This window comes from Janibacter limosus NBRC 16128 (assembly GCF_001570985.1).
In the GTDB taxonomy this organism is placed as follows: domain Bacteria; phylum Actinomycetota; class Actinomycetes; order Actinomycetales; family Dermatophilaceae; genus Janibacter; species Janibacter limosus.
Map to the genome: position 1 here is coordinate 1 of NZ_BCSS01000017.1, position 55,973 is coordinate 55,973.

The 55,973-nt window shown below is 70.2% G+C and carries 55 protein-coding genes (1 of these 55 running past the window's edge); 20 read left to right on the forward strand and 35 right to left on the reverse strand.

What is annotated here, in order from left to right:
• From JLI01S_RS08050 to cbiB, 7 genes are all read left to right on the forward strand, one after another.
• A partial coding sequence (locus JLI01S_RS08050) for a vWA domain-containing protein (protein ID WP_157074874.1) occupies positions 1–639 on the forward strand: 639 nt, incomplete at its 5' end.
• Positions 639–1,253 carry a cob(I)yrinic acid a,c-diamide adenosyltransferase gene (gene cobO / locus JLI01S_RS08055; protein WP_068262823.1) on the forward strand — a complete coding sequence of 205 codons (615 nt, stop codon included), beginning with the start codon at positions 639–641 and terminating at the stop codon, positions 1,251–1,253. The genes JLI01S_RS08050 and cobO, both read left to right, overlap by 1 nt.
• A complete protein-coding gene (gene cobBC / locus JLI01S_RS08060; RefSeq protein ID WP_174521311.1) occupies positions 1,247–3,796 on the forward strand; it encodes a bifunctional hydrogenobyrinic acid a,c-diamide synthase/histidinol phosphate aminotransferase CobBC in 2,550 nt (849 codons plus the stop codon). Before cobO ends, cobBC begins: the two co-directional genes overlap by 7 nt.
• Positions 3,793–4,551, forward strand: a complete 759-nt coding sequence (gene cobA / locus JLI01S_RS08065; RefSeq protein ID WP_068262829.1) for a uroporphyrinogen-III C-methyltransferase — start codon at positions 3,793–3,795, stop codon at positions 4,549–4,551. Before cobBC ends, cobA begins: the two co-directional genes overlap by 4 nt.
• A complete protein-coding gene (locus tag JLI01S_RS08070) occupies positions 4,548–5,369 on the forward strand; it encodes an adenosylcobinamide-GDP ribazoletransferase (protein WP_068262832.1) in 822 nt (273 codons plus the stop codon). Before cobA ends, JLI01S_RS08070 begins: the two co-directional genes overlap by 4 nt.
• 2 nt (positions 5,370–5,371) lie before the next feature.
• A complete protein-coding gene (locus JLI01S_RS08075) occupies positions 5,372–5,917 on the forward strand; it encodes a bifunctional adenosylcobinamide kinase/adenosylcobinamide-phosphate guanylyltransferase (RefSeq protein ID WP_068262836.1) in 546 nt (181 codons plus the stop codon).
• Positions 5,914–6,867 carry an adenosylcobinamide-phosphate synthase CbiB gene (gene cbiB, locus JLI01S_RS08080; protein ID WP_245634563.1) on the forward strand — a complete coding sequence of 318 codons (954 nt, stop codon included), beginning with the start codon at positions 5,914–5,916 and terminating at the stop codon, positions 6,865–6,867. The genes JLI01S_RS08075 and cbiB overlap by 4 nt, the downstream gene beginning before the upstream one ends.
• Here the strand turns inward: cbiB and JLI01S_RS08085 are convergent.
• Positions 6,848–7,603 carry a cobalt-precorrin-6A reductase gene (locus JLI01S_RS08085; protein WP_068262839.1) on the reverse strand — a complete coding sequence of 252 codons (756 nt, stop codon included), beginning with the start codon at positions 7,601–7,603 and terminating at the stop codon, positions 6,848–6,850. The genes cbiB and JLI01S_RS08085 overlap by 20 nt on opposite strands.
• Before the next feature lie 61 nt (positions 7,604–7,664).
• Here JLI01S_RS08085 and JLI01S_RS16925 point away from each other — a divergent pair, with 61 nt between their 5' ends.
• Both JLI01S_RS16925 and JLI01S_RS16930 read left to right on the forward strand, forming a co-directional pair.
• Positions 7,665–8,366, forward strand: a complete 702-nt coding sequence (locus tag JLI01S_RS16925; RefSeq protein WP_157074875.1) for a M50 family metallopeptidase — start codon at positions 7,665–7,667, stop codon at positions 8,364–8,366.
• 3 nt (positions 8,367–8,369) lie between these two features.
• Positions 8,370–8,792, forward strand: a complete 423-nt coding sequence (locus JLI01S_RS16930) for a DoxX family protein (RefSeq protein ID WP_068262842.1) — start codon at positions 8,370–8,372, stop codon at positions 8,790–8,792.
• 7 nt (positions 8,793–8,799) lie between these two features.
• Here the strand turns inward: JLI01S_RS16930 and JLI01S_RS08100 are convergent, their stop codons facing one another.
• The 3 genes from JLI01S_RS08100 to JLI01S_RS08110 are packed head-to-tail and all read right to left on the reverse strand — an operon-like array spanning position 8,800 to position 12,338.
• On the reverse strand, positions 8,800–9,606 hold the full coding sequence (locus JLI01S_RS08100) for an HAD family hydrolase (protein WP_084349293.1): 807 nt from the start codon (positions 9,604–9,606) through the stop codon (positions 8,800–8,802).
• Positions 9,603–11,390, reverse strand: coding sequence for a proline--tRNA ligase (locus JLI01S_RS08105; protein WP_218005482.1), 1,788 nt, complete (start codon positions 11,388–11,390; stop codon positions 9,603–9,605). Before JLI01S_RS08105 ends, JLI01S_RS08100 begins: the two co-directional genes overlap by 4 nt.
• Before the next feature lie 39 nt (positions 11,391–11,429).
• Entirely contained in the window at positions 11,430–12,338 is a 909-nt protein-coding gene (locus tag JLI01S_RS08110) for a LysR family transcriptional regulator (RefSeq protein ID WP_068262845.1), read from the reverse strand.
• Positions 12,339–12,409: 71 nt separating this feature from the next.
• On the opposite strand from JLI01S_RS08110, the gene JLI01S_RS08115 reads away from it, so the two are divergent.
• The gene (locus JLI01S_RS08115; protein ID WP_068262852.1) at positions 12,410–13,330 is read left to right on the forward strand and encodes an EamA family transporter; all 921 of its coding nucleotides are present in this window, start codon (positions 12,410–12,412) and stop codon (positions 13,328–13,330) included.
• 13 nt (positions 13,331–13,343) lie between these two features.
• Here the strand turns inward: JLI01S_RS08115 and JLI01S_RS08120 are convergent, their stop codons facing one another.
• The 4 genes from JLI01S_RS08120 to poxB all read right to left on the reverse strand — a co-directional run bounded on the left by JLI01S_RS08120 (position 13,344) and on the right by poxB (position 17,229).
• The gene (locus tag JLI01S_RS08120) at positions 13,344–14,120 is read right to left on the reverse strand and encodes an SIR2 family NAD-dependent protein deacylase (RefSeq protein WP_068262854.1); all 777 of its coding nucleotides are present in this window, start codon (positions 14,118–14,120) and stop codon (positions 13,344–13,346) included.
• Positions 14,121–14,201: 81 nt separating this feature from the next.
• A complete protein-coding gene (locus JLI01S_RS08125; protein ID WP_169797305.1) occupies positions 14,202–15,071 on the reverse strand; it encodes a GNAT family N-acetyltransferase in 870 nt (289 codons plus the stop codon).
• A gap of 11 nt (positions 15,072–15,082) precedes the next feature.
• Positions 15,083–15,475, reverse strand: coding sequence for a DoxX family protein (locus JLI01S_RS08130; protein ID WP_068262860.1), 393 nt, complete (start codon positions 15,473–15,475; stop codon positions 15,083–15,085).
• A gap of 11 nt (positions 15,476–15,486) precedes the next feature.
• Complete coding sequence (poxB, locus tag JLI01S_RS08135; RefSeq protein ID WP_068262862.1) at positions 15,487–17,229, reverse strand: ubiquinone-dependent pyruvate dehydrogenase; 1,743 nt, start codon at positions 17,227–17,229, stop codon at positions 15,487–15,489.
• Positions 17,230–17,327: 98 nt separating this feature from the next.
• On the opposite strand from poxB, the gene JLI01S_RS08140 reads away from it, so the two are divergent.
• Positions 17,328–18,299 (forward strand): zinc-binding dehydrogenase, encoded by a 972-nt coding sequence (locus tag JLI01S_RS08140; protein WP_068262864.1) that lies wholly within the window; start codon positions 17,328–17,330, stop codon positions 18,297–18,299.
• 15 nt (positions 18,300–18,314) lie between these two features.
• Here the strand turns inward: JLI01S_RS08140 and JLI01S_RS08145 are convergent, their stop codons facing one another.
• The 6 genes from JLI01S_RS08145 to JLI01S_RS08170 all read right to left on the reverse strand — a co-directional run bounded on the left by JLI01S_RS08145 (position 18,315) and on the right by JLI01S_RS08170 (position 24,198).
• Complete coding sequence (locus tag JLI01S_RS08145; RefSeq protein WP_068262866.1) at positions 18,315–19,160, reverse strand: GNAT family N-acetyltransferase; 846 nt, start codon at positions 19,158–19,160, stop codon at positions 18,315–18,317.
• Between the two features lie 212 nt (positions 19,161–19,372).
• Positions 19,373–19,825, reverse strand: coding sequence for a pyridoxamine 5'-phosphate oxidase family protein (locus JLI01S_RS08150; protein WP_245634564.1), 453 nt, complete (start codon positions 19,823–19,825; stop codon positions 19,373–19,375).
• Between the two features lie 103 nt (positions 19,826–19,928).
• Positions 19,929–21,086: a flavodoxin-dependent (E)-4-hydroxy-3-methylbut-2-enyl-diphosphate synthase gene (gene ispG / locus JLI01S_RS08155; protein WP_068263022.1), complete on the reverse strand. Its 1,158-nt coding sequence runs from the start codon at positions 21,084–21,086 to the stop codon at positions 19,929–19,931.
• Positions 21,087–21,132: 46 nt separating this feature from the next.
• Positions 21,133–22,467, reverse strand: a complete 1,335-nt coding sequence (locus JLI01S_RS08160; RefSeq protein ID WP_068262870.1) for a M50 family metallopeptidase — start codon at positions 22,465–22,467, stop codon at positions 21,133–21,135.
• A gap of 55 nt (positions 22,468–22,522) precedes the next feature.
• Positions 22,523–23,698 carry a 1-deoxy-D-xylulose-5-phosphate reductoisomerase gene (dxr, locus tag JLI01S_RS08165; protein WP_068262874.1) on the reverse strand — a complete coding sequence of 392 codons (1,176 nt, stop codon included), beginning with the start codon at positions 23,696–23,698 and terminating at the stop codon, positions 22,523–22,525.
• The gene (locus JLI01S_RS08170) at positions 23,695–24,198 is read right to left on the reverse strand and encodes an acyl-CoA thioesterase (protein WP_218005483.1); all 504 of its coding nucleotides are present in this window, start codon (positions 24,196–24,198) and stop codon (positions 23,695–23,697) included. Before JLI01S_RS08170 ends, dxr begins: the two co-directional genes overlap by 4 nt.
• Before the next feature lie 17 nt (positions 24,199–24,215).
• Here JLI01S_RS08170 and JLI01S_RS08175 point away from each other — a divergent pair, with 17 nt between their 5' ends.
• The gene (locus JLI01S_RS08175) at positions 24,216–24,938 is read left to right on the forward strand and encodes a ZIP family metal transporter (protein WP_068262876.1); all 723 of its coding nucleotides are present in this window, start codon (positions 24,216–24,218) and stop codon (positions 24,936–24,938) included.
• 1 nt (position 24,939) lies between these two features.
• Here the strand turns inward: JLI01S_RS08175 and JLI01S_RS08180 are convergent, their stop codons facing one another.
• Genes JLI01S_RS08180 through JLI01S_RS08190 form a run of 3 tightly spaced genes read right to left on the reverse strand, consistent with a single transcriptional unit; the run spans position 24,940 to position 27,240 of the window.
• Positions 24,940–25,299, reverse strand: coding sequence for a barstar family protein (locus JLI01S_RS08180; protein ID WP_068262879.1), 360 nt, complete (start codon positions 25,297–25,299; stop codon positions 24,940–24,942).
• A complete protein-coding gene (locus tag JLI01S_RS08185) occupies positions 25,296–25,775 on the reverse strand; it encodes a guanyl-specific ribonuclease (protein ID WP_068262884.1) in 480 nt (159 codons plus the stop codon). Before JLI01S_RS08185 ends, JLI01S_RS08180 begins: the two co-directional genes overlap by 4 nt.
• A gap of 1 nt (position 25,776) precedes the next feature.
• Positions 25,777–27,240, reverse strand: coding sequence for an NAD-dependent succinate-semialdehyde dehydrogenase (locus tag JLI01S_RS08190; RefSeq protein WP_068262890.1), 1,464 nt, complete (start codon positions 27,238–27,240; stop codon positions 25,777–25,779).
• A gap of 96 nt (positions 27,241–27,336) precedes the next feature.
• Between JLI01S_RS08190 and JLI01S_RS17720 the strand changes: the two genes are divergently transcribed.
• The 3 genes from JLI01S_RS17720 (at position 27,337) to JLI01S_RS08205 (ending at position 31,583) form a co-directional block, all read left to right on the forward strand.
• Complete coding sequence (locus tag JLI01S_RS17720; protein WP_369407370.1) at positions 27,337–29,547, forward strand: DUF6421 family protein; 2,211 nt, start codon at positions 27,337–27,339, stop codon at positions 29,545–29,547.
• On the forward strand, positions 29,544–30,620 hold the full coding sequence (locus JLI01S_RS08200) for a threonine aldolase family protein (RefSeq protein ID WP_068262896.1): 1,077 nt from the start codon (positions 29,544–29,546) through the stop codon (positions 30,618–30,620). Before JLI01S_RS17720 ends, JLI01S_RS08200 begins: the two co-directional genes overlap by 4 nt.
• Positions 30,621–30,689: 69 nt before the next feature.
• A complete protein-coding gene (locus tag JLI01S_RS08205) occupies positions 30,690–31,583 on the forward strand; it encodes a phosphatase PAP2 family protein (RefSeq protein WP_157074876.1) in 894 nt (297 codons plus the stop codon).
• A 43-nt stretch (positions 31,584–31,626) separates the two neighbouring features.
• On the opposite strand, the gene JLI01S_RS08210 is transcribed toward JLI01S_RS08205, so the two are convergent.
• The 6 genes from JLI01S_RS08210 to JLI01S_RS08235 form a co-directional block, all read right to left on the reverse strand.
• Positions 31,627–32,928, reverse strand: coding sequence for a saccharopine dehydrogenase family protein (locus JLI01S_RS08210; RefSeq protein WP_068262901.1), 1,302 nt, complete (start codon positions 32,926–32,928; stop codon positions 31,627–31,629).
• Between the two features lie 14 nt (positions 32,929–32,942).
• Positions 32,943–33,758 carry an ABC transporter permease gene (locus JLI01S_RS08215; RefSeq protein WP_068262904.1) on the reverse strand — a complete coding sequence of 272 codons (816 nt, stop codon included), beginning with the start codon at positions 33,756–33,758 and terminating at the stop codon, positions 32,943–32,945.
• Position 33,759: 1 nt separating this feature from the next.
• Positions 33,760–34,686 carry an ABC transporter permease gene (locus tag JLI01S_RS08220; protein WP_068262906.1) on the reverse strand — a complete coding sequence of 309 codons (927 nt, stop codon included), beginning with the start codon at positions 34,684–34,686 and terminating at the stop codon, positions 33,760–33,762.
• Entirely contained in the window at positions 34,683–35,858 is a 1,176-nt protein-coding gene (locus JLI01S_RS08225; protein ID WP_068262912.1) for an ABC transporter ATP-binding protein, read from the reverse strand. The genes JLI01S_RS08220 and JLI01S_RS08225 overlap by 4 nt, the downstream gene beginning before the upstream one ends.
• On the reverse strand, positions 35,858–37,114 hold the full coding sequence (locus JLI01S_RS08230) for an ABC transporter substrate-binding protein (RefSeq protein WP_068262916.1): 1,257 nt from the start codon (positions 37,112–37,114) through the stop codon (positions 35,858–35,860). The genes JLI01S_RS08225 and JLI01S_RS08230 overlap by 1 nt, the downstream gene beginning before the upstream one ends.
• Before the next feature lie 64 nt (positions 37,115–37,178).
• Positions 37,179–38,624 (reverse strand): gamma-aminobutyraldehyde dehydrogenase, encoded by a 1,446-nt coding sequence (locus tag JLI01S_RS08235; protein WP_084349302.1) that lies wholly within the window; start codon positions 38,622–38,624, stop codon positions 37,179–37,181.
• A gap of 169 nt (positions 38,625–38,793) precedes the next feature.
• On the opposite strand from JLI01S_RS08235, the gene JLI01S_RS08240 reads away from it, so the two are divergent.
• Positions 38,794–39,252: an Lrp/AsnC family transcriptional regulator gene (locus JLI01S_RS08240; RefSeq protein WP_068262932.1), complete on the forward strand. Its 459-nt coding sequence runs from the start codon at positions 38,794–38,796 to the stop codon at positions 39,250–39,252.
• Positions 39,249–40,640, forward strand: a complete 1,392-nt coding sequence (locus JLI01S_RS08245) for an aspartate aminotransferase family protein (RefSeq protein ID WP_068262933.1) — start codon at positions 39,249–39,251, stop codon at positions 40,638–40,640. Before JLI01S_RS08240 ends, JLI01S_RS08245 begins: the two co-directional genes overlap by 4 nt.
• A 73-nt stretch (positions 40,641–40,713) precedes the next feature.
• On the opposite strand, the gene JLI01S_RS08250 is transcribed toward JLI01S_RS08245, so the two are convergent.
• A complete protein-coding gene (locus tag JLI01S_RS08250; protein ID WP_068262935.1) occupies positions 40,714–41,892 on the reverse strand; it encodes a S8 family peptidase in 1,179 nt (392 codons plus the stop codon).
• A 265-nt stretch (positions 41,893–42,157) separates the two neighbouring features.
• On the opposite strand from JLI01S_RS08250, the gene JLI01S_RS08255 reads away from it, so the two are divergent.
• On the forward strand, positions 42,158–43,309 hold the full coding sequence (locus tag JLI01S_RS08255) for an LOG family protein (RefSeq protein WP_084349295.1): 1,152 nt from the start codon (positions 42,158–42,160) through the stop codon (positions 43,307–43,309).
• Positions 43,310–43,469: 160 nt separating this feature from the next.
• Here the strand turns inward: JLI01S_RS08255 and JLI01S_RS08260 are convergent, their stop codons facing one another.
• From JLI01S_RS08260 to pyrH, 9 genes are all read right to left on the reverse strand, one after another.
• On the reverse strand, positions 43,470–44,765 hold the full coding sequence (locus tag JLI01S_RS08260; protein ID WP_084349296.1) for a sugar ABC transporter permease: 1,296 nt from the start codon (positions 44,763–44,765) through the stop codon (positions 43,470–43,472).
• Positions 44,762–45,556, reverse strand: a complete 795-nt coding sequence (locus JLI01S_RS08265; RefSeq protein ID WP_068262936.1) for an ATP-binding cassette domain-containing protein — start codon at positions 45,554–45,556, stop codon at positions 44,762–44,764. The genes JLI01S_RS08260 and JLI01S_RS08265 overlap by 4 nt, the downstream gene beginning before the upstream one ends.
• 27 nt (positions 45,557–45,583) lie before the next feature.
• Positions 45,584–46,684, reverse strand: coding sequence for an ABC transporter substrate-binding protein (locus JLI01S_RS08270; protein WP_068263039.1), 1,101 nt, complete (start codon positions 46,682–46,684; stop codon positions 45,584–45,586).
• Positions 46,685–46,799: 115 nt separating this feature from the next.
• Positions 46,800–47,969 carry an ROK family transcriptional regulator gene (locus tag JLI01S_RS08275; protein ID WP_068262937.1) on the reverse strand — a complete coding sequence of 390 codons (1,170 nt, stop codon included), beginning with the start codon at positions 47,967–47,969 and terminating at the stop codon, positions 46,800–46,802.
• A gap of 57 nt (positions 47,970–48,026) precedes the next feature.
• Complete coding sequence (gene purU / locus JLI01S_RS08280) at positions 48,027–48,902, reverse strand: formyltetrahydrofolate deformylase (protein ID WP_068262939.1); 876 nt, start codon at positions 48,900–48,902, stop codon at positions 48,027–48,029.
• Entirely contained in the window at positions 48,899–50,116 is a 1,218-nt protein-coding gene (rlmN, locus tag JLI01S_RS08285; protein ID WP_068262943.1) for a 23S rRNA (adenine(2503)-C(2))-methyltransferase RlmN, read from the reverse strand. The genes purU and rlmN overlap by 4 nt, the downstream gene beginning before the upstream one ends.
• Before the next feature lie 13 nt (positions 50,117–50,129).
• Positions 50,130–51,005, reverse strand: coding sequence for a phosphatidate cytidylyltransferase (locus JLI01S_RS08290; RefSeq protein WP_084349297.1), 876 nt, complete (start codon positions 51,003–51,005; stop codon positions 50,130–50,132).
• Between the two features lies 1 nt (position 51,006).
• Positions 51,007–51,564 carry a ribosome recycling factor gene (frr, locus tag JLI01S_RS08295; protein WP_068262944.1) on the reverse strand — a complete coding sequence of 186 codons (558 nt, stop codon included), beginning with the start codon at positions 51,562–51,564 and terminating at the stop codon, positions 51,007–51,009.
• Positions 51,565–51,640: 76 nt separating this feature from the next.
• Complete coding sequence (pyrH, locus tag JLI01S_RS08300; protein ID WP_068262945.1) at positions 51,641–52,369, reverse strand: UMP kinase; 729 nt, start codon at positions 52,367–52,369, stop codon at positions 51,641–51,643.
• Positions 52,370–52,559: 190 nt separating this feature from the next.
• Between pyrH and JLI01S_RS17645 the strand changes: the two genes are divergently transcribed.
• Positions 52,560–54,029: a fatty acid desaturase gene (locus JLI01S_RS17645; RefSeq protein ID WP_281177457.1), complete on the forward strand. Its 1,470-nt coding sequence runs from the start codon at positions 52,560–52,562 to the stop codon at positions 54,027–54,029.
• Positions 54,026–54,610: a TetR/AcrR family transcriptional regulator gene (locus JLI01S_RS08310; RefSeq protein ID WP_157074877.1), complete on the forward strand. Its 585-nt coding sequence runs from the start codon at positions 54,026–54,028 to the stop codon at positions 54,608–54,610. Before JLI01S_RS17645 ends, JLI01S_RS08310 begins: the two co-directional genes overlap by 4 nt.
• A 68-nt stretch (positions 54,611–54,678) precedes the next feature.
• Here JLI01S_RS08310 and tsf read toward each other — a convergent pair whose 3' ends face one another.
• Positions 54,679–55,509: a translation elongation factor Ts gene (gene tsf / locus JLI01S_RS08315; RefSeq protein ID WP_068262950.1), complete on the reverse strand. Its 831-nt coding sequence runs from the start codon at positions 55,507–55,509 to the stop codon at positions 54,679–54,681.
• 51 nt (positions 55,510–55,560) lie between these two features.
• Positions 55,561–55,973, reverse strand: the final stretch of a protein-coding gene (rpsB, locus tag JLI01S_RS08320) for a 30S ribosomal protein S2 (RefSeq protein ID WP_068262955.1). It continues 511 nt past the right edge of the window; the window shows 413 of its 924 coding nt (coding positions 512–924); the start codon falls outside the window, past its right edge — the gene reads right to left on this strand; its stop codon occupies positions 55,561–55,563.

Consider the following 55,973-nt stretch of genomic DNA (forward strand, 5'->3'; position numbering starts at 1 on the left):
CGCCGCGCAGGCCGCACCGGGCCCGCCCGCGTGACCGGCGACGACCTGCGGCACGCGATCACCCGCGGCCGCGAGGCCAACCTCGTGCTGCTCGCCGTCGATGCGTCCGGCTCGATGGCTGCCCGCAAGCGGATGGGCGAGGTCAAGACCGCCGTGCTCTCGCTGCTCCTGGACGCCTACCAGCGGCGCGACCGGGTGGGCCTCGTGACATTCCGTGGCACCGGGGCCGAGGTCGCCCTCCCGCCCACCTCGTCGGTGGACGCAGCCGCAGCACGCCTCGCCGAGCTGCCGCACGGCGGCCGGACGCCACTGGCGGAGGGCCTCACGGAGGTCGCCAGAGTCGTTGCGAGAGAACGCATCCGGGACCGCAACCAACGCGCTCTCGTCATCATCGTCACCGACGGTCGGGCCACCGCCGGCGACGACGCGCTCGCCCGCGCCCAGCGCATCGCGGACGCCTGGGGGCACACCGCGGACACCGTCGTCGTCGACTGCGAGTCCGGCCGCTTCCGCATGGGACTGGCAGCCGACCTCGCCCACCGGATGGGCGCCGAGCACATCGCCCTCGAGCAGGTCGCCGCGAGCGGCCTCGTCGAGATCGTCACCGACCGCACCACCTCACGCAGGAGCGCCGCCTGATGGCACAGGGACAGACCCCCGTCACCCCCAAGGACGGGCTCACCACGCGGCTGCGCCGCAACCGACCGCTCGTCGTCGTCCACGGAGGCACCGGCAAGGGCAAGTCGACCGCAGCCTTCGGCTTGGCCCTGCGCGGCTGGAACCAGGGCTGGGCGATCGGTGTCTTCCAGTTCGTCAAGTCCGCCAAGTGGCGCATCGGCGAGGAGGAGGTCTACAAGACCCTCGGCCGCGTCCACGAGGAGACCGGCGAAGGGGGCCCCGTCGAGTGGCACAAGATGGGTTCCGGCTGGTCGTGGTCGCGCAAGCCCGGCAGCGAGGAGGACCACGCTGCCGACGCCCGTGAGGGCTGGGCCGAGATCAAGCGTCGTCTGGCCGCCGAGACGCACACCGTCTACGTGCTCGACGAGTTCACCTATGTCATGAAGTGGGGCTGGGTCGAGCTCGACGACGTCATCGACACGCTCACCCACCGCCCCGGCTACCAGCACGTGATCATCACCGGTCGCGACCCGCACCCGCGCCTGCTCGAGATCGCCGATGTCGCGACCGAGATGACCAAGATCAAGCACCCCTTCGACCAGGGGCAAAAGGGCCAGAAGGGCATCGAGTGGTGACTCTCCCCCGGGTGCTCGTCGCGGCACCCGCATCGGGGCACGGCAAGACGACGATCGCGGTGGGGATCATGGCGGCGCTGTCCCGCCGAGGACTCACCGTCGCACCGGCGAAGGTCGGCCCCGACTACATCGACCCCGGCTACCACGCCCTGGCGACCGGGCGACCCAGCCGCACCCTGGACCCGTGGCTCGTCGGCGAAGGGAGGGTCGCCCCCCTCCTCCTGCGCGGCGCCACATACCCGACGGTGGCGGACATCGCGGTCCTCGAGGGCGTCATGGGCCTGATGGACGGGCGACTCGGGACCGATGGCTTCGCCTCCAGCGCGCACGTCGCCGCCCTGACCCGCACGCCCGTCGTGCTCGTCGTCGACATCAGCTCGACCTCGCGCACGGTGGCCGCGACCGTCCACGGCCTGGCGACCATCGACCCCGCCCTCGACGTCGTCGGCGTCGTGCTCAACAAGGCCGGCACCCCACGCCACGGCGACGAGGCCCGCCGCGCGGTCGAGTCCGTCGGCGTGCCGGTGTGGGGTGTCCTCCCGCGCGATGCCGCCATGCACGTGCCCTCACGTCACCTCGGGCTCGTCCCTGCGGCGGAGCGCGGGGAGGCCGCCGCGACCCTCGACCACATCGCCGCCGTCGCCGAGGAGCACCTCGACCTCGACGCCTTCCTCGCCGCCGCCGCGACGGCACCCGCGCTCGACACCGAGCCGTGGGACCCGACCACGGCCCTCACGCTCCCTGAGGAGTTTGCGCAGCAAGCGTCTCGAAGGGAGTCCCCCGTCATCGCCGTCGCCGGCGGGCGGGCCTTCACCTTCCGCTACCCCGAGACGGTCGAGCTCCTGGAGGCTGCGGGTGCGCAGGTCGTCGAGCTCGACCCAGCGTGCGACGCCACCCTGCCGGACGGCATCCAGGGCCTCTACCTCGGCGGCGGCTTCCCCGAGGTGCATGCCCGCACGCTGGCGACCAACCGCCCTCTCGTGCACCAGATCCGGGCCGCGATCGCGGACGGGATGCCGACCGTCGCCGAGTGCGCCGGGATGCTCTACCTCGCCGCGACGCTCGACGACCACCCGATGGTCGGCGCGCTCCCGGCGCGCACCGCGATGGGACGTCGCCTCACCCTGGGCTACCGCGAGGCGACCTCGCTCGTGGACTCGGTCCTCGGCCCGGCAGGCACCCGGGTCACGGGTCACGAGTTCCACCGGACCACCACCGCCCCCTCTGCCGGCGCCCCCGCCGCCTGGGACCTGGACGGTCGCACCGAAGGCTTCGCGCTCGACCCCGCCGGCACCGGTCGCGCGACCCTCGTCGCGTCCTACCTGCACACCCACTGGGCCGGCTCGCCTGCGGTGACCGCCGCCTTCGTCGAAGCCGCCGCCACCTGGGAAGTCCCGCAGAGGCAGGACCCGCGTGGCTGGCGTGCGGAAGACCCGCGTGGCTGGAGCGGACGAGGATCGGGAGGTGTGGCCCCAGGTGCTACCCGTACCCGGTCCGCGTCCTTGCCGGACGAGGTCGCGGACCCCCTTCGTCACCATGGGGATGTCGAGGTGTCGGGCGATCTCGTCGATCTCGCGGTCAACGTGCGGCTCACGCAGCCGCCCGTCTGGCTGGCCTCCGCCCTCGCTGACGAGCTGAGCTCGGTCGCTGCGTACCCCGACGCGACGGGGGCTCGCGATGCGCTGGCTGCTCGTCATGGACTGTCGCGCGAGCAGGTGCTGCCGACGAGTGGTGGGGCTGAGGCCTTCACGCTGCTGGCCCGGGCGCTGACACCTCGGGATGCGGTGGTCGTGCACCCACAGTTCACGGAGCCGGAGGCCGCGCTGCGGGCCGCCGGCCACGACGTCCGGCGGATGCTGCTGCGACCGGAAGACGGCTTCGCCCTCACGAGCGCCGCGATCGAGCGGATCGGCGACGCGGACCTCGTCGTCATCGGCAACCCGACCAACCCGACGGGTGTGCTCCACCCGGCCGAAGCGATCCGCTCACTCGTGCGACCCGGGCGGGTCGTGCTCGTCGACGAGGCCTTCATCGACGCGGTACCCGGCGAGCGCGAGTCGCTCCTGCCCGGCGACCTCACCGGCGTGCTCGTCGTGCGCTCGCTCACCAAGACCTGGGCCGTGGCCGGCATCCGCGCCGGCTACCTCGCCGGCGACCCCGACCTGGTGGCCATGCTCGCGGCGCACCAACCGCACTGGTCGGTCGGCTCGCTCGCGCTGCGCGTCATGATCGAGACCGCCGCCCCGCACGCCTTGGCAGAGGCCGAGCGAGCCGCCGACGAGCTCGCCGCGTGGCGGACCCACCTGACCTCAGGGCTGCGAGCCCTGGCCATCCCGACAGGGGGCAGCGACGCCCCCTTCGTCCTGGCGCAGGTGGGTGACGGTGTGCACACCGCACTGCGCGAATCGGGTTGGGCGGTCCGCAGGGGAGATACTTTCCCCGGGCTCGACCCCACGTGGGTGAGGATCGCCGTCCGTGACCCACACACCATCGACGGGCTGCTGCGAGAGCTGACCCACCTGCTCCACCGGAGGACCGCATGACCGACGCCACCCCCACGTCCACCGGACGAGTCCTGCTCGTCGGCGGAGGCCCCGGCGACCCCGGTCTGCTCACCGTCGCCGGCCGTGACGCCCTGATCGCCGCCGATGTCGTCGTCACCGACCGTCTCGCCCCCCTCGCCGCGATCGCCGAGCACGCTCCGCAGGCCGAGGTCATCCACGTCGGCAAGATCCCGCGCGGCGAGTTCACCCCCCAGGAGCGGATCAACGAGCTGCTCGTCGAGCACGCCCGCGCCGGCAAGGTCGTCGTGCGGCTCAAGGGCGGCGACGGGTACCTCTTCGGTCGGGGTGGCGAGGAGTGGCAGCACTGCACCGCCGCCGGGATCCCCGTCGACATCGTGCCGGGCGTCTCCTCCGCCTTCTCCGTCCCCGCGCTCGCCGGCATCCCCGTCACCCACCGCGGCCTGTCCCAAGGCGTCGCGGTCGTCTCCGGGCACGTCGCTCCCGCCGACCCGCGCAGCGAGGTCGACTGGGCGGCGCTGGCCACCTCGCGCCTCACGATCGTCATCCTCATGGGGGTCGCGACCCTCGGGTCGATCGCCGAGGCACTCATCGCGGCCGGCTTGCCCGCCGACACCCCCGCCGCATGCATCGCCGACGGTGCCAGCCCGCAGCAGCGCACGGTGCGCGCCGCCCTCTCCGACATCGCCGCCACCGCCGACGCGGGGGGCTTCGCTCCCCCGGCCATCACCGTCGTCGGTGACGTCGTCGACGCGCTCGAGGTCACCTCGTCATGAGCCTCGGCGAGGGCATGCGGCTGGCGACGGGTACCTTCACCCGGCGCACGAGCGGGCCGGTCAGCGTCACCCCGCAGACCGCCCGGTCGGCACTGCTCCTCGCGCCCGTGGCCGTCCTGCCGCTCGCTCTGCAGGTCACCCTCATCAGTGCGAGCGTCGAGCTCGGTGTCCCTCCCCTCGTCGCCGCCGGCGCTGCGCTCGCGGTCCTGGCCCACGGCTCACGGGCCATGCACCTCGACGGCCTCGCCGACACGGTGGACGGGCTCGGTGCGGGGCTGGGCAAGGACCCTCTCGAGGTCATGCGCCGGGGCGATGTCGGCCCGATGGGCGCGGTCGCGCTCGTCCTCGTGCTGCTCGTCCAGGTGGGTGCCATCACCGCGCTTCTCGGCTCCGGGTGGCGTGGTGCCCTCCTCGTCGGGGCCGCGGTCATCGCCTCACGCGCAGCGGCCGCGGTCGTCTGCGGTCGCGGGCAGCGCACCGCCGCTGGATCGCGTCTTGGGGCCGCCTTCGTCGGGACCATCCCCTTCGCTGCGGCTGCGCTGCTCACCCTCGTCGTCGCCGCGGTGCTCGTGGCTGCCGTCTCCCCCATGGTCGTCGTGCTGCGCCCTGACGCCCTTGGCGACTCGTCCACTCCCCTGTGGCTGACGACCCGCATGCTCCTCGTCACCGCACTGGCTGCGCCGATCGCCATGCTTGCGGCGGTCCGGGTGCGGGACAAGGCCGCTCGTGTCATCGGCGGGGTCAACGGTGATGTCATCGGCGCGGGCGTCGAAGTCGCCCTCACGGTCGTCCTCGTCCTGCTCACGGTGGCCTGGTGACCATGCGGCACCTCGTCACCGGCGGCGTCCGCTCGGGCAAGTCCCGCCACGCGGAGGCCCTCCTCCTGCCACCGCACGTGTCACCCGACGCCACCGTCACCTACCTGGCCACGGGGCCGCAGAGCGATGACGCGGACTGGAGGGCACGGGTCGACGCGCACCGGTCCCGCCGCCCTGCATCGTGGCGCACGGTCGAGAGCACGGACGCCGCGAGCGCCCTGTGGGATGCCGAGGGTCCGGTCCTGCTCGACTGCCTCGGCACCTGGCTGACCGCGCAGCTCGACGAGATGGAGGCGTGGGAGGCCCCCGAGTCGCACTGGACCGCAGCCCTCGACGAGCGCGTCACCGACCTCGAGGCTGCCTGGCTCGCCACGGACCACGTCGTCGCCGTGACCAACGAGGTCGGGTGGGGCGTGGTGTCGGAGCACCGGTCCGGGCGGATCTTCACCGATCGCCTCGGCTGGCTCAACCAGCGTCTGGCGGCCTCCGCCGATCGGGTCGACCTCGTCGTCGCCGGGCAGGTGCTGACCATCAAGGGTGGGGCGTGAGCGTCCAACGAGGCTCCATCGCTCGGCTCGACCCCATCGCGGTCGGCCTGGTGCTCGGGTGGATCGCCGACGAGCTCGTCGGGGACCCTCGGCGTGGTCACCCGGTGGCGCTCTTCGGCCAGTGGGCCGCGTGGGTCGAGCAGCGCACGCACCGTGACTCACGTGCCGCTGGCGTCGTCACCGAGACGGTCGTCCTCACGCCCGTCGTCGCGCTCGGGCTGGCGACGAGCCGCCTGCCACCGGCTGGCCGCGCGGGCGCCACGGCGGCGCTCACCTGGGCTGCTCTCGGGGGCACGAGCCTGGGGCGCGAGGGCAGGGCAGTCCACGGCCTGCTCGTGGCCGGCGACCTGCCCGGTGCGCGACGGCGGGTGCGCAACCTCGTCGGCCGCGTCACCGATGACCTGGACCCGGACGAGGTCGCTCGAGCCGCGATCGAGTCGGTCGCGGAAAACACCTCCGACGCCGTCGTCGGCACCCTCGTGTGGGGCGCCCTCCTCGGCCCGCTCGGTGTGGTCCTGCACCGGGCTGCCAACACGCTCGACGCGATGCACGGTCACCGCACGCCGCGGTATGCCCGGTTCGGTTGGGTCGCAGCGAGGTTCGACGATGCCCTTGGTTGGCTCCCCGCTCGGGTGACGGTGCTCGTGACCGCGGTGGCCAGCCCCCTGCGTGCTCGTGAGGTCGTGCGCACCGCGCTGCGTGACGGCCGGGACCATCCGAGCCCCAACGCGGGCCCGGTCGAGGCGGGCTTTGCCGCCGCCCTCGGGATCCGGCTCGGCGGCAGGACCGTCTACGCCAGTGGCGTCGAGGACCGTGTCGTCATGGGAGCGGGACCGGCTCCGACTGCAGTCGATCTCCCCCGGACCGTCGAGCTCGCTCGCCGGGTGGGGATCATCACGCTGGTCGCGGTCGTGGGCGCGCGCCATGCCGTCAGGGCCGCACCGCGCTGAGCGAGGTCACCCAGGTGGCTGCCGCCACGGCGTCCGCCGCCGTCGCGACCCCTGCAGCCCGCTCCGGCCTCGACACGACGACGACCGGCACACCCAGGCGGCGGGCCGCGTCGAGCTTGGCCTGCGTGTAGCGACCGCCCGAGTCCTTGGTCAGCAGGACCGACACCCCGTGCTCGCGCATCAGGGCCTCCTCACCGGCGATGTCGAAGGGGCCGCGCGACCGCAGCACGGTCCACGCGGCCGGCAGCGGCATCTCCGGCGGCTCGACGAGTCGCACGACGACCGACCGGTCGGCCCATGCGTCGACGTGGTGGTGCAGGGTCTGACGTCCCGTCGTGACGAAGGGAGTCCCCCCCACGTCGTCCGCCGCCTCCCGCGCGGCCACGTGGCCGCCGACCCAGGTCCAGGACGCCGCATCAGGGTGGGTCCCCCACCCGGGCCGCGCCAGGCGCAGCAAGGGCACACCGAGCGACGAGCACGCTTGTGCCGCATGGCTGCCCATCGTCGCGGCAAAGGGATGCGTCGCGTCCACGACCGCGCTGACGTGGTGCTCGCGCAGCCACCGCGTCAACCCCTCGGCTCCCCCGAAGCCACCGATGCGCACCGGCCCCACCGGCAGCCGAGGGCGGGAGACCCGGCCGGCCAACGAGGAGGTGAAGGGCACTCCCTTCGCCTCGAGGTGGGCAGCGAGGTCACGGGCCTCAGCGGTTCCGCCGAGGAGGAGCACGTGCGTCATCCGCCCAGAATCTCACGCCTGCCTGCACGTGCTGACAGGTTGACCACCTACGGTCACCTGCGTGGACCAGATCATCGACCGCCTCGCACCCGCGACCACGGCACCAGACCTCACCGGCTGGACGCTCGTCGCGGTGCTCGTGCTCGCCGGTGTCGCCGCGACCTGGTGGCCGGCCTGGCGGGTCCTGCGGCTGGCCGTGACGCTCGTCCACGAGCTCGGTCACGCTGTCGTCGGGATGCTGTGCGGCCGGCGGTTCACCGGATTCGTCCTGCGCTCCGACATGTCCGGCCATGCCGTGACCGTCGGGCCGGCGCGCGGAGCCGGGGTCATCGCGACGACCTGGGCGGGCTACCCGGCTCCGGGCATCCTGGGCGCCGGTCTCGTCTGGCTCGCGACGTCCGGCTGGTCGGCCCCGGCCCTTGCCGTGCTCAGCGTCGGGCTCCTCGCGGCCCTGACCAGGGTGCGCTCGGCGCTCACCGGGCTCGTCGTGCTCGCGGTCATCGCCGGCACCGCGTCCCTGTGGTGGTGGGGCGACGACACGCTTCAGGCGTGGCTGCTCATCGGGGCCGGAGTCCTGCTGCTCGTCGGCGCCTGGCGTCACCTCGGGTCGATGTTGCATCGGGTCGATCCCGGGAGCGACCCGGGTGTCCTGGCCAGGGCGACGGGCATCCCCGGCCCGGTCTGGGTCGCCACATGTGTCGTCATGCTCGCCGCGGCGAGCTGGCTCGTCGTCGCCGTCGTGCGTACCGCCGTGGGAGCGTGAGGCATGCCCTCGTCACTGCGCGCCGCCCTGCAGGTCCTGCTGGGTACCTTCCTCGTCCTCGCCGGAACCGCCCACCTGACCTTTGCCAGGACCGACTTCAGGGCCCAGGTGCCCCCGTGGATCCCCATGGACGTGGACCTCGTCGTGCTCGTCTCAGGGGTCGTCGAGATCTGCTGCGGGGCAGCGCTGCTGCTCGCCTGGCGTCAGCCGCACCGGGCGACCGTCGGGGGCATTGTCGCGCTCCTCTTCATCGCCGTCTTCCCGGGCAACATCGCGCAGTTCACCGAGCACCGTGACGCCTTCGGTCTGACGAGCGACACGAGCAGGGCGGTGCGACTGCTCTTCCAACCCGTCCTCGTGCTCTGGGCCCTGTGGTGCACCGACGCGGTGGGCTGGTGGCGCCGCCGGCGCGATCAGCGCTCCTGAGGTCGGCTCAGACCTCGAGCCATCCGTCGACGAGGTCGAGCACGTCGAGCAGCTGCGTCGCCACCCCGTCGGGCTCGACGTCGACCGTGACCTGCTGGTCCGCCGGGATGTCGCTGTGCGGCACCCAGATGGCGCGCATCCCGACCTCCTGCGAGCCGAGCACGTCCTCGAAGAGGCGGTCACCGACATAGACGGCATTGGCCACAGGCACCCCGAGCCGGGTGGCGACCGCCTCGAAGGCCTCTCGGTGCGGCTTGACCACGCCGATCTCCGAGGAGTAGACGTCGCCGTCGATGAGGTCGAGCACGCCGTCCCGCTCGAAGATCTCGCGGTGGTAGTCGCCGCTCCAGATCGTGTTGGACAGCACGCCGATCTTGAGCCCGCGCTCGCGCAGCCCCTCCCACAGGGAACGCACCTGCGGATCGGTGCGCGTGTGCGGCTCCCAAAAGCGGCGGTACGCGGCCAGTGCCACATGGTGACGATCCTCGCGCGGATCGAGACCGGCCTCCCGCAGGATCTCGTCGAGGTGCGCGCTCGAGCGGTCGTCTGCCCGACCGCGCTGCCAGGCGCGGTCCTCCACGGCGAGGATCCGGTCAGCCAGCTCCTGCGCGCGATCGAGGTCCTCCTGCGGCACCTCGTCGGACTCGATCGGGATGCCGTGGATCTCCCTGGCGAAGACGCGCCACTGCTGTCCGAGGTCGATCGCGTGCCACGGCGTGAGCGTCCCGCCCCAGTCGAAGACGACGGCCTGCACCGGACCGGCCGGCGGACGCTCGTGGACCGACAGGGGGTGACGCATCTCGTCGGCACTCACGCCTGGCCCCGCACCTCACCCAGCAGGGCCTCGACGGCCTCCGCCACGGGGACCTCACGACGCTCACCGGTGCGACGGTCCTTGATCTCGACGACGCCGTCGGCCAGGCCCTTGCCGACGACGAGGATCGTCGGGATGCCGATGATCTCGGCGTCCTTGAACTTCACGCCCGGGCTCACCTTGCCGGCGCGGTCGTCGTAGAGGACGGCGACGCCCTTCGCCTCGAGCTGGGCGGACAGGTCCTCGGCCGCCCCGAAGATCTCCTCGCTCTTGCCCGCGGCGACGACGTGCACGTCGAAGGGGGCGAGCGCGCGCGGCCAGATCAGGCCCTGCTCGTCGTGGTTGTCCTCCGCGATGACGCCGACGGCGCGCGTGACGCCGATGCCGTAGGAGCCCATCGTGACGGTGACGAGCTTGCCGTTCTCGTCGAGGACCTTCAGACCCAGGGCCTCGGCGTACTTGGTGCCGAGCTGGAAGATGTGGCCCATCTCGACGCCGCGCGCCAGGGTCAATGTGCCCTCGCCCTGGGGGCTCGGGTCGCCCTCGCGGATCTCGGCGGCCTGGATGGTGCCGTCAGCGGTGAAGTCACGACCGTGGACCAGGTCGATGACGTGCTTGCCGTGCTCGTCGGCGCCGGTGACCCAAGCACTGCCCTCGGCGATGCTCGGGTCGAGCAGGTACCGGATCGTGCTGGCCCGCTCCGAGCCGAGGACGCCGGGGCCGATGTACCCCTTGGCCAGGGTCGGGTGCTTGGCGAAGTCCGCCTCCTCGAAGGCCTCGACCTCGGCCGGTGCCACCTGCGCCTCGAGCCGCTTGGCGTCGACCTCGCGGTCGCCGGGGACGCCGATGGCCAGCGGCTCGCGCCACGGCCCGTCGTGCTCCTCGTCGGCGGGGTGGACCAGCATGACGATGACATTCTTCAGCGTGTCCGCAGCAGTCCACTCGCGTCCGTCGGTGCGCGGGTGGTTGGCGTTGAGCGCGGCCACGAGCGTGTCGATGGTGGGGGTGTCGGGCGTGTCCTCGACGTGCGCGGGGCCGGCGGTCACCTCGACGGGCGGCGCCTGAGGCACCTCGACGGCCTCGACATTGGCGGCGTAACCGGAGGCGTCCCGCACGAAGGTGTCCTCACCGTTGGGGCTGACGGCGAGGAACTCCTCGCTCGCGCTGCCACCCATCGCGCCGGAGTCGGCGTGGACGATGACGTACTCGAAGCCGAGCCGGTCGAAGATCTTGATGTAGGCGTCGCGGTGCGCGTCGTACGCCTTCTGCAGTCCGGCCTGGTTGATGTCGAAGGAGTAGCTGTCCTTCATGATGAACTCGCGCCCGCGCAGCACACCGGCACGCGGCCGGGCCTCGTCGCGGTACTTGTTCTGGATCTGGAAGAGCGTCAGCGGCAGGTCCTTGTAGGACGTGTACATGTCCTTGACCGCGAGGCAGAACATCTCCTCGTGCGTCGGGCCGAGGAGCATCTGCGTGCCCTTGCGGTCGGTCAGGCGGAAGAGGTTGTCGCCGTACTCGGTCCAGCGGTTGGTGGCCTCGTAGGGCTCCTTGGGCAGCAGCGCCGGGAAGGAGAGCTCCTGCCCGCCGATGGCCTCCATCTCCTCACGCACGATCGCCTCGACCTTGCGCAGGACCTTCAGCCCCAGCGGCAGCCACGTGTAGACGCCCGGAGCCGCCCGCCGGACGTAGCCGGCCCGCACGAGGAGCTTGTGGCCCGGCAGCTCGGCGTCCGCCGGGTCCTCGCGAAGGGTGCGAAGGAAGAAGGACGACATGCGTGTGACCACGGAAGGTGCTCCTGGTGAGGCGGTGAGGGGTGTGCCACCTCAGCGTATCCGCTCCCCCATGAGCGCTGCCCCCGCGGCAGCCAGCTGCCGGGTCACGAGACGGACTGCAGCGCGCTCGGCCCGGTCGGGTCGGGACAGTGCCACGATCCAGCGGGCGGAGCGGACCTCGGACAGGGGCACGAGCACGAACTCGTCGGCCGTGCGCGTGGTGTAGCGCGGCAGCAGGGCGATGCCCTCGCCCGATGCGACGAGCGCGGCGACGAGGTGGTTGTCGCGGATCCGCAGCCGCCGGTGCAGCGCCCTCCCGCAGGCGCTCTCGATGCGCTGGAGCACGGTGTCGAAGGGGTAGTGCTCGGGCACGCTGATCCAGTCCTCGGCGATGACATCGCACGGACGCAGCTGGGCACGTCCGGCCAGCGGGTGGTTCGGTGGCAGCGCCACGTCGAGCGGCTCCCTGGTGAGGACCGTGCTGCGCAGGCCCTCGCCGCCGGCAGGCACCTCACTCGTCAGGGAGTGGGCGATGACGATGTCGGCGTCGGCCGCCGCGCTCGCGTAGTCGTGCTCGGCCAGGTCGAGGTCGTCGACGGCGATCTCGACGTCGGACTCGGCGAGCAGGGTCAGCGCGCCGGGCAGCAGGGCGGTCAGCCCACTGGGCAGTCCGGCGATGCTCACCCGTCCGGTGGGGCGCCCACGGTGCTCGTCGAGCCGCGCGGCCACACGTGCAAGTGCGGCCGTCACGTCGTCGGCGCCGTCGGCGAGCAGCTCGCCGGCCTCGGTCAGCCGCAACCCACGACCACTGGGCTCGACGAGAGGCACACCCGCCGCTCGCTGTGCGGTGCGCAGCTGCTGGGACAGCGCCGACGGAGTGCGGTGGGTCGCCGCGGCGACTGCGGCAAGGCTGCCGCGCTCCCGCAGGTCCCGCAGCAGTTCCAGGTGCCGGATGTCCATGTAGGAAGCCTAAAGGATCACGTCATGACGAATCGCTTGTCCTGCATGGTTGTGGGAGCGCACCATCAGGGGTGCCCATCCGTCACCGCCTGCTCGCCGTCGTCGTCGCCGTCCTCTGGGGCGCCAACTTCATCGCCATCCACGCCTCGCTGGCGATCTTCCCTCCTTTCCTCTGCTCGGCGCTGCGCTTCCTGCTCCTGGCCATCCCGACGATCCTCCTCGTCCCGCGACCGCAGGTCCCGACACGGTGGCTGCTCGGCTACGGCATCGGCTTCGGCGTCCTGCAGTTCGCCTTCCTCTACCTCGCGATGGACATCGGCATGCCGACCGGCCTCGCGTCGCTCGTGCTGCAGAGCTCGGCCCCCTTCACCGTCGTCCTCGGAGCCGTCCTCCTCGGCGAGCGCCTGTCGGCCCGCGCCGCCACGGGCGTGGGCGTCGCGGCCCTGGGCATGGCGATCGTCGGGTCCCAGCGACTGTCCGCGGAGGCGGGGCTCCTCCCCTTCGTCCTGACCCTGCTCGCGGGCCTGGGCTGGGCCTTCGGCAACCTCGCCGCCCGCCGGGCGGCGGCACCCAAGCCGCTGCACCTGACGATGTGGATGACGGTGGTCCCGCCCGTCCCACTGCTCCTGCTCTCTCTCGCCGTCGAAGGGCCGGACCGCATCGCCAGCGCCTTCGGCGACTCGATGACCACAGCGGCGATCCCCGCCTGGCTGGGCCTGGCCTACACGACGATCCTCGCGACCGTCGTCGGCTCGGGGATCTGGACCTGGCTCATGGCGCGGCACCCGTCGGGGACGGTCGCCCCCTTCTCCATGCTCGTGCCGGTCACCGGTCTCGCACTCGCCTGGGCGATGCTCGGCGAGGTCCCGGCGCCACTCGAGCTGGCGGGTGGGGTGCTCGTCGTCGGCGGGGTGCTGTGGGCCTCACGTCATCGACCGACCGCACTCCCCGAGCCCGAGCCGCTCCCCGAACCCGCGGTGCAACAGGTCTGAGGCGGCCCGTCCCTCAGCCCAGCGCGGCCACGAGCTGCGGCAGCACCTCGGCAGCCGGCCCACGCACCACGTGGTGGCACATGTCGGAGACCTCGCTCTCGTGCGGGTTGATCTCGATGACGGTCGCGCCCTCGGCGCGCGCCATCGCCGGATACCCCGCAGCCGGGTAGACCAGCCCTGACGTACCGATGACGAGGACGACATCGCCGGTCTCGAGGGAGTCGACGGCCGACTCTGTGGTCTCGACCGCCTCGTCGGGGAGCATCTCGCCGAACCACACGACACCGGGACGGACGTCCCCTTCGCACTGGGGGCAGGTGGGCGGCTCGAGACGCTCGATCGGCTCCTGCGGCAGCTCGATCTCGCCCTCGTAGGGGGTGTCGCACTCGCTGCACCGAGGGTCGAAGAGCGACCCGTGCAGGTGCGCCGCCACGCTCGATCCGGCCCGCTCGTGCAGGTCGTCGACATTTTGCGTCGAGATCGTCACATCGCGCAGCCCGGCCAGCTCCGCGAGCGCGACGTGGCCAGCGTTGGGGTCGACCCCGCGCACGAGCTGCATCCGCCACGCGTACCAGGCCCAGACGAAGGGGGGATCCATCTGGAAGGCCTCGATGGTCGCCAGCTGGCTGGGGTCGAACTGCTCCCACAGCCCGCTCTGCGCGTCCCGGAAGGTGGGCACCCCGGACTCCACGCTCATCCCGGCGCCGGAGAGCACGAGGACCCGGCGGGCTCCCCTCACGGCGTCGATGACGGCGTCCGGGAGGGTGGTGGTGACAGTGGGCGTGGTCATCGTTGCTCCTGGGCGAGGTGCGCTGGCTGGGCGTGCTGCCACATCCTCGCAGCGTCGGTGGCGCCCACGCACGTTCACGGGTCAGCCCTCGTCGCCCGGCGTGGGCTGCTCGTAGAGGCCGCGAGTCCCGCGGCTGCGGAAGCCGAGGCGCTCGTAGAGGGAACGCGCGGGGTTGTCGCAGCCGACCGCGAGCCAGGCGTGATCGGCGCCACCGTGCTCCAGGGCGGTCAGGGAGCGCGCCACGAGGTGCGCGCCCAGCCGCTTGCCCCGCCACTCGGGCACGACACCGACCTCCTCGATCCACCCCTCGGACACGGTGACGAAGCCCGCGACGTGGCCGCTGTTGTCCATCGCCACCCGCGAGTCCTCGGGCTGGAAGCCGCGCTGCTCCCGCAGCCACCGCCCCCAGGCCCGAGCAGTGCCGCTGTCGTAGCCGGGCTGGTCGGCGAAGGACGCCGCATAGGCGTGCTGGAAGGCCTCGGAGGTGTCGTCGGTGAAGGGCAGGGTGACCACGCCGTCCGGCCGGCGCACGACGGGGATGTGCTTCAGGGTGTGACGCATCACCGTCTCCGCGAAGACGCGGTGGAGCCCCAGGTCCGCAAAGAGGGACTCTGCCTCCGGGCTCACGGAGTCCAGCAGGAAGCGCACTGAGCCGATGGAGTGCCCGAGGACCCACTCGGCGATCTCGTGCCCGATCCCCTGCCCCATGGCGCTCGGGTCGACGAGCCCGGTCGCCGTGCGCCCGCCCGAGGTGGTGATGCCGATGGCTGCCGCCGCGACGACGTCGCCCAGCTCATCACGTCCTCGGATCGCCAGGTCGGTGACGAAGGTCGTCCGCAGGTGCTCGCGGTCGGCGAGGTCCGGCAGCCCACCGTCACGCTCGAGGCAGGCCTGGCCGAGACGCACGAGCGCGTCGAGGTCATCCTCCGTCGTCGGGGACCACTCCAGCACGCCCATCTCCCTCAGTCCCGGCGCGCGGCGCGGAGGGCGACCCGCAGCAGGGGCCACTGCAGGGGCAACCTCGCGAGGGTCCCGGCAAAGACACCGGCGGCCTGCGGAGTGCGCTTGCGCTGCGCCCGTCGTCCGTGGTCGATGCTCATCTGGACATTGGCGGGGAAGACGCCAGCGAGCAGCGCGGCACTCGCCCATCCGGCAACCGGCCGAGTGGCCGGGACGAGCAGTCCAGTGGCACAGGCGATCTCGGCGACACCGGAAGCCTTGACGAGCGTCCTGTCGTGCTGGCGCAGCGGTGCCGGGACGATCGGCTCGAAGACCTGCGGGCGCACGAGGTGGATGACGCCCGAGGCGAGGAAGATGCCGGCGAGGCCGAGGGTGGGCAGGTCAGGTCGGGACATGGGGCTCCTTGTCAGAAGATCTGTCGCAGGTTGACCCGCGACAGGTCGAGCAGCTCGTCGCCGCGGCCGGACATGACGGTGCGCAGCGCATAGAGCGTGAAGCCCTTGACCTGTTCCGCCGAGATGGCCGGCGGGATCGTCAGCTCCTGGCGCTCGGTGATGACGTCGACGAGGGCGGGGCCGTCGTGCGCGAAGGCCGCGCGCAGGCTCCCTTCGAGGTCGGCAGCCTCGGTCACCCGGAAGCCCTTGATGCCGCAGGCCTCGGCGACCTGCGAGAAGTCGGGGTTGTGCAGATCGGTGCCGAAGCCGGGCAGGCCGGCGGCCTTCATCTCCAGCTCGACGAAGTTGAGCGAGGAGTTGTTGAGCACCACGATCTTGATCGGCAGGTCGTGCTGGCGCACGGTGAGCAGCTCACCCATGAGCATCGCAAGCCCGCCGTCGCCGCTCAGCGTGACGACCTGCCGGTCGGGGTGGGCCAGCTGCGCACCGATGGCCTGCGGGATGGCATTGGCCATCGAGCCGTGGATGAAGGAGCCGATGAGTCGGCGATCGCCGCGGCACTCCAGATAGCGGGCGGCGTAGACGACCGGCGATCCGACGTCGGGGATGAAGACCGCGTCGTCCGCGGCGATCTCGTCGACGAGGCGCGCGAGGTACTGGGGGTGGATCGGCTGGTCCTTCTTGGTGAAGATCCCCTTCTTGGGCGCCTCGGCCAGCTCGTCGAGCTTGTCGCGCGTCTTGGCGTAGTGCTTGACCGAGTCCTCGAGGTGCTTGCGGTCGGACGCTGGCTGCAGGAGCGGGAGCAGCGCCCGGATGGTGTCGCCGACGTCACCGACGAGGCCGAGATCGAGCGGGACCCGTCGGCCCAGGTGCTCACCGCGCAGGTCGACCTGGATGAACTTCGCACCCTCTGGGTAGAACTGACGGTACGGGAAGTCGGTGCCGAGCATGAGGACGATCTCGGCCTCCTCCATCGCCCGGTACCCGGACGCGAAGCCGAGCAGCCCGGTGAGGCCGACGTCGAAGGGGTTGTCCCCCTCGATCTCCTGCTTGGAGCGAAGGGTGTGCACCACCGGTGCCGCAAGGCGACCGGCAAGCGCGAGGACCTCGGTCTTGGCTCCGGCGGCACCGGCACCGACGAGCAGGGTGGTGCGCCTGGAGGACCCGAGCAGCGCGGCCGCCCGCTCGAGCTGGTCGGCTGCGGGGACGACGCGGGCGCGGGCCCGCTCGATGACGGTGACCCGCTCGTCGACAGCCTCGGCCTGGGCCACCTCGCCGGGGACCACGAGGACCGCGACACCGCGCTCCTGGATGGCGGCGCGCATCGCCGTCTCGAGCATCCGGGGCATCTGCGAGGGGTCGGAGACCATCTCGCAGTAGACGCTGCACTCCTGGAAGAGGTTTTGCGGGTGGGTCTCCTGGAAGTACCCGCTGCCGATCTCCGAGCTCGGGATCTGCGCGGCGATCGCCAGGACCGGCACGCGACTGCGCTGGGCGTCGAAGAGACCGTTGATGAGGTGCAGGTTGCCCGGGCCGCAGCTCCCGAGGACGACCGCCAGGTCACCGGTCAGCTCGGCATCGGCCGCAGCTGCGAAGGCCCCCGACTCCTCATGACGGACCAGCCGCCAGGCGATCGACCCGTCGCGGCGCATCGCCTCGGTGAAGCCGTTGAGCGAGTCCCCGGGCACCCCGTAGGCGCGGGTCACTCCGTTGGCCCGGAGCGTGGCGATGACATTGTCGGCGATCGTGCCCATGGTGACTCCTGACGACGGGGGTACCGGTCGCCTCCACGCTATCCCGACGGCTACTGGCAGAGTGGGAGCGAGTGACCCCGACCGAGAGGAGCGCACCGATGCGCGCCGTGTACGCCGAGAGCATCAACCCGCAGGACCCGCTGGCCGGACTGGTGGTCGGTGAGCGCCCCGACCCGGTCGCCCCGGAGGGCTGGGCCACGGTGAGCGTCAAGGCTGCCGCCCTCAACCACCACGACGTGTGGTCGCTGCGCGGTCAGGGCCTCACGGCCGATGCCCTCCCGATGATCCTCGGCTGTGATGCCGCGGGCATCGACGAGGACGGCAACGAGGTCGTCGTCCACGCCGTCATCAACGACCCCGGCTTCACGGGGGCCGACGAGACGACCGACCCGCGTCGCTCCCTCCTCTCGGAGCGCTACCAGGGCACCTTCGCCGACACGGTCGTCGTCCCCCGTCGCAACCTCGTCCCCAAGCCCGAGGGCCTGAGCATGGTCGAGGCCGCGTGCCTCCCGACGGCATGGCTCACGGCCTACCGGATGCTCTTCGTCCGCGGAGCGATGCGCCCCGGCGAGAGCGTGCTCGTCCAGGGTGTCGGCGGCGGCGTCTCGACCGCGCTCATCACGCTTGCTCGCGCAGCCGGGCTGCGGGTCTACGCCACCTCGCGCAGCGAGGCCAAGCGCGCCCGTGCTCTCGAGCTGGGCGCCCACGAGGTCTTCGGCTCGGGAGAGCGTCTGCCGGTCAAGGTCGACGCCGTCATGGAGACCGTCGGCAAGGCGACGTGGACGCACTCCATCCGTGCCCTGCGGCCCGGCGGTCGGATCGTCATCGCCGGCACCACGAGCGGCCCCAAGCCCGACGACGCCGAGCTGACCCGCATCTTCTTTCTCCAGCTGAGTGTCATCGGCTCGACGATGGGCACGCGCGACGAGCTCGACTCCCTCGTGCAGATGCTCCACTCGACCGGCACCCGCCCGCTCGTCCACGCCGAGATGCCGCTGGACCGCGCACGCGACGGGTTTGCCCAGATGGTCGACGGCGACCACGTGGGCAAGATCGTCTTCACCCTCTGACCCGCTTGGCAGGGGTCAGAAGAGGATCGTCGAAAAGGTCCCGACCCGCTCCATGCCGATACGTCGATAGGTCGCCAGGGCCGGCGCGTTGAAGTCGTTGACGTAGAGCGTGGCCAAGGGTGCGTGGTCGATCATCGACTGCTCGAGGGCGGCAGCCATCATCGACGCAGCCAGGCCCTGCCCTCGCAGCTCCGGGCTGAGCCACACACCCTGGATCTGACAGGTACCGAGGGCCACGGACCCGACATCGGCCTTGAAGATCACCCGACCGCCCTCGATGACGACATAGGTGCGGCCGGCGCGCACGAGCCGCCAGATCGAGTCGCGGTAGAAGGCAGGGCTGCCTGTGTAGGGGCGGTACCCGATCTCCTGGGTGAACATGTGCTCCGCGGCGGGCAGGACGAGGTCGACCTCGTCGAGGGTGGCCGGGCGCACGCGCGGGTCGAGCCGGACGCCCAGCTGCGAGGGTGGCGTGTGTGACGCCATCAGCGGCTGCTCACCACGGATGGTCCGCGGCGCAGGGAAGTCGTTGCCGGCCGCCCGCCACAACCCGTGCACCTCCTCGCGCGGACCGAGGAAGGACGCGGAGCGGCGGCGCACCTTGCGCACCTGCGCGGCGAGCGCGGCCCAGCTGACGGTCGACGTCGCGACCGGCACGACATTGGCCAAGGTCCACACGAGGGCCTCGAGCTCACCGTCATCGAACCAGCCGTAGGCCGCCGTGGAGCCGGAGCCCAGCCCACCGTCGAGGATGCGGCTGGCGACGAAGACATGGGCCGCGGGGTCGCGCGCGCACAGATCCAGGGCGGCATCGACATCGTCGGGGCCCAGGAGTCGGGTGGGTTGGCGGGTGCGCAGCACCCCTCCAGAGTAGTGAGCCAGCCGCACGGCGGGTGGCGAAGGGGGCGGCCGGGTTCCGATCCTCCATTCGAGCCACGAACGGCTGCGCCCGGCATGGACATCTTCTGCCACGCCCTCGAGTCGTGGACCGCCCGGCGGTACACGAGCTACGAGCACAAGACGCCGGAGCAGCGGGTGCCCCACTGCGGCGCCAACCCATCGCCGAGATGCACTCACAGCGCGCGATGGAGCTGCTCGCAGGGCCCTCCGCCGAGCGGTCGCCGGGCGCGCACGACATGCTGTGAGCCTCGCGGGCGGTCGGCGAAGTAGGTGTCGAGCTGCTCGGGGTCGATCCGTTCGGCGCGACCTCGGAAGCGGATGGAGCGAAACATCGCGGGCCACGTGAGCGTCGCCGCGACGAAGGGGGTCGCCTCCAGCTGCCGGCTCTTCGCCGACTCGAGACTGGTGACGAAGCCCGGCCCCACCGGGTCGAGGAAACGCATGAGGACCGTGCGCACGTCCGGCCGGCCCTGCTCGTCCACGGTCGCGACCGCGAAGGACAGCGCCTCGGGGACGTCACCCCGCTCGACCTGACGGGCCCTCGCGGTGTCGACCCACGAGGAGATCAGGGCGAAGGGAGCGCCCGGCACCTCCCCTTCGTCCAACCCCTCCCCGCCATAGTCCACGTGGTCGGCCCGAGGGGGCGTGCGGGGCAGGAGATGCGATTCATCTCCGCAACAGACGGTTGCTGCGCAACCTCCTCAGGACCCGGAGGTTGCGTAGAAGGTGCTAGCTGACCGAGACGGTCGCGCCGGCCTCTTCACCGTCGATCGGCTCGCCCATCTCCTCGGCCAGGCGCATGGCCTCCTCGATGAGGGTCTCGACGATCTGGCTCTCGGGGACGGTCTTGATGACCTCACCCTTGACGAAGATCTGGCCCTTGCCGTTGCCGGAGGCGACTCCGAGGTCGGCCTCGCGGGCTTCGCCCGGTCCGTTGACGACGCAGCCCATGACGGCGACGCGCAGCGGGACGGTCATTCCCTCGAGTCCGGCGGTGACCTCCTCGGCGAGCTTGTAGACGTCGACCTGGGCGCGACCACAGCTGGGGCAGGAGACAATCTCGAGCTTGCGCGGGCGCAGCCCGAGGCTCTGCAGGATCTGCTGGCCGACCTTGATCTCCTCGACCGGCGGGGCCGAGAGCGAGACGCGGATCGTGTCGCCGATGCCCCGGGAGAGGAGCGCCCCAAAGGCCGTCGCGGACTTGATCGTGCCCTGGAAGGCGGGGCCGGCCTCGGTGACCCCGAGGTGCAGCGGCCAGTCCCCCGCCTCGGCCAGCAGCTCGTAGGCACGCACCATGACCACCGGGTCGTTGTGCTTGACCGAGATCTTGAAGTCGTGGAAGCCGTGCTCCTCGAAAAGGCTGGCCTCCCACACCGCGGACTCGACGAGGGCCTCAGGGGTGGCCTTGCCGTACTTTTCGAGCAGGCGCTTGTCGAGGCTGCCGGCGTTGACGCCGATCCGGATCGAGGTCCCGTGGTCCTTGGCCGCCTTGGCGATCTCCTTGACCTGATCGTCGAACTTGCGGATGTTGCCCGGGTTGACGCGCACGGCGGCGCAGCCGGCCTCGATGGCCGCGAAGACGTACTTGGGCTGGAAGTGGATGTCGGCGATGACCGGGATCTGGGACTTGCTGGCGATCGCCGGAAGCGCCTCGGCGTCATCGGTGCTCGGGCAGGCCACCCGCACGATGTCGCAGCCGGCGGCGGTCAGCTCGGCGATCTGCTGCAGCGTCGAGTTGATGTCGGAGGTCAACGTCGTCGTCATCGACTGCACCGAGATCGGCGACTCACTCCCGACACCGACCGAACCGACCTTGATCTGGCGAGTGGGGCGACGGGGGGTGAGGACCGGGGCCGGAGCCTTGGGCATACCGAGGGAAACGCTCATGCCATCCATTATGCGTCGTCGAGTCTGAGTGCCCGCTGTGGACCCGTCAGGTCAGTCGTACCGGCTTGACGATGTCGGCGTAGACGAGCAGCAGGGTCATGCCGATGAAGGCCAGCGCGACGACATAGGCCAGCGGCATCGCCTTGGCCACGTCGACGGGCCCCGGGTCCGGGAGGCCGCGCAGCCTGGCCCATCCCTTCTTGACGCCCTCCCAGAGCGCACCCGCGACGTGGCCGCCGTCGAGCGGGAGGAGAGGGACGGTGTTGAAGGCGAAGAGGACGAGGTTGAGCGAGCCCAGCAGGCTCAGCAGCAGGATCGCCTTGTCACTCGTGTCACCGAAGAGGTCGGAGCTGGCGACCTCACCCGCGATCCGGCCGACACCGACGACCGACATCGGGCCGTTGGGGTCGCGCTCGCTGCTGCCGAAGGCCGCCTGCGAGACACCGACGAGCTTTTGCGGGATCTTGACGAGGAGCTCGTAGGTGTCCCCGACGTACCCGCCGAAGAGCGCGGGGACCGCGGTGAGCGGCTGCTTCTCCTGCTCGACGCTGCCGGAGGCACCGAGGAACCCGGCCCGCTCGGTGCGGATCGCTCCCGAGGCGTCCTTCTCGGGCTGGCCGTCGTCGCCGTAGACGGGCATGTTCAGCACGATGGGGTCGGCCTGGAGCGTCGTGGACGCCCCGTCGCGGTCGACCTTCATCGTCAGCGGCTCGTCAAGGTTGGCGCGGATGGCCATGCGCACATCCGTCCAGGACTCGACGGGGGTGCCGTTGATCGCCGTGATCGTGTCGCCGGGCTTCAGCCCCGCAGCATTGGCGGGGGCCACGGGCATCTCATCGGTGCACTCGTCCGCGGTCTGCTGACCCAGCTGCTTGATGTCGACGCACTCGCTGACCGACGAGATCGTCGGGGTCGTGACGGCCACCCCGTGCAGGGTGAAGATGCCGGTGAAGAGGACGAGCGCGATGAGCAGGTTCATCACCGGGCCGCCGAGCATGATGATGATCCGCTTCCAGATCGGCAGCTGGAAGAACATCCGGCCGTCGTCCCCGGGCCGCACCTCCTCGAGGCTCTGCTGGCGGGCCTCCTCGACGAGCTGGCTCATCCGGCCGGTGCTGGAGCTGCGCATCGTCCCCTCGGCCTGGTCCTTGGCCGGGGGGAACATGCCGATCATCCGGATGTAGCCACCCAGCGGGATGGCCTTGATCCCGTACTCGGTCTCGCCGCGGCGGCGTGACCAGATCGTCGGCCCGAAGCCCACCATGTACTGCGGTACCCGGACGCCGAACTTCTTGGCAGGGACGAGGTGACCGATCTCGTGCAGCGCGATCGACAGACCGATACCGAGCACGGCAAGCAGCATCCCCAGCACATAAAGCATGCGCTGATGATGTCACGCGGACCTGACAGCTTCCTCCGCCGAAGGGAGGACCCGCTCAGCCCACGAGGATGGCTGCGGCTTCGTCCCGCGCCCACGCGTCGGCCGCGAGCACACCTTCGACCGTGTGCGCGTCGAAGCGCGCGTCGTCATGCCGCTGCAGCACCGCAGCGATCGTGTCGACGATGTCGGTGAACCGGCAGGCACCCTCGTGGAAGGCATCCACCCCCACCTCGTTGGCGGCGTTGTAGACCGCCGGGTGCGTACCCCCCGCAGCGCCGACCTGTTGGGCCAGCCGCACGGCCGGGAAGGCCTCGTCGTCCAGGCTCTCGAAACGCCAGTCCTGCGCCCGGGTCCAGTCCACCGGCGTCTCGACATCGGTCAGCCGCTCCGGCCAGGACAGGCCGAGCGCGATGGGCGCGAGCATCGTGGGCAGCCCGAGCTGGGCGATGACCGCGCCGTCGTGGAACTCGACCATCGAGTGGATGATCTGCTGCGGGTGGACGACCGCCTCGATGCGCTCCATCGGCACGTCGAAGAGCAGGTGCGCCTCGATCAGCTCCAGCCCCTTGTTGACCAGGGTCGCGCTGTTGGTGGTGATGACGCGCCCCATCGCGAAGTTGGGGTGCTTGAGCGCCGCGGCCGGGGTCACCTCGCGCAGCGCGGCCCGGTCCATCCCGCGGAAGGGTCCACCGCTCGCCGTCACGATGAGCTTGCGCACCTCGTCGGCGCGCCCGGAGCGCAGCGCCTGCGCGATCGCGGAGTGCTCGGAGTCGACGGGCACGATCTGGCCCGGCGCGGCGACCTGCTTGACGATCGGGCCGCCGATGATCAGGGACTCCTTGTTGGCCAGGGCCAGACGCGCTCCGGAGCGCAGCGCAGCGAGCGTGGGTCGCAGCCCGATCGCGCCGGTGATGCCGTTGAGCACGACATCGGTGGGTGCGGCAGCGGCCTCGGTCGCGGCCTCCTCCCCCACGATCACCTCGGGGGCGTAGCCGATGACCCCCGCCGCGTCAGCCGCGGCGGCGATGGCAGCGGTCAGGTCCTCACGGGTACCGGTCGCAGCGGCCACGAGCGAAGGGAGATGACGTGCGGCCTGCTCGGCGAGCAGCCCGATGTTGGAGCCACCCGAGAGCACCTCCACCTCGAAGCGGTCCGGGTGGGCCTCGATGACCTGCAGGCCCTGGGTCCCGATCGACCCGGTGGAGCCCAGCAGTGTGACGCGGGTGCTCATGCGCCCACCTCGTCGCTCTCACGGCGGCTGTGGTCGATCGCCTCGCGCCGGGCCAGCCGGTTGGCGCGCCGGATCTCCGCCTCACGGAAGCGGCGCCGCTCCTCCGGTGTCTCGATGGTCAGCTCGGGGACGCGACGGGTCCCCCCTGCGGCATCGACGGCGACGAAGACGAGGTAGGCGCTCGCGACGTGGACGCGCTCGGTGACGGCGTCCCAGCGGTCGACCTCGGCCCGCACGCCGACCTCCATGGACGAGGTGCCGGCCCAGTTGACCTGCGCGCTCACGTGGAGCACGTCACCGACGCGCACGGGGTTGAGGAAGGCCATCTCGTCCATCGCCGCGGTCACGGCCGGCCCCTCGGCGAAGCGGTTGGCGGAGACACCGGCGGTGTCGTCGACGATCTTCATGATGTTGCCGCCGTGCACATTGCCCAGGAGGTTGGCCTCCGCCTGGGACATGATGCGGGAGAGGGTGATGCGGGTGTCGGTGGGTGTCGTCACGGGGCCATCATGGCAGCGTGACCACTGCACTTCTGTGGGGCGCCCTCGCCGCCTCCTCCCTGCTCGTCGGCGCGCTGCTGGGTGTGGCGCGCACCTGGCCGGGCCGTCTCGTCGGCCTCGTCCTCGCCTTCGGTGGTGGCGCTCTGATCGCCTCCGTGTCCTTCGAGCTCGCGGAGGAGGGCCTGCAGACCGGCGGACCGGTCCCGGTGGCCATCGGCATCACCCTCGGCGCGGCCGCCTTCGCCGGCGGCAATGCGGCGATCCAGGCACTGGGCGCCCGCCGCCACCGTGGCAGGACCCACGAGGACGAAGGGGGGACGGGCCTGGCCTTCGGCGCCTTCCTGGACGGCATCCCCGAGCAGGCCGTGCTCGGGATCGGGCTCGCGTCGGGCGGGGGCGTGAGCATCGCCCTGCTCGTCGCTGTGTGGATCTCCAACCTGCCGGAGTCGATCGGCTCGGCGTCCGACATGCGGCGCGACGGCACGACCCGGCGCGTCATCCTGCTGCTGTGGACCGGCGTGACCGCGGTCTGCGCCCTGGCCACCCTCGGCGGCTACGCCGTTGCCGACATCTCCGGCGACACGGGCACGAGCGTCATCAACGGCTTCGCGGCGGGCGCCCTGCTCGTCATGCTCGTCGACGAGATGATCCCCGAGGCGCGCTCCAAGGCCGGACCGGCGGCGGGTCTGGCCACGGTCGTCGGCTTCGCCCTCGCCGCGGGCCTGTCCAAGCTGACCTGAGTCAGCGGTCGGCGATCACGATGCTCAGGTCCGGGTACTCGTCGTCGAGATCGGCCAGCACCTCGAGGACGGCGGGGTCGGTCCCGGCGCCGCTGCCCGGGCGGCGAGGGTCGGGCGCGTCGTGACGACCGGGTCGCCACACGAGCGTCCACGGTGCGTCGTGACGGTCGGCGACCTCACGCAGGGAGTCCATCAGCGCGTCGAGGTTGCGTCCGAAGTGCTCCGGGAAGAGCAGCGACTGCGCGAAGTGGTCGTAGATCCCCTCGCGATCGGCTCCCCCGTCGACGAGATGCACGTGGTCGGTCCCGGCGACGGCACGGGCGAGCAGCCCGTCGACCCCCGCGGCCTCGATGTGGATCACTGGTCCTCCTCGATCTGCCGGAAGCTCTCGTAGTGGTCGGACGAGAAGTAGCAATCATGCTGCTCACCGCAGACGATGCGCTTGGCGCCGCGGTGGTCGAGGCCCGGCGTGGGCACCGTGTACTCGCGGTAGTACCCGCGCTGCTGCGACGGGAGGATCCCCTCCCTGTTGCCGAAGGTGATCCCGTCGCGGTCGTACGGGAAGGGCCCGCCGGACCGGATGAGGTCAAGCGTCTCCTGCCCCTCGGCGGGCAGGGCCGACTCCGCGATCGTGCCGAGCCCCGAGTCCGGGGTCGAGCCTCCGTCTGGAGTCGAGCCGGACTCACCGTGGTGCGCGGAGGACGTCGCAGAGGTCGTCCCACCCGAGCGTTCCGCCGGCGGGTCGTCCGGTGCGCCCGTGAGGACGATCCACGCGGCGAGCAGGATGAGGACGAACCCCCCGAGGAGCTGCAGTCGGGTGCGCCAGGCCTGCCTCATGTCAGAGCGCCAGGCCGACGTACTTGGTCTCGAGGTACTCCTCGATGCCCTCGAATCCCCCTTCGCGGCCGAAGCCGGAGTGCTTGACCCCGCCGAAGGGAGCGGAGGGGTTGGAGACGATGCCTTGGTTGATCCCGACCATGCCGAACTCGAGCGCCTCGGCGACCGTGATGACACGGCTCGTGCGTTCCGTGAACACGTACGCGACGAGGCCGTACTCGGTGGAGTTGGCCAGGCGGATCGCCTCCTCCTCGGTGCGGAAGGTCGTGATCGGGGCGACCGGGCCGAAGATCTCCTCGGTGAGCACGCGGGCGCTCGCCGGCACGCCGGTGAGGACGGTCGGCGGGTAGAACCAGCCCTTGCCCGAGGGCACCTCGCCACCCACGAGCGCGGTGGCTCCCTGGGCGATGGCGTCGTCGACGAGCTCGGCGACGCCGGTACGGGCCTTTTCGGTGATGAGCGGACCGACGTCGACGCCCTTGGTCGTGCCCTTGCCCATGCTCAGCGCACCCATCCGGTCGGCGAGCGCCTTCGCGAAGTCGTCGGCGACGGACTCGTGGACGATGAAGCGGTTGGCGGCCGTGCAGGCCTCGCCGATGTTGCGCATCTTGGCGAGCATCGCGCCCTCGACGGCGCGCTCGAGGTCGGCGTCCTCGAAGACGACGAAGGGGGCATTGCCCCCCAGTTCCATGGACGTGCGCAGGAGCTGCTCGGAGGACTGCTCGACGAGCTTCTTGCCGACCGGGGTGGAGCCGGTGAAGGTGAGCTTGCGCAGTCGCGGATCGCGGATGATCGGCTCGCTGACCTCGCCGGAGGAGGTCGTCGGGACGACATTGAGCACGCCGGCGGGCAGGCCGACCTCCTCGAGGAGCCGCGCGAGCGCCAGCATGGTGAGCGGCGTCTCGTGGGCGGGCTTGACGACAGTCGTGCAGCCGGCCGCGATCGCGGGCCCGATCTTGCGGGTGCCCATCGCGAGCGGGAAGTTCCACGGCGTGATGGCGAAGACCGGGCCGACGGGCTGCTTCATCGTCATCAGGCGGGTGCCGCCGGAGGGGGCTACGGCGTAGCGGCCGTGGATGCGCACGGCCTCCTCGGCGAACCAGCGGAAGAACTCGGCTCCGTAGGTGACCTCGCCGCGCGACTCGGCCAGGGGCTTGCCCATCTCGAGGGTCATGAGCATCGCGAAGGTCTCGGCCCGCTCGGTGAGCAGCTCGAAGGCCGAGCGCAGCAGCTCCGAGCGCACCCGCGGGTCGGTGGCGGCCCACTCGGCCTGGGCTGCGACGGCGGCGTCGAGGGCGGCCCGGCCGTCAGCGACGGTCGCGTCGGCGACCTCGGCCAGCGTCTTGCCCGTGGCGGGGTCGGCCACCGCGAAGGAGGCCCCCTCGCCGGCATCGCGCCATTCGCCGGCGATGAAGAGCTGGGTGGGTGCGTACTCGAGGGCTGACTTCTGCGTGACGGCTGCCATGGGCCCTACGGTACGAGGATTTGCCCTCCGCGGCACAGTCTCTGCGTCCAATCATCGAACTGGCGCAAATCCTCCGGTTTTGAGACGCTATGGAGGATGAACTTCCCGCAGATGTCTCCGGAGGCCGTGATGACTTTCAACTCCCCCTTCGCCCGCGTCCTCCTCGATCAGGCCCACAGCAGCGCGTGGTCGATCGATGCCGAGCTCGCCGCGCACATGAACCCCGCCAACCCCGGTGACGCGAGCCTGGCCCGGGCCGCCTCGGTCCTGCGCGAGCGCGGCACCGAGGTGCTGGCCCACACCGACGGTGAGCTGACCGCCGCCGCCCTCGACGGCGCCGACGTCCTCGTCATCGCGCACCCTGCCGCGGCCTCCAGCGAGCGCGTCGCCGGCGACCTGCCGCCGGTCCTCTCCCCCGCCGAGATCACCGCGGTGACCGACCACGTGGCCCAAGGGGGCGGCCTGATCGTCCTCGCCGAGTGCGACCACGACGCCCACGGCAACAACCTCAACGACGTCCTCGCCGCCTTCGGTCTGAGCATCGTCTCCACCCTCGTCCACGAGCGGGCCGACGGCGGCCGCCGCCACCTGGGCAATGCGACCTGGGTCCTCGGCGAGACCACCACCCGTCCCGGTCAGGGCGTCATCGCCGGCATCAACGAGCTGTGCTTCTACCGCGCGGGCACGATCGACATCTCCGGGGCAGCGGGTGCCCGTGTCCTCGCCCGCACCTCCGCCACCGCCCACCCGGCCGGCCAGCCGCTCGCCGTCACCGTCGAGCACGGGCAGGGGCGCGTCGTCGTCCTCGCCGACTCCGACCTGATCGGCGACGACTCGATCGGCGAGCTCGACCACGAGGAGCTGTGGGTCAACCTGGTGACCTGGGCGGGCAACGGGACTGCCGCCCTTCGAGACATTCGCCCGCAGGGCGGACCCGATCCCCAGGGACCGAGCGTGGCGAGCAGCGAGGCCTGGCTGGCCCTGAAGACCGCCGTCGAGGAGCTGCGCCTGATGCAGGTCAAGGACGGCTCCCTGCGCGAGGACGCCGACCGCGAGCGCGCCACCGCCCTCGTGGCGACGATGACCGAGCGGATCGCCGAGATGGCACCGCACTTCCCCCACGACGCCGCCTACCTGGCCGCGCTGCCGGTCGACCTGCAGCGCTGGGTGGATGGCGGCTTCGGGGTGCCCGACTTCCTCGACTCGCTCCTGGCCTTCCGTCCGGACCAGCACCGCGTCGACGGCGCCGAGCACCTCGTCGTCTTCCCGATGTACACGCAGAACGGCAACCTCGACCGGGTCTTCGAGGCGGTGCTCTTCGACGTCATGTGGCCGCAGTGGCTCGCCGATGTCGAGGCCCGCTACGACAACCCGATGTTCCTGCCGGTGCGCTTCATCGACTTCACGCCCGGCTACGACACCAACTCGGCCGTGCTCTTCCCCGAGACGGTCGCCGTGCGCGAGGTGCCGAAGTTCAGCTGGGGCGCGATCTTCTGCGACCGCGAGGCCGCCCGCTTCCGCCGCGTGACGGCCGCGTCCGCCGAGGTCCTGGGTCTCGACCTGCCCCCGGAGGGCGAGCGCCTGGTCGCCTCCCAGGAGGTCGCGCAGGCGACCTTCGCGATGTGGGACCTCATCCACGACCGCACGCACAGCCACGGGGACCTCCCCTTCGATCCCTTCATGATCAAGCAGCGGATGCCCTTTTGGATGTACGCCCTGGAGGAGCTGCGCTGCGACCTCAACACCTTCCGGCAGAGCGTGACGCTCGCGACCGAGGGCCACCCCTATGCGCGGTCCGTGCAGCTGGCGATCCTCTTCGACCGGCTCTTCCGCTTCCCCGTGACCGGCGACCGGGTGCGCAACTACGACGGCCTGGGTGGTCAGCTGCTCTTCGCGTGGCTGCACAAGCACGACGCACTGCGCTGGACGGACAACACGCTGACCTTCGACTGGGCGCGGGTCCCGGCCGTGGTCGTCGCCCTGTCCGACGAGGTGGAGACCCTCTACCGCGACGGCATCGGCCGCTCCCGGGTCGGCCACTGGATGGCCGCGCACGGCTTCATCGCCGGCTATGTCGCGCCGCACCCCGCATCCACCTGGGCGAAGGGGGCGGAGCACCTCCCCCTCGACGGCCCACCCAAGGGCCTGACCGACCTCGTCCAGCCCGACGAGTTCCCGCTCAACGTCTTCTACGAGGCCCTGCGCAAGAAGCTCGCGCCGGTCATCGAGTCCACCCGCGGCATCACGGGTACGCGTGACCCCCGCGCCGACGAGGCTGCCAGCGACGCTGCAAGGATGTCCGCGTGACCGACACCAGCACCCAGGCCAACCCCTTCGCCCCCATCCACGACCCGTCGACGAGGGGCTTCGCGAGCGACAACTACGCCGGTATCCATCCCGAGGTCCTCGCGGCGATCGTCGCGGCCAACGGCGGTCACCAGGTGGCCTACGGCGAGGACGTGTACACCGCGCGGCTCACGCAGGTCCTCGGTGAGGTCTTCGGTGCCCCGGTCGAGGTCTTCCCGGTCTTCAACGGCACCGGGGCCAATGTCCTGGCGCTGCAGGCCTGCACGAGCCGCTGGGCCTCGGTGCTCACGACGAGCAGCGCCCACATCCATGTCGACGAGGCGGCCGCCCCCGAGCGGGTCGGCGGCTTCAAGGTCAATGTCATCGACACCCCGGACGGCAAGCTCACGCCCGAGCTCATCCGCGCCTACCCGGCCCGGGTCGAGGACGAGCACTTCGCGCAGATCGGCGTCGTGTCGATCACCAACTCCACCGAGGTCGGCACCGTCTACACGCCGGCCGAGATCCGGGCCATCGCCGACCTCGTCCACGAGCTCGGCTGGGTCCTGCACCTCGACGGCTCGCGGTTGTCCAACGCGGCGGCCGCGCTCGGTGTCGAGCTGCGCGAGCTGACGACCGACGCCGGCGTCGACATCCTCTCCCTGGGTGGGACCAAGGGCGGGGCCATGCTCGCCGAGGCCGTGGTCGTCCTGACCCCCGAGCGGGTCCACGGTGCGACCTTCCTGCGCAAGCAGTCGATGCAGCTGGCGAGCAAGATGCGCTTCGTCTCCGCGCAGCTGCTCGCGCTCTTCGAGGGCGACCTGTGGCGGCGCAACGCCGAGCACGCCAACGCGATGGCCCGGCGACTCGCCGACGGCGTCGCCGGCATCGACGGTCTCGTCCTGCCCAACGAGGTCGAGGCCAATGCCGTCTTCCCGATCCTGCCCCGAGAGTCCAGCGAGCGACTCATGGAGAGCTTCCGGTTCTACTTCTGGGACGAGACGACCGGCCAGGTGCGCTGGATGTGCGCCTGGGACACGACCGAGAGCGATGTCGATCGCTTCGTCGAGGCGGTCCGCTCAGAGCTGCGCTGACCGTGTGCGATTGCTCACAAACGGCCGTTTGCACAGGAAGTATTCAGACTGATCCTCTACACCTGAAGGGTGGCCCGCCTTCCTCGACTGACCAGCGCACCGGTTCTCGCCGGTGCGCTCGTCGTGTTCACGCTGCTGGCGGCCGGCCCACTTCGCCCGTACGACGAGATGTTCCAGGGCTACTGGGCCAAGCACTACACCCCCAACTGGTGGATGTTCCTCGACACGGTGCCCAATGCCGTGGCCGGTCAGGCCGTCTGCCTGCCCGTCCTCGCGGCCGTGGCGATCTTCCTCGCGTGGCGTCACCGCACGTGGCACCCGCTGGCGATCGTCGTCGCCGCGGAGGCCGGCTTCTACGGAGGCGTCGGCGGCCTCAAGGTGCTGCTCGGCCGCACGGCCCCCGCGGCCGGTGAGGGCGACTTCTGGGAGGGCGGCCCCTTTGCCCACGGCTGGTACGGCATCGCCTACCCCTCCGGCCACGCGGCCGAGGCCGTGCTCATCTACGGTGCCGCGGCCTACCTGCTGATCTCCTACACCGGTCCGGACTCGCGTCTTCGCCGGCGGCTGACCTGGCTCGTGGGACTCATCGCGCTCAACGCGATCGTCGTGGCCTTCTACCTCGGGTACCACTGGCCGACCGATCTCGTCGCGGGGCTGCTGGCCGGTGGTCTCGTCCTGCGCGTCATGGTCGACCTCGACCGGGCCCTCGCCCGGCGCGGCCTGCCCTTCGGGTGGAGCTATCGCCTGCCGACGTTCTCGCGGCCCGAGCCCGTGGCCGCCCCGGAGACGCACCGACCCCAGCCGGTGCCGGTCCCCGCGGCCATCTGGTTGCGGACACACCCCTTCGACCTGCCGAAGCCGAGCGTGACCAACCTCCAGCCGCTCACGGCAGCCTGGTCGGCGCCCGTGCCCGGCCAGCCCACGCGCACGCTCCCCGAGCGCGAGCTGCTCATCACCCGCTGATCGCGCATCCCCTCACGGTCGTGCCCATCCCGTGCGCATCTGCTCAGGCGGACGGGGCGGTCGAGCGGTTGGGGGCCTGCGGGTCGCGTTCCTCGAAGCCCCACGGGGACCCGTAGCCATACGGCGCGGGCGCAGCCAGCAGCTCGAGGAAGGGCTTGGCGTCGAAGGCCTCCGGCCCCTTGGCACCCGACCCCGACCACACCCCCGTCGACAGCAGCTCGAGCGCGATGACCGGGTTGAGCGCGGTCTGCCAGACCACGGCCTGGGCGTCGTAGTCACGCATCGAGACCTCGTTGTCCGCGACGTGGTAGAGGTACACCGCACGTGGTCGTCCGTCCTTGGTGCCCGTGACGAGCAGACCGGCGCAGGTCTTGCCCGTCATCCGCGGACCGATCGTGCCCGGGTCCGGCAGCACCGCCGCGACCACGTCACGCGGGCTCACCGCGACGCCCTTGACGTCCACGGGCTCGGTCGAGTCCAGGCCCAGCTCGTGCAGCATCTTCAGCATCGAGATCATCTGCTCGCCGAGGCCGTACTTGAAGGTCACGCGCTGCGCATCCACCCACCGCGGCATGAGCAGGACCTCCTCGTGCTCGACGTGGACGCACTCGACCGGCCCGATCCCCTCCGGGAAGTCAAAGATCTCCGGCTCGGCGAAGGGAGGCATCGTCGCGAATCCTGCCTCGACCTCCCCCGCTGCCCGGCGCTTCTCCCACACCACTGGTGGGTTGAGGCACTCCTCGATGATCGTCCACATCGAGAAGCCGGGAGCGAAGACCTCGTGGCCGGCCTCGTCGCGCACGACCAGATTGGCTCCGTCGCGGGTGCCGAGCTCGTCGATCTCGTCGAAGAGCTCATCGGCCGCGTACCGCGCGAAGACGTCCGAGAGCCCCGGCTCGACCCCGATGCCCAGCAGCGCCAGCCGCCCGGCCGACTCCCACGCCCCCGCCATCGCCAGCTGCCGGTCGCCGAGCTTGACCCCTGGCAGCTCGTGCGGCTGCTCCGGGTGGGGCGTCGACAACGACATCGCCATGTCGAGGTAGTCGGCGCCAGCGGCGAGCGCGCCCTGGAAGATCGGCATGACGAAGCGAGGGTCGACCGCGTTGAAGACATGGGTGGCACCGTGCTCACGGGCCAGCGCCGCGACCGCCTCCTCGTCGGAGGCATCGACCTGCGCCGCGACGAAGGGAGCGTCCCCCCGTCGTGCGGTGGCCGCGGCGACCGTCGCCTCCGCCCGCTCTCGCGAGTAGTCGGCCACCACCCACAGCTCGTAGTAGGCCCGCTCCGCGGCGATCTTCGCCGCTGCGTCGCCGACCCCGCCGGCACCGATCATGAGCACGCGCATGTGACTCTCCTGTCTCATTTCGACGTCCGGCTGGTCGCCACGCGCTGCCCGATCACGACGAGCAGGACAGCGGTGACGAAGAGCGAGAAGCCGATGACATTGGCCTGGGCGGGGATGCCGCGCAGGTAGCTGACGTAGACGAACTTCGGGAAGGTGCTCGTGTCACCCGAGACGAAGTTGGTGATGATGAAGTCGTCGAAGCTCAGGCTGAAGGCGAGCATCGCGGCCCCGACGACACCCGGCAGGACCAGGGGCAGCGTGACGCGCAGGAAGGTCCCACCCGGCCCGGCGTAGAGGTCCTGGGCCGCCTCCTCCATCCGTGGGTCGAGGCTCTGCAGGCGCGCTCGGACCGTCACGACGACGAAGCTCAGGCAGAACATGATGTGCGCGATGACGATCGTGACGAAGCCCAGCCGCAGACCCACCTGCGAAAAGCCCTGCACGAAGATCGTCAGCAGGCTCGCGCCGAGCACGATCTCGGGTGTGGCCATCGGCACGAAGACGAGCAGGTTGCCGGCAGCCTTGCCGCGGAAACGATGGCGCACGAGGGCGAAGGCGATCATCGTGCCGAGCACCGTCGCGACGAGTGTCGCGATGATGCCGACCTGCAAGGAGGTCGCCAGTGACTCGCAGATGCCCGGTGCCCCACAGGGATTGGTCCAGTGCTTGAGGGTCGGGCCGGCGTTGTGGTTCCAGGTGATGTTGGACTTGCGGTAGTCGTTGAAGCTGAAGATGAAGGTGTAGAGCACCGGCAGGAAGAGGTAGAAGAGCACGAGCAGCGCGGCGATCATCGCGAAGCGGTCGCCGATCCACCGGGTGATCATGCGCATCTCAGACCAGCTCCTCGGTGCCGAAGCGGCGCACGTACAGGAAGACGAGCACGAGGATCATCGCCATGAGCGTGAAGCTCAGCGCGGCCGCCGTGTCGTACCCACCCGGCACCTTGAAGAACTGGCTCTCGATGACATTGCCGACCATCTTGGTACTGCGGTCCGAGCCCAGCAGTTCGGCGTTGACGTAGTCCCCCGAGGCGGGGATGAAGGTCAGCAGCGTCCCGGCGAGCACCCCCGGCATCGAGATCGGCAGCGTCACCCGGGCGAAGGTCGTCAGGCCATTGCCGTAGAGGTCGCCACCTGCCTCGATGACCCGGGCGTCAGCGCGCTCGAGCGAGGCGTAGATCGGCAGCACCATGAAGGGCAGGAAGTTGTAGGTCAGGCCCGCGACGACCGCCACCCAGGTCTCGGTGATCCGCCCACCGGGCAGCATGTGCAAGGTCGTGAGCACATTCGCCACGATCCCGTCATCGGCGAGGATCTGGCGCCATGCGATCGTGCGCAGGATGAAGGAGGTGAAGAAGGGAGCGATGACGCAGATGAGCATCACCGAGCGCCACCTGCCCGCCTTGAAGGCCATCGCATACGCCAGCGGGTAGGCCAGGACGAAGGCGAAGAAGGTCGCCAGCGCGCCGAAGAGCAGCGAGCGGAGCATGTGCGGCCAGAACTCGACGAGCGCGTCGACGTAGTTGCTGAAGTTGACGTCCCGGTAGTAGTAGCCGGGCGAGCCCGGGTAGTCACTCTGCAGCGAGACCGTGAAGAGCTGGACGACCGGGACGACGAAGAAGACGACGAGCCACAGGATCCCGGGGAGCAGCAGGAGGTAGGCGTAGCGAGCGGACCGGCGGGCCTGCACGACGTCCGGGTCGGGCCCACTGCGAGGCTGCGCCGTCGCCTCTCTCGACGACCCCGTCGTCGCACTCATGTCCCGGTCCCGGCCGTGGCGATGAAGGCCTTGCCCTCCGCCCCCTCAGGCAGGCCCTCGGAGGCCACCACGAAGGCGTGGGCGGGGTCCCAGGACAACCAGACCTCGTCGCCGGGGCGGATGGACTGTGGCTCGACGTCGAGATTTTGCTCATAGACCGACCACTGGCCGCCCGAGGGCACCGTGACGAGGTACTGGGTGGCCACTCCGGTGAAGGAGACGTCCGTGACGGTGGCCCGCACGTCGTTGCCGGCGCCGCCGGGCCGATCACGGTGGATGCGCACCTTCTCGGGACGGACCCCGAAGAGCACGCTGCCCTCGCCCTGCGCGGCACGCGCCCTCGGCACCCCCACGGTCGTGCCCGCGGCGTCGGCGACCAGGCGATCACCGTCGTTCCCGGTGATCGTGGCCGGGACGAGGTTGGACTGTCCGACGAACCCGGCGACGAAGGCGGTGCCCGGCAGGTCGTACAACGCCTCGGGCGCCCCCATCTGCTCGATGTGCCCGCCGTTCATCACCGCGACCGTGTCGGCCATCGTCATGGCCTCCTCCTGGTCATGGGTGACGTGGATGAAGGTCAGCCCCACCTCGGTCTGGATGCGCTTGAGCTCCACCTGCATCTGGCGTCGCAGCTTGAGGTCGAGGGCACCCAGTGGCTCGTCGAGCAGCAGCACCTCGGGACGGTTGACGATCGCCCGGGCCAGCGCCACGCGCTGCTGCTGGCCGCCGGAGAGCTGCGCCGGACGACGTCCGGCGAGGTGGCTCATCTGGACCAGCTCCAGGGCATCGTCGGCCAGATTCACTGCATCGGACTGGCCACGACGCTTTGGCCCGAAGGCGACGTTGTCGCGGATGCTCAGGTGCGGGAAGAGTGCGTAGCTCTGGAAGACGGTGTTGACCGGGCGCTCGTAGGGGCGCGACCCGGTCAGGTCGGTCCCACCGATGAGCACCCGACCCGAGGTCGGCTGCTCGAGCCCGGCGACCATGCGCAGCGTCGTCGTCTTGCCGCAGCCGGAGGGGCCGAGCAGGGCGAAGAAGGAGCCGCGGGGAACGTGCAGGTCGAGGTCGTCCACGGCGGTGAAGTCCGCGAATCTCTTGGTCACCGACTCCAGGACCAGGTCCCCCTTCGCCTCCCGGAAGCCACCGCCGGCGGAACGCGTGAAGATGCCCATCAGTTGCCCACCGCCTTGGCCCACAGGGCCGAGTAGTCCGCGTCGTCCTGCGCCGACAACGCGCGGAAGCCCACGATGTTCTTGTCCTCGATGTACTTCTCCCCGGGGAAGATGAAGGGGGACTCGGCCAGCTCGGGATCGATCTTCTCCATCTCCTCCCGGGCCCCCTCGACCGGGCAGATGTAGTTGACCCAGGCGGCGACCTCGGCAGCGACCTGCGGCTCGTAGTAGTAGTCCATGAGCTGCTGGGCATTGCGCCGGTGCTGGCTCGTGATCGGCACCATGAGGTTGTCGCTCCAGAGCATCCCACCCGACTCCGGGATGACGAACTCCCAGTCGTCGTCCTCGGTCTCGGCCCGCAGGATGAAGAGGTCACCCGACCAGACGATGCCAGCGACGGCATTGCCGCTCTTGAGGTCGTTGAGGTAGCTGTTGCCCTTGATCCGACGGATGTAGCCATCGGTCAGCCGCTTGTCGATCTCGCCGATCGCGGCCTCGAACTGCGCCCGGGTGAACTCGCCCGAGGGGTCGACGCCCTGTCCCTGCATGATCAGGCCGAGGGTGTCGCGGAACTCGCTGAGCACGGAGATGCGGCCCTTGAGGTCATCGGCCCACAGGTCCTCGAGCGACTTCAGCTCACGGCCCACCTTCTTCTTGTGGTAGCCGATGCCGGCGAACCCGGACTGCCAGGTCAGCGAGTGCTGGCGGCCGGGATCGAAGCCCACCTCCTTGAGCGGCGTCAGGAGGTTGCTCGCATTGGGCATCTGGATCAGCTCCAGCGGCTGGCACAGGCCCTCGCGGATGATCCGGTTGGCCATCCAGTCGGTGAAGGTGAAGATGTCGCGGTTGATGTCCTGCTTCGCACGCAGCTGCGGCGCGATCTTGTTGAAGTAGGTGTCGTTGTCGTCGATGTCCTCGGTGTAGGAGACCGTGAGGCCGATCTCCTTCTCGAAGGCCTCGAGGGTCGGATACGTCTTGCCCGCGTCGTCCATGTCGAGATAGGCGGTCCAGTTGGCCCACCGCACCGTCTTGTCGGTGTCGGACAGGTCCTGCGGCAGCTCCACCTGCGCCGCACCACCGGTCGGGGGCTGCGGTGGGGCACAGGCCCCGAGCAGGGCGGCGCCGGCTCCGAGCGCACCGCCGCCGAGCACCTGGCGACGACTGGGACGAAGGGAGGACCTCGCCCGGGCCGAGGCCTGCGCAGCCCGGACGAGACCATCGATTTGTGGGTCGGCAGGACGCCGAAAGCGGTCCATGTGGACCTCGCTTCCGTGAGCAGGGACGAAGGGGGTGCTGCCGGTGGTGCGCTGGTGCGGTGGGTCAGCTGTCGATGTTGGCCATGACGTGCTTGATGCGGGTGTAGTCCTCGAAGCCGTACATCGACAGGTCCTTGCCGTAGCCGGACTTCTTGAAGCCACCGTGCGGCATCTCGGCGACGAGCGGGATGTGGGTGTTGATCCAGACGCACCCGAAGTCCAGACGCTTGCTCATCCGCATGGCCCGACCGAAGTCCTTGGTCCAGACGGATGAAGCCAGTCCGTACTCGACACCGTTGGCCCAGGCCAGCGCTTCCTCCTCGTCGGTGAATCGCTGGACGGTGATGACCGGTCCGAAGATCTCATCCTGGATGGCCTCGTCGTCCTGCTTGAGCCCCGAGACGACGGTCGGTGCGTAGAAGAAGCCCTCCCCCATGGCGGTGAGCCGCTCGCCACCCTGCGCGAGGTTGGCGTGGTCGGGCAGGCGGTCGATGAAGCCAGCGACCTTGGCCAGCTGATCGCGGTTGTTGACCGGTCCGAGCAGTGCATCGTCGTCGTCGGGCATGCCCACCTTGGCGTGGTCGCGGGCGTACTCGGCCAGCGCGGCGACGAAGTCGTCGTGGATGCCGGGCGCGGCCAGCACGCGCGTCGCCGCCGTGCAGTCCTGGCCGGCGTTGAAGTAGCCGGCGGTCGCGATGCCCTCGACGGCCGCCTCGATGTCGGCATCGTCGAAGACGACGACAGGAGCCTTGCCACCGAGCTCGAGGTGGGCCCGCTTGAGGTTCTTGGCCGCGGAGGCCGCGACCTCGACGCCGGCACGCACCGAGCCGGTGATCGCGACCAGGGCCGGGGTGTCGTGCTCGACGAGCATGCGCCCGGTGTCACGGTCACCGGTGACGACGTTGAAGGTGCCGGCCGGCAGGAACTCGCTGGCGATCTCGGCCATGAGCAGGGTGCTCTCGGGAGTGGTGTCGCTCGGCTTGAGGACGATCGAGTTGCCGGCCGCCAAGGCCGGGCCGATCTTCCACGCGGCCATCATCATCGGGTAGTTCCACGGCGTCACCTGGCCGACGACACCGATCGGCTCGCGGCGGATCCAGCTCGTGTGGCCCTTCATGTACTCCGCGGAGGCCCGGCCCTCGAGCACCCGGGCGGCGCCGGCGAAGAAGCGCAGCTGGTCGCACATCACCGGGACCTCCTCGGAGGCGGTGAGGGCATGCGGCTTACCGGTGTTCTCCCCTTCGATCCGGATGAGGTCCTCGGCGCGGGCCTCGAGGGCGTCGGCGAACTTGAGCATCGCGCTCTGCCGCTCCCCCGGGGTCACCTCGCCCCACTCGGCGAAGCCCGCTTCCGCACTCGCGTAGGCAGCGTCGATGTCGTCCTGCACGGAGACGGGCGCGTGGGCGACCACCGTGCCGGTGGCCGGGTTGACCAGCTCGCTGCTCGCGTCGGTCGAGGCATCGACGTACTGGCCTCCGACGAAGTTGCGCAGTTTCCGGGGCTGGGTCACGACAAGGGTCCTTCCGATCGGGAATGTGATGTCGACCATAGTCTGATCATGACGATATCGACAGCCCCACGCAAGGAAAACTGGGAAAACCTCTGGATGCACTCGATAGAGGCACTGATTCCGTAGACCTCGGCTTGCCAACGAGACGAGATCAGTACACGATGGCAGCATGTCCGCCCCGGTCCAGCTCGACGCGATGAGCAAGCAGATCATCGAGCACCTCCAGGAGGACGGACGCCAGTCCTACGCGACGATCGCCCGCGCCGTGGGTCTCTCGGAGGCTGCGGTGCGCCAGCGGGTCCAGCGGCTCCTCGATGCCGAGGTCATGCAGATCGTCGCGGTGACCGACCCGCTCCAGGTGGGCTTCCACCGCCAGGCGATGATCGGCATCTCGGTCGACGGCGACCTGCGCCCCGTCGGGGATGCGCTCGCGGCCATGACCGAGGTCTCGTACGTCGTCACCACCGCTGGCAGCTTCGACCTGCTCGCCGAGATCGTCTGCGAGGACGACGACGAGCTGCTCACCCTGCTCACCGAGCGCATCCGCACCCTGCCGGGCGTGCGATCCACCGAGACCTTCGTCTATCTCAAGCTCAACAAGCAGCACTACAACTGGGGGACCAGATGACCCAATCGACCACCACCACTCTCGGCACCGACATGCAGCAGGCGGCGCGCGACCACCTGTGGATGCACTTCAGCCGCCACTCCGTGTACGAGGAGGGCGGCAAGGTCCCGATCATCGTCCGCGGTGAGGGCCACAAGATCTGGGACGACGCCGGTCGCGAGTACATCGACGGCCTCTCCGGTCTCTTCGTCGTCCAGGTCGGTCACGGCCGGACCGAGCTGGCCGAGGCCGCGCTCAAGCAGTCGGAGAAGCTCGCCTTCTTCCCGCTGTGGTCCTACGCCCACCCGGCCGCGATCGAGCTCGCCGAGCGGCTGGCCAAGGGAGCCCCGGGCGACCTCAACCGCGTCTTCTTCACCACCGGTGGTGGTGAGGCCGTGGAGTCCGCGTGGAAGCTGGCCAAGCAGTACTTCAAGATGACCGGCAAGCCGCACAAGACCAAGGTCATCTCCCGCGCGGTCGCCTACCACGGCACGCCGCACGGCGCCCTGTCGATCACCGGCATCCCGGGGATGAAGGCCGACTTCGAGCCGCTCGTCCCCGGTGCGCACAAGGTGCCGAACACCAACATCTACCGCGCCTCCGAGGACCTGCGCGATGACCCCAAGGCCTTCGGTCGCTGGGCCGCTGACCGGATCGCCGAGGCGATCGAGTTCGAGGGACCCGAGACCGTCGCCGCCGTCTTCCTCGAGCCCGTGCAAAATGCCGGCGGCTGCTTCCCGCCGCCGCCCGGGTACTTCGAGCGGGTGCGCGAGATCTGCGACGAGTACGACGTGCTCCTCGTCTCCGACGAGGTCATCTGCGCCTTCGGCCGGATCGGGTCGATGTTCGCCTGCACCGACTTCGGGTACGTGCCCGACATCATCACCTGCGCCAAGGGGATGACCTCCGGCTACTCCCCCATCGGCGCAATGATCGCCAGCGACCGGCTCTTCGAGCCGTACAAGAAGGGCACCGCCTCCTTCCTGCACGGCTACACCTTCGGAGGTCACCCGGTGAGCTCCGCCGTGGCCCTGGCCAACCTGGACATCTTCGAGCGCGAGGGCCTGAACGCCCACGTCCAGGAAAACGCGCCGAAGTTCCGCAAGACCCTCGAAAGGCTGCTCGACCTGCCGCTCGTGGGCGATGTCCGCGGCGAGGGGTACTTCTACGGGATCGAGCTGGTCAAGGACAAGACGACCCGGGAGACCTTCACCGAGGCCGAGTCCGAGTCGATGCTCCGCGGGTTCTTGTCCAAGGCGCTCTTCGACGCCGGCCTCTACTGCCGTGCCGACGACCGTGGCGACCCGGTGGTGCAGCTGGCTCCGCCACTGACCATCGGTCAGGCGGAGTTCGACGACATCGAGTCGCGCCTGCGTTCGGTCCTCACCGAGGCCGAGAACCACCTCTGAGGCACGACCTCGCGAAGGGGGCACGGGAGCGGCGATCACGCCGCTCCCGTGCCCCCTTCGCGTCGGGCTGCGATCAGCCGGCGTCCACCTGGAGCAGGTCGGACGTCGTGCCGGACGGTGCGTCGCTGATGACGTCGACCGAGTCCTCCTGCAGGCCACTGGTGATGGCGTCGGGCGTCGCGCCGGGGTTGGCGCCGAGGTACAGCGCGGCCGCGCCGGCCACGTGCGGGCTGGCCATCGAGGTGCCGCTGTAGGTGTCGGTGCCGCCGCCCGGCACCGTCGACTCGATGTCCTGCCCGGGCGCATAGCCCTCGACGACGGAGCCGAAGTTGGAGAACGACGCGTTGCCGTCCTCACTCGTGGAGGCTCCCGTCGTGAAGACACCGTCGGCACCGGCCGGCGAGACACGTGCCGCGTCCTGCGACTCGTTGCCCGCCGCGACCGCGGTGAAGACATCACTGTCGACCAGGCCTGCTGCGGCCTCGTCGAGTGCGGGGTCCTTGGAGCCACCGAGCGACATGTTGGCCACGGACGGCCCGTCGGCGTTCTGCGCGATCCAGTCCATCGCCTCGATGATGCCGGCCGAGGAGCCGCTGCCGCTGTCGTCGAGCACCTTGACGCCCACCAGCTCGACGTCCGTGGCGACGCCGTAGGACTCGCTGCCGATCGTGCCGGCGACGTGCGTGCCGTGGCCCTGTCGGTCGAGCCCGTCGCCACCCGTCACGTCGAAGCCGACCGAGGCCCGGCCGCCGAAGTCCGGGTGGTCGGGGTCGATACCGGTGTCGAGGATGTAGGCGGTCACCCCGTCGCCCGTACCGGCTGGCTCGTAGCTGTCGTCGAGGGGCAGCGCGGGGTCGTCGATCCGGTCCAGGCCCCACGGGGTGTTCGCCGAGGGGCTGCCCTCGGGCAGCTCGACCTGGATGCTCATGTTCTCGGAGACCGCTGAGACACTCGAGTCGGCTCGCACCGCGTGCAGCTGGTCGGGGGTCATCGTGGCGGAAAAGCCGTCGATGACGTGGGTGTAGACGTGCTGCGGCGTGACACCGAGGGAGCTGGCGACCTCGGTCGCGGACTCACCCTCCTCGAGGGTGACCACATAGGTGGTCTCACCCTGCATCGTCACGGCGGAGTCGCCGTGCGTGGTCAGGGGGGCGAGATCCTCGCTTCCCTGTGCCGTGGCGAAGGGGGCGACCGCCAACAGCAGGGCCGCAGAGGAAACAACAACACCGGTGCTCTTCATCGAGTACTTCATGTGTTCCTTTCGTCAGCCGCGCCGGATCTCGAGGCGGCTGCGGCCCGACCCTAGGAGCGCCTCGCGCTGCTGTCCACGGATCGGGATCCGTGGACAGCACCGTCAACGGACAGTAAAAAGCGGTGCACGACAACGACTTCCGCGCGGGTCGCGACGTGCTGTCAGGAGGGCATGGACCAGCCCGCGGGGCTGCACTTCCTGATCAAATCCATACGCTTCCTGACGTAGGCGACACCATGCACGTCGTCATGGCTAGGTTGACCGGATGACGAGAGAGACCCACCGCCACCCCCTGCGTGACCGGCTCGGCCGCGCGTCGGGCGACCCCGCCTATCGCGAGGTCCACGACGCCGCGGCCCTGCGCCGGCTCGAGGACGCCGGCGGGTCACTCGCGGGATGGCGCCTCCAGGGCCTCGACCTCGAGCCGCATGCCAACCACCTCTCCCAGGCAGACGTCCGGGGACTGGTCGTGCTCGGCGGGCAGGTGCCCCCGGACGTGGCCGCGAGCCTTGTCGCCCGCGGCGCCGTGCTCATCCCGCCGGACCCCAGCTGTCCGGTGGAGCCCTTCCGCGCTCGGCTGTACACCCCCTTCGAGCTCTACGACGGCATGCAGGCCGAGGGGTACGCGAGCACGGTCGACGCTCGTGCCTACGCGTGGAGCGGTGAGGCGCACACCCAGCACGATGCCTATGCGACGCTGCTGCGGGCCGTGCACGACGACGCCGTCCAGGACGCCCTCATCGAGGCCCTGCACGGGCTCGACGTCGTCGGTGTCATGGGCGGGCACGCGCTGGGCCGCGACAGCAGCGACTACGCCGATGCCGCTCGGCTCGGCCACGCCCTGGCCGCCGGTGGTCGCGCGGTCCTCACCGGCGGCGGGCCGGGGGCCATGGAGGCCGCCAACCTCGGCGCGCTGGCAGCATCACCCGAGGCGGTGGACTCCGCACTGGACCGGCTGGCCGGCGTGCCGAGCTTCCGCCCGTCGATCGACGAGTGGGCCGGGTTGTCCCTGTCGGTGCGGGCCGACCTCGACGTGCCCGATGACGGTGCCCGCAGCTTCGGCATCCCCACGTGGTTCTACGGGCACGAGCCGCCCAATGTCATGTGCAACGGCATCGCCAAGTACTTTTCCAATGCCTTGCGCGAGGACGTGCTGCTCGCGCAGAGCACCGGCGGTCTCGCCGTGCTGCCGGGCGCTGCAGGGACGGTCCAGGAGATCTTCCAGGCAGCGACGCCCCTGTACTACGCGCCCGAGGACGAGCCCCTCCCCCCGCTCGTGCTCGTCGGCCTCGAGCACTGGACCGAGACGGTGCCCGTGTGGCCCGCCCTGCGAACCCTGGGCACCGGCCGACCCCTCGGCGAGGTGCTGCACCTCGTCGCCACGCCGCAGGAGGCCGCCGAGATCCTCCTGGCCTGACTCCCACCTCTCCCTTCGTGCGCTTGGAGGTATGCGCGCGGACGATTGCTCGGCGCGTCTGCGTCCACCCACGCACTCCCCAGCGTGGGTGGACGTCAACTCGCGGACGAAAGGTCCGCGCGCATACCTCCACCCGGGAGGGCGGGCGCGTGGGGGCGGCTCAGGCTCGTCCGTGCGCCGCTCGGCTGCGGCGGCTCAGCGAGTCGATGACGACGGCCAGCAGGAGGACGCCGCCGGTCACCATGTAGCGCACCGACGAGTCGAGGTTGAGCAGGCTCAGACCCGAGCTGATCGACTGGATGACGATGACACCCAGTAGGGCCGAGTAGGCCGACCCTCGACCACCGAAGAGGCTCGTCCCACCGATGACTGCTGCCGCGATCGCGTTGAGGTTGGTGTCCGCCCCACCACTGCTTTGGTTCGCCGCTGCCAGCCGGCAGGCCGCGAAGATGCCACCGAGAGCGGCGAACGTGGCCGTGAGCACGAAGACCGACAGGTACACCCGCGTGACCCTGATGCCAGCGCGCCGGGCCGCCTCGACATTGCCACCGACGGCCATGACGGCGCGACCCCACGAGGTCCTCCGCAGCGCCAGGTCCATGACGACGACCAGGACGAGGAAGGTCAAGAACATCATCGGGACACCGCGGTCACGGTTGAGCACGAAGGCTGGGACACCAAGGACCAGTGCGAGCACCACGGCCCGCACGATCGTCGCCGTCATGGAGGGCGCCGACAGACCGGCAGCCTTGCGCTGCGCGCCTGCCAGCAACCGGGTCGCGACATAGCCGGCCACGACGAGGGCGATCAGGGCGTAGCTCACCGCGGGGACGAGGAAGGTCTTCTGCGCGAAGTTGACCAGGCCGGAGTCGAAGGGGAGGTTGACCGTCCCCTCGTCGCCGAGCACGAAGAGCTGGAGACCCAGGATACCGAGCAGCCCAGCGAGCGTGATGACGAAGCTCGGCACGCCGAAGGCGGTGAAGATCGCGCCGTAGACCAGGCCCACGAGCACCCCGGCGACCAAGGCGGCGATGATCGCGACGGGCGCCGACCACCCGTGGTTGACGAACCCGACCGCCAGCACCGCGCCCGCCAACCCGCTGATCGAGCCGATCGACAGGTCGATCTGGCCGAGCAGCAGGACGAGGACCACGCCGATGGAGATCGTGCCGACGGCCGCGGACTGCAGAGCGAGGTTGACCAGGTTGCGGCTGGAGAGGAAGTTGTCGTTGAGACTCTGGAAGACGATCCAGATGATGACCAGTCCCAGCACGACAGGAAGGGACCCCAGGTCACCCGTGCGGATGCGCCCCCAGGTGGCGGAGAGCCACCCGGCGACCCCGTGCTCGGAGATCAGTCGCTCGTCCTGGAGGTCGGCCGGCAGCGCGGCCGCATCCGTGGTGGCCGGTGTGACCGGGGACGTGGACTCGACGTCAGGACGGTGCGGCGTGCTCATCGGGTCTCCTGGGTGGCTCGGCGCTCGGCGCGCTGCGAGACGGCATTGGTCGTCGCGCCGGTGATGGCGGCGATGATCTCCTGCGCGGTCGTCTGACTGACGTGGAAGGTGCCGTTGTTGCGGCCCAGCCGCAGCACGCTCACCCGGTCGGCGACCGCCATGACATCGGACATGTTGTGGCTGATGAGGATCACGCCGTGGCCGTTCTCCCGCAGGCGCTCCACGAGGTTGAGCACCTCCGCGGTCTGCGCCACCCCCAGTGCCGCAGTCGGCTCGTCGAGCATGACGACCTTGGGGTCCCCGAGGAGACTGCGGGCGATCGCCACCGTCTGGCGCTGACCACCGGAGAGGCTCGCGACGGGGATGCGCACCGACGGGATCTTGGCGCTCAGCTGGCGCAGCAGCCGCCAGCTCTCGCTCTCCATCGCCACCTCGTCGAGGACACCGAAGCGACGACGCTCCTGGCCGAGGAAGAGGTTGCCGACGACATCGAGGTTGTCGCACAGCGCGAGGTCCTGGTGGACGGTGGCGATCCCCAGGCTCTGCGACTCGGTCGGGCTGGTGATGTTGACCCGACGGCCACTGACCGTGAGCACCCCCGAGTCAGGGACGTAGACGCCCGCGATCGCCTTGACGAGCGTGGACTTGCCCGCGCCGTTGTCTCCGACGAGGGCCACGACCTCCCCCGGGCGGACATCGAACTCGATGTCCTTGAGTGCCTGCACGGCGCCGAATCGCTTCGACAGTCCGCTGATGGACAGCACCGGTTCCCCGGTGGAGGTCGTGGTCATGTCAGTCCTTCGTCGTCGAGGAGGGCGTCACTTCAGGCCAGCGGACGCGCAGGCCTTGGCGAAGCTGCCAGCGCAGATGTCATCGACCGTGTAGAAGCCGTCCTTGACGATCGTGTCCTTGACGGTGTCCTTGGTGACGACGACCGGGTCCAGGAGGGTCGACGGCACACCCTCCTTGTCGTCCTTGGCCTCCGGCTTGTCACCGTTGCCCAGGGCGATGGCGGCCTTGGCGGCGTCCTCGGCCTCCGGCTTGATCGCCTTGTAGATCGTCATGTCCTGATCGCCGGCGATGATCCGCTGGATGGCCGCGAGCTCGGCATCCTGACCCGTGACGGGAGGAAGGGGGTCGACGCCGCCTCCCTTGAGCGCGGCGATGGCGCCGCCTGCGGTGCCGTCGTTGGCGGCGTAGACGCCGACGAGGTCACCCTTGACCTTGGCCAGCTGGCCCTCGGCCCACGACTGCGCCTTGTCCGGGCTCCAGTCAGGGGTGTCGTACTCACCGGCGATCGTGAAGTCGCTCTTGTCCAGGACGGCGTGCGCGCCCTTCTTGAAGTCGGCGGCGTTGGCGTCCGTCGGAGCGCCATTGATCATCAGGATGTCGCCGGAGGTCTTGCCGTCTGCCTTGAGCGCATCGAGCAGGGCCTGTCCCTGCAGCTCCCCGACCTTCCGGTTGTCGAAGGAGACGTAGTAGTCCGCGCCTGCGATGAAGCGGTCGTAGGCGATGACCGGGATGTCCTGGCTCTTGGCATTGCTCACCAGCGAGGCGGCCGACTTGCCGTCCACCGCGTCGAGGACGATGACATCGGCTCCCTCGGTGACCGCTGACTCGAACTGCTGCTGCTGCTTGGTGGCGTCCTGGTCGGCGTTGTTGTAGATGACTTCGCAGTCGGAGCACTCCGCCTTGACTGCGGCCTCGAAGAGCGGTCGGTCGAAGGACTCGTAGCGAGTGGTCTTGGACTCGGGGAGCAGCAGCGCGATCTTCAGCGCACCCCCTTCGCCAGCGCCGCCGGAGCCGGAGCTGTCCCCGGCGCCCTCCCCGGAGCTGCAGGCGGCCAGGGCGCCAGCGCTTAGGACCAGCGTCAGCGGAAGCGCCAGGGCGCGGGACAAGCGGTGCGCGCGAGTGGTCATGTCGATCTCCTCATTGAGATGTCCGAGCCACACCGTGTGACCCGCTCAGGTGGACGCTAGAACTCGCCGCCCTTGGCGTCAAGACTTAAATCCAACGTGTCGCCAAAGTGCAATCTCAACCGACCCGGGCAGACCTGGCCGCCGCCGCCCTGAGGAGGGCACCTCGCACCTCGGCGTCATCCCCCAGCGCCGCCGGCACGAGCGAGACGCTGGCCGCGGCGCTCGGGATGGCGCCCCGCTCCACGCCCTCACGCATGGCGTCGAGCAGCAGGTCCCCCGTGCGCGCCAGCTGCCCACCGACAGCGATGACCTGTGGGTTGAGCAGGTTGACCACGCCCGCGAGCGCCACCCCCAGGTGACGCCCCGCGTCGGTGATGACCCGACGACAGCCGGGGTCGCCCTGATGGGCGCGGGAGACGATCTCGCGCAAGGGGATCGGCCCCTGGGAGGGGGTGATGGCCGCGATGAGGGCCGGTGACCCCACATAGGTGTTGAGGCAGCCGCGGTTGCCGCAGCGACACACCGGCCCCGCCTCGTCGATCGTCAGGTGGCCGATCTCGCCAGCAGTGCCGGCGCTCCCCCGGAAGACCGCACCGCCGATCACAAGGCCAGCACCCACGCCGTGCGAGAGCTTGAGGTAGGCGCCGGTCTCGACCCCGCCCAGGGCTCCGGCGAGCAGCTCGCCCTCCGCTGCGAAGTTGGCGGTGTTGTCGAGGATGACCGGGGTGGCCAGCGCGGTCTGCAGCTCCGCCGCAGCGTGCACACCTCGCCATCCCGGCATGATCAGCTCCGAGCCCACGGCTCCGCTGACGGAGTCCACGGGCGCCGGGAGCCCGAGCGCCACCTGCGCGAGATCGCTCGTCGTGCGACCGTTGTCGCTGAGCATCTCGTGGAGCAGCCGGGCCGCCCGGTCCAAGCCCTCGTCGGCCACATGATCCTGTGGCAACGGCATCCGGTGGCGGGCCAGGATGTCATTGGGCCCGGTCCCGACGGCGATGCGGATGTCCCTGTCCCCGAAGGCGACCCCGGCCAGCAGTGGCGCTCCCCCGACGAGCGAGACGAGGACCGCCCTGCGTCCGTTGCGCACGCTGTTGGACAGATCGACGGCTGCGTCCGCATCCAGGTCGCGGACCAGGTTGGAGATCGTCGCGGGAGACAGCCCGGTCGCCCCGGCGATCTCGACCTGGGTCAGCGGGCCATGGGTCGAGAGGGTCTCGACCACCCGCTCACGGTTGGCACGGCGCAGCGAGGACTGTGACCCCGGAGCGGCACCGACTGTGTTCATGACCAAAATCTAAGGCAGACCACCCTCGCACGGCCAGAGGGGGCCTCCCTGCGTCGGTCAGTCGAAGACGATCGTGCGGCGGCCGCGCAGCACGACCCGCCGCTCGACGTGCCATCGCAGGGCCCGGCCAAAGGCCATCGCCTCGAGCTCGGCGCCGGTCGCGGCCAGCTGGGCGGGACTCATCCGGTGGTCGACCCGACGGAAGTCCTGCTCGATGATCGGGCCCTCGTCGAGGTCGGCCGTCACGTAGTGGGCCGTCGCACCGATGACCTTGACCCCACGCTCGTGTGCCTGGGAGTAGGGGCGAGCCCCCTTGAAGGACGGCAGGAGCGAGTGGTGGATGTTGATGATCCGTCCGGGGAAGTCCGTGCACATCTCGTGCGACAGCACCTGCATGTAGCGGGCCAGCGCGACCGTCTCGACCTGCTCGGCCTCGATGATCTCGCGCAGCCGCGCCTCGGCCTGCGGCTTGGTCTCCCGCGTCACCGGCACGTGGTGGAAGGGGATGCCGTGCCACTCGACCTCGGCCCGGAAGTCCTCGTGGTTGGAGACCACCGCGGGCACGACGACATTGAGCTGGCCGGTGCGCACGCGGAAGAGCAGGTCGTTGAGGACATGGCCCTGACGGCTGACCATCACCAGCAGGCGATGCGGTTGGTGGGGGTCGTGGATGCTGACGTCGGCGCCGAGCTCCGCGGCCAGACGCGCCCGCTCCCCTTCCAGTGCGCCCTCGTCGAGGACGGTCTCTCCCTGCAGGTGCATGCGCAGGTGGAACTCTCCGGTGGAGGGGTCACCGAACTGCTGGCTGTCCAGGATGTTGAGCCCGAGGCGGACCATCGCGCCGGTGACGGCGTGCACGATGCCGCGCCGGTCCGGGCCGCTGAGGGTCAGGACGATCTCGCGGCCGGAGCCGCCGTCGACGAGCGCGCTCACTCTGCGCCCGACGTAGCCGCCGCGAGCTGCCCGCAGGCTCCGTCGATGTCGCTGCCGCGCGTGTCCCGCACGGTCGTCGGGATCCCAGCGGCACGCAGCCGCTCGACGAACTGCTGCTCGACTCCGCGACGCGACGCGGTCCACTTCGACCCAGGCGTCGGGTTGAGCGGGATCGGGTTGATGTGCACCCAGCCCCTGCCACGCTTGAGGAGCTTCTTGGCGAGCAGGTCTGCGCGCCAGGCCTGGTCGTTGATGTCGCGGATCATCGCGTACTCGATGCTCACGCGTCGCCCGGTCTTGAGGTAGTAGCGGTGGGCGGCGTCGATCGCCTCGTCGACCTTGAAGCGGGTGTTGATCGGGACGAGCTCGTCGCGCAGCTCGTCATCCGGAGCGTGCAGGGACAGGGCGAGCGTCACGGGGATGCCCTCCTCCGTGAGCCGGTCGATGCCGGTCACGAGCCCGACCGAGGACATCGTGATGCCGCGGGCGCTCATGCCCAGGCCCTCGGGCGAGGGGTCGACCATGCGGCGGATGGCACCGATCGCCGACGTGTAGTTGGCCAGCGCCTCCCCCATGCCCATGAAGACGACATTGGAGACGCGGCGACCACCGGTCGAAGGGAGGGACTCACCGTCGTCGTCGGCCTCGGCCCCCAGCGCGCCGGCGTCGCCCCCGAGAGCCAGGTCGCCCGCCTCGGCGAGCATCCGGTTGGCCGCCACGACCTGATCGACGATCTCCGCCGTCGACATGTTGCGGGTCAGGCCCTCCTGGCCCGTGGCGCAGAAGGGGCAGTTCATCCCACACCCGGCCTGGCTGGAGATGCAGATCGTCGCCCGACGCGGATAGCGCATGAGGACGGACTCGACGAGAGCACCGTCGTGCAGACGCCACACCGACTTCAGCGTCGCCCCCTGGTCGGCGCTGATGGTGCGCACGGGCGTGAGCAGGCGCGGGAGCATGGCGGCGACGAGCTCCTCGCGAGCGGCCTTGGGCAGGTCGCTCATCTGCTCGGGGTCGTCGGTGTGGTGGGTGAAGTAGTGCGTGGACAGCTGCTTGGCGCGGAATCCCGGCAGACCGAGCTCCTTGGCCAGCTCGACACGGCCGGCGAGGTCGAGGTCGGCAAGATGGCGCGGCGGCTTGCCACGCCGAGGCGCGGTCATCGTCAGCTGGCCGGGCACAGGGCGGGCGGTCGAGGGCGTGGGCAGGTCAGTCATCGGGTCCAGTCTCTCAGTGCGGCGCAATGATCCGAAGCGCCACCCACACGAGCGGCACAACCATGACCAGGGAGTCGAGGCGATCCATGAGGCCACCGTGGCCCGGGATGATGTTGGACATGTCCTTGACGCCCAGAGTGCGTTTGAGGCTGGACTCGATCAGATCGCCGATCGTGGCGACCGGCGCGACCAGCGCGCCGAGCACCGCGCCCTGCCACCACGCCCCGTCCAAGGTCAGCGGGATGACGATCGCACCCACGACAGCACAGGAGAAGACGGACCCGGCGAAGCCCTCCCAGGACTTCTTCGGCGACAGCTTGGGGGCCATCGGGTGCTTGCCGAGCACCACGCCGAAGGCGTAGCCGCCGATGTCGGAGAAGACCGTGATGATGATGAAGACGAAGATGCGCCACTGACCCTGCGGCTCAGCGAGCATCATCGCGGCAAACCCGGCGAGGAAGCACGGGTACAGCAGGATGAGCGCGCCGGCCCCGACATCGCGCAGCGCTCCGACCGTGCCGTCCGCGACGCGCCACACGAGGGTGGCGACAAGCGTCAGCGCGGTGGCGAAGACCAGTGCCTCAGCACCCCGCATGTAGGCCGCGACGATCATGCTCACCGCACCGATGGCGACCGGGATGAAGGGGGCGAAGAGTCCCCCTTCGGACAGGGCCTGACGCATCTCCCAGACCGCGACCACCATCGCCCCACAGATGACGACGGCAAAGGCCACCGGGTGGATGACGAGCGAGCCAGCCGCCAGCGCCCCCAAGGTCAGCCCGGAGGCGATGGCGACGGGGAGGTTGCGGCCAGCCCGGCTCGAGGGGCCTGCTGGAGCGGGGGCGGCCGCCCTGATGGCGCGACGGGTCGCGGGCTGGGGGTCGGTCACATCAGACCTCGGAGAGCTCGGCTTCCTTGGCCTTGAGGAGGGTGTCGACGCTGTCCACGTACTTCTTGGTCAGCGCGTCGAGCTCCTTTTCGCCACGGTTGCCCTCGTCCTCGCCGATGTCGCCGTCCTTGACGAGCTTGTCGATCGTGTCCTTGGCAGCGCGCCGGATGTGCCGGATGGAGACCTTGGCGTCCTCGCCCTGGTTGTGCGCCAGCTTGATGTACTCCTTGCGGCGCTCGGCGGTCAGCTCCGGCATGGTGATCCGGATGACGGAGCCGTCATTGCTCGGGTTGGCGCCCAGGTCGGACTCACGCAGCGCACCCTCGATCGCCGTCAACGAGGTCTTGTCGAAGGGACTGATCAGCAGCGTGCGCGCCTCGGGCGTCTGGAAGGACGCCAGCTGCTGCAGCGGGGTCGGCGAGCCGTAGTAGTCGACCAGCACCTTGTTGAAGAGGCCCGGGTTGACGCGCCCGGTGCGGATGCCGGCGAAGTTGTCCTTGGCCACGTCGACGGCCTTGTCCATCTTGTCCTCGGCCTCGAGCAGTGCGTCCTCGATCATGTGCGTGGTCTCCTTGTCCGGCCCCGGGGGCCTCGCGGGCGGCTGGGCCGCAAGTGGTCTGCGGTCAGTCTCTCACTCAGGCATGCACGACGGTGCCGATGGGCTCACCGAGGAGCGCCCGAGTGACATTGCCTGCGCCCTCCATGCCGAAGACGAGCATCGGCAGGTGGTTCTCGCGGCAGAGGCTGAAGGCTGCGGCGTCGACGACCTTGAGGTTCTGCTGGATGGCCTGCTCGTACGTGACGCGCTCGAGCTTGACCGCCTCGGGGTTGGTGCGGGGGTCGGAGTCGTAGACACCGTCGACCCCGTTCTTGGCGATGAGCACCTCGTCGCACTTGATCTCCAGGGCACGCTGGGCGCTCACCGTGTCGGTGGAGAAGAAGGGCATGCCGGCGCCGGCGCCGAAGATGACGACACGGCCCTTTTCGAGGTGGCGGATGGCGCGACGCGGGATGTAGGCCTCGGCGACCTGGCCCATGGTGATGGCGGTCTGGACGCGGGTGTCGACACCCGCGTGCTCGAGGAAGTCCTGCAAGGCGAGGCAGTTCATGACCGTGCCGAGCATGCCCATGTAGTCGGCCCGGCTGCGGTCCATGCCCTGCTCCTGCAGCTCCGCGCCCCGGAAGAAGTTGCCGCCGCCGACGACGATGGCGACCTGGATGCCCTGACCGACGGCGACCGCGATCTGCTCGGCGATCCCGCGGACGACGTCGGGGTTGAGACCGATCTTGCCTCCGCCGAAGGCCTCGCCCGAGAGCTTGAGGAGGACCCTGCGGTCGGCCTGGGGGGTGTTCTGGTCGGTCACGGTGGTGCTCCCTGGGTCGCGTGCGGGTTCGCCCGATCCTTCCACAGGTCGAGACCGCGCGATGACCCTCGTCGCCGGACCCGCGACTTGACATTCGCCTTCCAGTTGTCAAGTGACCGGTCAGTCACTACCGTCGTCCGCACCGGTCTCGTCCCTGCGGCCGGGAGACCTCAACGACGAGGAGCACGACGTGGCGACAGCCCCAGCCGATCCTGACCAGACGATGTGGCGCGACGAGAAGCGATACCTGTGGCTCATCGGTCTGGTCGTTCCCTCCTTGGCCTTCGTCGCCTTCGCCGGCCGGGCCGTGACGGGCTGGTCGTGGTGGTTGTGGCTGGGCCCGATCATCATCCTGGGAGTCATCCCCGCCATCGACCTGCTCGTCGGACGGGACCGGACCAACCCGCCCGCAGAGGCCGTCAAGGCGCTCGAGGCCGACCCGTACTATCGCTGGATCGTCTACGCCTACATCCCCATCCAGTACCTCGGCTTCGCCGCGGCGATGTACCTCGTCGCCCGCGGCAATCCGGTGCCTGACGCCCTCCACACCCTCGGGCTCGGTGCCTGGCTGGACCACCTCCCGGGTGCGATGGGAACCCCCTTCGAGCTGTCCATGATCGAGCGGATCGGCACCTCGATCTCCATCGGCTGCGTCGGCGGGATCGCGATCAACACCGCCCACGAGCTGGGCCACAAGCGGCCGAAGCACGAGCGCTGGTTGTCCAAGGTCGCGCTCGCGCAGAGCGGGTACGGGCACTTCTACATCGAGCACAACCGCGGCCATCACGTGCGGGTGGCCACCCCGGAGGACCCGGCGAGCTCACGGCTCGGCGAGAGCTTCTACGCCTTCTGGCCGCGGACCGTCATCGGTTCCCTGCGCAGCGCTTGGCGGCTGGAGGCGACTCGCCTGCGGCGTCGGGGCAAGTCGGTGCTCCACCCGAGCAATGACGTGCTCAATGCGTGGGCGATGACGCTCGTGCTGTGGGCCGCGATGATCCTCTGGCTCGGCGTCGGCATCCTGCCCTACCTGCTCCTGCAGGGTGTGATCGGCCTGAGCCTGCTCGAGGTCGTCAACTACCTCGAGCACTACGGCATGCGCCGCACCAAGGTCCACCACGGTGATGTGGAGCGCTACGAGCGGGTCCTGCAGAGCCACTCGTGGAACTCCAACAACATCGCCACCAATGTCTTCCTGTACCACCTGCAGCGACACAGCGACCATCACGCCAACCCCACCCGTCGATACCAGGCGCTGCGCGACCACGAGTCCGCGCCCGTGCTGCCCACCGGCTATGCCGGCATGATCGTCCTGGCCCTCGTCCCGCCGCTGTGGCGCCGGGTCATGGACCCGAGGGTCGCGGCGCACTTCGACGGCGATCTGACCCGAGCCAACATCGATCCGCGCAAGCGAGAGTCGATCCTCACCACGCACGCTGCAGATCCACGCCCCGTGGTGTCCCTGGCCCCGGTCCCGACGCAGGCTCCGGACGCCGTCACGGCCGCGACGTGCCCGGGCTGCGGCTACGAGTACCTCGTCGCCACAGGGGACGAGCACGAAGGATTTGCCGCAGGCACAGCCTGGGCGGAGATCCCCGCTGACTGGACCTGCCCGGACTGCGGTGTGCGCGACAAGCTCGACTTCGTGCTGCAGTCGGCATGAGCGACTCCCCGATGCGTGAGCGGATCCTCGACGCGACGGCCGGCATCACGGTCGGTGGCGGCTGGGCGGCCGTGTCGATGGGCAAGGTCGCGTCGGTCGTCGGCGTCAGCCGGCAGACGGTGCACACCGAGGTCGGGACCAAGGCCGAGCTCGCTGAGCTCCTCGTCATCCGTGAGGTCGAAGGCTTCCTCGCCGAGGTCGTCGCGGGCTTCGACGGGGCGCCGGACGTCCCCACCGCGATCGATCGGTCCATCACCCGGGTCCTCGAGCGCTCCGAGGAGAGCGCTCTCGTGCGCGGTGTCGTCGCCGCCGTCCACGGCGCCGACACCGAGCTGCTGCCGCTCCTCACCACCCGACCCGAGCTGCTCCTCGAGCTCGCGACGGCCACGGTCCAGGGGCTCGTCGCCCCCTTCGCGCTGCCGCTGCCCCCGGAGCGGATCGACGCGACGATCGAGGTGATCGTGCGGGTCGCTCTCTCCCAGGTCATGCACCCGACAGGCACGCCCCACGAGGTCGCCGAGCACCTGGCCTGGATGGTGCGGACGGTGCTCGAGGCGCTGCCCCCAGCAGCTGAGGGCTGAGGGTGGACGCGCATGACGAAGGGGGCCGCACCCGTGATCGGGTGCGGCCCCCTTCTGGGGTGCGTCGGTCAGGAACCGACGCGGAAGCGGGCGAACTGGGTGGCGTTCGCACCGGCCTCCTCGAGGACCTTGGCCACGGACTTCTTCGAGTCCTTGGCGAAGGGCTGGTCGAGCAGGACGTTCTCCTTGAAGAAGCCGTGCACGCGACCCTCGACGATCTTGGGCAGGGCAGCCTCCGGCTTGCCCTCCTCCTTGGCCGTCTCCTCGGCGATGCGACGCTCGTTGGCGACGACATCAGCGTCGAGCTCGTCCCGGGTGAGGACATTGGGGCTGAACGCAGCGATGTGCATCGCGACGTCACGAGCCACCTGGGTGTCCCCACCGTCGGTGCCCAGGAGGACTCCGATCTGGGCGGGCAGGTCCGGGCTGGTCTTGTGCAGGTACGCCGAGACCACGGGGGCCTCGACGCGAGCAACCCGCTTGACCTCGATCTTCTCGCCGATGGTGGCGTTGGCCTCGTCAAGGAGCTCCTTGACGGTGGCGTCACCGGCGGGGGCAGCCAGGAGGCTGTCCGCGTCGGTGGCCTTGGCCGCGATGGCCGCGGCGAGGACCTCGTCGGCGAGTGCGCCGAACTTCTCGCCCTTGGCGACGAAGTCGGTCTCGCAGAGGACCTCGACCAGGGTGCCCACGCCGTCGCCGGCCTGAGCGACGACCAAGCCGTTGGAGGCCGTGCGGCCCTCACGCTTGGTGACGCCCTTGAGGCCCTTGATGCGCAGCAACTCCTGAGCCTTCGACTTGTCGCCGTCGGTCTCGTCGAGCGCCTTCTTCACGTCGAGCATGCCGGCGCCGGTGCGCTCGCGCAGCTCCTTGATGTCAGCGGCGGTGTAGTTCTTCGCCATGTGTGTCCCGTTCTCCTTCGTGAGGTGTGACGGTGGTCAGTGAGGGTGTGCTCAGGCCTCGGGCGTGGCCTCGGCGGCCGGAGCCTCCGGGGTGGCCTCGGCAGCAGGAGCCTCAGTAGTCGCAGCCTCGGCCGGAGCCTCGGTCGCAGGAGCCTCAGTCGCCGCAGCCTCGGTCGCGGGAGCCTCGGTCGCGGCGGCGGGGGCGTCGCCCTCACCAGCGAGGAGCTCGCGCTCCCACTCGGCCATCGGCTCGGCCTCGGCGGACGCAGCGTTGGCGTTGCCGCCACCGCGGGTCATGAGACCGTCGGCGACCGCGTCGGCGACGACGCGGGTCAGCAGCGTGACGGAGCGGATCGCGTCGTCGTTGCCGGGGATCTTGTAGTCGACCTCGTCGGGGTCGCAGTTGGTGTCGAGGATCGCGATGACGGGCAGCCCCAGCTTGCGGGCCTCGTCCACCGCGAGGT

What these genes read in the sequence shown, in the direction of transcription:
- cobO (WP_068262823.1), top strand. Translation starts at nt 639, where the DNA reads ATGGCACAGGGACAGACCCCCGTCACCCCCAAGGACGGGCTCACCACG.
- cobA (WP_068262829.1), top strand. Translation starts at nt 3,793, where the DNA reads ATGACCGACGCCACCCCCACGTCCACCGGACGAGTCCTGCTCGTCGGC.
- JLI01S_RS08070 (WP_068262832.1), top strand. Translation starts at nt 4,548, where the DNA reads ATGAGCCTCGGCGAGGGCATGCGGCTGGCGACGGGTACCTTCACCCGG.
- JLI01S_RS08075 (WP_068262836.1), top strand. Translation starts at nt 5,372, where the DNA reads ATGCGGCACCTCGTCACCGGCGGCGTCCGCTCGGGCAAGTCCCGCCAC.
- JLI01S_RS08085 (WP_068262839.1), bottom strand. Translation starts at nt 7,603, where the DNA reads ATGACGCACGTGCTCCTCCTCGGCGGAACCGCTGAGGCCCGTGACCTC.
- JLI01S_RS16930 (WP_068262842.1), top strand. Translation starts at nt 8,370, where the DNA reads ATGCCCTCGTCACTGCGCGCCGCCCTGCAGGTCCTGCTGGGTACCTTC.
- JLI01S_RS08110 (WP_068262845.1), bottom strand. Translation starts at nt 12,338, where the DNA reads ATGGACATCCGGCACCTGGAACTGCTGCGGGACCTGCGGGAGCGCGGC.
- JLI01S_RS08120 (WP_068262854.1), bottom strand. Translation starts at nt 14,120, where the DNA reads ATGACCACGCCCACTGTCACCACCACCCTCCCGGACGCCGTCATCGAC.
- JLI01S_RS08130 (WP_068262860.1), bottom strand. Translation starts at nt 15,475, where the DNA reads ATGTCCCGACCTGACCTGCCCACCCTCGGCCTCGCCGGCATCTTCCTC.
- poxB (WP_068262862.1), bottom strand. Translation starts at nt 17,229, where the DNA reads ATGGGCACGATCGCCGACAATGTCATCGCCACGCTCCGGGCCAACGGA.
- JLI01S_RS08140 (WP_068262864.1), top strand. Translation starts at nt 17,328, where the DNA reads ATGCGCGCCGTGTACGCCGAGAGCATCAACCCGCAGGACCCGCTGGCC.
- ispG (WP_068263022.1), bottom strand. Translation starts at nt 21,086, where the DNA reads ATGAGCGTTTCCCTCGGTATGCCCAAGGCTCCGGCCCCGGTCCTCACC.
- JLI01S_RS08160 (WP_068262870.1), bottom strand. Translation starts at nt 22,467, where the DNA reads ATGCTTTATGTGCTGGGGATGCTGCTTGCCGTGCTCGGTATCGGTCTG.
- dxr (WP_068262874.1), bottom strand. Translation starts at nt 23,698, where the DNA reads ATGAGCACCCGCGTCACACTGCTGGGCTCCACCGGGTCGATCGGGACC.
- JLI01S_RS08185 (WP_068262884.1), bottom strand. Translation starts at nt 25,775, where the DNA reads ATGAGGCAGGCCTGGCGCACCCGACTGCAGCTCCTCGGGGGGTTCGTC.
- JLI01S_RS08190 (WP_068262890.1), bottom strand. Translation starts at nt 27,240, where the DNA reads ATGGCAGCCGTCACGCAGAAGTCAGCCCTCGAGTACGCACCCACCCAG.
- JLI01S_RS17720 (WP_369407370.1), top strand. Translation starts at nt 27,337, where the DNA reads ATGAACTTCCCGCAGATGTCTCCGGAGGCCGTGATGACTTTCAACTCC.
- JLI01S_RS08210 (WP_068262901.1), bottom strand. Translation starts at nt 32,928, where the DNA reads ATGCGCGTGCTCATGATCGGTGCCGGCGGGGTCGGCGACGCAGCGGCG.
- JLI01S_RS08215 (WP_068262904.1), bottom strand. Translation starts at nt 33,758, where the DNA reads ATGCGCATGATCACCCGGTGGATCGGCGACCGCTTCGCGATGATCGCC.
- JLI01S_RS08220 (WP_068262906.1), bottom strand. Translation starts at nt 34,686, where the DNA reads ATGAGTGCGACGACGGGGTCGTCGAGAGAGGCGACGGCGCAGCCTCGC.
- JLI01S_RS08225 (WP_068262912.1), bottom strand. Translation starts at nt 35,858, where the DNA reads ATGGGCATCTTCACGCGTTCCGCCGGCGGTGGCTTCCGGGAGGCGAAG.
- JLI01S_RS08230 (WP_068262916.1), bottom strand. Translation starts at nt 37,114, where the DNA reads ATGGACCGCTTTCGGCGTCCTGCCGACCCACAAATCGATGGTCTCGTC.
- JLI01S_RS08240 (WP_068262932.1), top strand. Translation starts at nt 38,794, where the DNA reads ATGTCCGCCCCGGTCCAGCTCGACGCGATGAGCAAGCAGATCATCGAG.
- JLI01S_RS08245 (WP_068262933.1), top strand. Translation starts at nt 39,249, where the DNA reads ATGACCCAATCGACCACCACCACTCTCGGCACCGACATGCAGCAGGCG.
- JLI01S_RS08250 (WP_068262935.1), bottom strand. Translation starts at nt 41,892, where the DNA reads ATGAAGTACTCGATGAAGAGCACCGGTGTTGTTGTTTCCTCTGCGGCC.
- JLI01S_RS08255 (WP_084349295.1), top strand. Translation starts at nt 42,158, where the DNA reads ATGACGAGAGAGACCCACCGCCACCCCCTGCGTGACCGGCTCGGCCGC.
- JLI01S_RS08260 (WP_084349296.1), bottom strand. Translation starts at nt 44,765, where the DNA reads ATGAGCACGCCGCACCGTCCTGACGTCGAGTCCACGTCCCCGGTCACA.
- JLI01S_RS08265 (WP_068262936.1), bottom strand. Translation starts at nt 45,556, where the DNA reads ATGACCACGACCTCCACCGGGGAACCGGTGCTGTCCATCAGCGGACTG.
- JLI01S_RS08270 (WP_068263039.1), bottom strand. Translation starts at nt 46,684, where the DNA reads ATGACCACTCGCGCGCACCGCTTGTCCCGCGCCCTGGCGCTTCCGCTG.
- JLI01S_RS08275 (WP_068262937.1), bottom strand. Translation starts at nt 47,969, where the DNA reads ATGAACACAGTCGGTGCCGCTCCGGGGTCACAGTCCTCGCTGCGCCGT.
- rlmN (WP_068262943.1), bottom strand. Translation starts at nt 50,116, where the DNA reads ATGACTGACCTGCCCACGCCCTCGACCGCCCGCCCTGTGCCCGGCCAG.
- frr (WP_068262944.1), bottom strand. Translation starts at nt 51,564, where the DNA reads ATGATCGAGGACGCACTGCTCGAGGCCGAGGACAAGATGGACAAGGCC.
- JLI01S_RS08310 (WP_157074877.1), top strand. Translation starts at nt 54,026, where the DNA reads ATGAGCGACTCCCCGATGCGTGAGCGGATCCTCGACGCGACGGCCGGC.
- tsf (WP_068262950.1), bottom strand. Translation starts at nt 55,509, where the DNA reads ATGGCGAAGAACTACACCGCCGCTGACATCAAGGAGCTGCGCGAGCGC.